At 67.0% G+C, this 54,550-nt stretch carries 62 protein-coding genes; 28 read left to right on the top strand and 34 right to left on the bottom strand.

What is annotated here, in order from left to right:
• Positions 1 to 264: 264 nt before the first annotated feature.
• Positions 265 to 1,155, bottom strand: coding sequence for a 4-hydroxy-tetrahydrodipicolinate synthase (gene dapA / locus NN2_RS23550; protein WP_063016027.1), 891 nt, complete (start codon positions 1,153 to 1,155; stop codon positions 265 to 267).
• A gap of 345 nt (positions 1,156 to 1,500) precedes the next feature.
• Between dapA and NN2_RS23545 the strand changes: the two genes are divergently transcribed.
• Positions 1,501 to 2,307 (top strand): DUF3048 domain-containing protein, encoded by an 807-nt coding sequence (locus NN2_RS23545; protein ID WP_218022053.1) that lies wholly within the window; start codon positions 1,501 to 1,503, stop codon positions 2,305 to 2,307.
• A gap of 307 nt (positions 2,308 to 2,614) precedes the next feature.
• On the opposite strand, the gene NN2_RS23540 is transcribed toward NN2_RS23545, so the two are convergent.
• The gene (locus tag NN2_RS23540; RefSeq protein ID WP_169812441.1) at positions 2,615 to 3,928 is read right to left on the bottom strand and encodes a lipase family protein; all 1,314 of its coding nucleotides are present in this window, start codon (positions 3,926 to 3,928) and stop codon (positions 2,615 to 2,617) included.
• Positions 3,929 to 4,149: 221 nt separating this feature from the next.
• On the opposite strand from NN2_RS23540, the gene NN2_RS23535 reads away from it, so the two are divergent.
• Positions 4,150 to 4,698 carry a TetR/AcrR family transcriptional regulator gene (locus tag NN2_RS23535; protein WP_245658825.1) on the top strand — a complete coding sequence of 183 codons (549 nt, stop codon included), beginning with the start codon at positions 4,150 to 4,152 and terminating at the stop codon, positions 4,696 to 4,698.
• A gap of 120 nt (positions 4,699 to 4,818) precedes the next feature.
• Here NN2_RS23535 and NN2_RS23530 read toward each other — a convergent pair whose 3' ends face one another.
• From NN2_RS23530 to NN2_RS23505, 6 genes are all read right to left on the bottom strand, one after another.
• Entirely contained in the window at positions 4,819 to 5,211 is a 393-nt protein-coding gene (locus tag NN2_RS23530) for a hypothetical protein (protein ID WP_063016016.1), read from the bottom strand.
• Positions 5,212 to 5,269: 58 nt separating this feature from the next.
• Positions 5,270 to 5,959 (bottom strand): hypothetical protein, encoded by a 690-nt coding sequence (locus tag NN2_RS23525; RefSeq protein ID WP_156511429.1) that lies wholly within the window; start codon positions 5,957 to 5,959, stop codon positions 5,270 to 5,272.
• A gap of 274 nt (positions 5,960 to 6,233) precedes the next feature.
• A complete protein-coding gene (locus tag NN2_RS23520; RefSeq protein WP_156511428.1) occupies positions 6,234 to 6,896 on the bottom strand; it encodes a hypothetical protein in 663 nt (220 codons plus the stop codon).
• Positions 6,893 to 7,378, bottom strand: coding sequence for a hypothetical protein (locus tag NN2_RS23515; RefSeq protein ID WP_063016013.1), 486 nt, complete (start codon positions 7,376 to 7,378; stop codon positions 6,893 to 6,895). Before NN2_RS23515 ends, NN2_RS23520 begins: the two co-directional genes overlap by 4 nt.
• Before the next feature lie 4 nt (positions 7,379 to 7,382).
• Positions 7,383 to 8,108 carry a hypothetical protein gene (locus NN2_RS23510; protein ID WP_063016012.1) on the bottom strand — a complete coding sequence of 242 codons (726 nt, stop codon included), beginning with the start codon at positions 8,106 to 8,108 and terminating at the stop codon, positions 7,383 to 7,385.
• The gene (locus NN2_RS23505; RefSeq protein ID WP_063016011.1) at positions 8,105 to 8,422 is read right to left on the bottom strand and encodes a type VII secretion target; all 318 of its coding nucleotides are present in this window, start codon (positions 8,420 to 8,422) and stop codon (positions 8,105 to 8,107) included. Before NN2_RS23505 ends, NN2_RS23510 begins: the two co-directional genes overlap by 4 nt.
• Positions 8,423 to 8,568: 146 nt before the next feature.
• On the opposite strand from NN2_RS23505, the gene NN2_RS39270 reads away from it, so the two are divergent.
• A complete protein-coding gene (locus NN2_RS39270) occupies positions 8,569 to 8,925 on the top strand; it encodes a DUF8758 domain-containing protein (protein WP_501193554.1) in 357 nt (118 codons plus the stop codon).
• Here NN2_RS39270 and NN2_RS23500 read toward each other — a convergent pair.
• A complete protein-coding gene (locus NN2_RS23500) occupies positions 8,886 to 9,299 on the bottom strand; it encodes a winged helix-turn-helix transcriptional regulator (protein WP_218022052.1) in 414 nt (137 codons plus the stop codon). The two genes, NN2_RS39270 and NN2_RS23500, sit on opposite strands and share 40 nt — an antisense overlap.
• Positions 9,300 to 9,343: 44 nt before the next feature.
• Here NN2_RS23500 and NN2_RS23495 point away from each other — a divergent pair, with 44 nt between their 5' ends.
• From NN2_RS23495 to NN2_RS23480, 5 genes are all read left to right on the top strand, one after another.
• The gene (locus NN2_RS23495; RefSeq protein ID WP_030514836.1) at positions 9,344 to 9,754 is read left to right on the top strand and encodes a RidA family protein; all 411 of its coding nucleotides are present in this window, start codon (positions 9,344 to 9,346) and stop codon (positions 9,752 to 9,754) included.
• A 350-nt stretch (positions 9,755 to 10,104) separates the two neighbouring features.
• On the top strand, positions 10,105 to 10,272 hold the full coding sequence (locus NN2_RS37845; protein ID WP_169812440.1) for a hypothetical protein: 168 nt from the start codon (positions 10,105 to 10,107) through the stop codon (positions 10,270 to 10,272).
• A gap of 672 nt (positions 10,273 to 10,944) precedes the next feature.
• Positions 10,945 to 11,937: a fatty acid desaturase family protein gene (locus NN2_RS23490; RefSeq protein WP_245658823.1), complete on the top strand. Its 993-nt coding sequence runs from the start codon at positions 10,945 to 10,947 to the stop codon at positions 11,935 to 11,937.
• Between the two features lie 569 nt (positions 11,938 to 12,506).
• Positions 12,507 to 12,950 carry a TIGR03618 family F420-dependent PPOX class oxidoreductase gene (locus NN2_RS23485; RefSeq protein WP_063016009.1) on the top strand — a complete coding sequence of 148 codons (444 nt, stop codon included), beginning with the start codon at positions 12,507 to 12,509 and terminating at the stop codon, positions 12,948 to 12,950.
• A 22-nt stretch (positions 12,951 to 12,972) separates the two neighbouring features.
• Positions 12,973 to 13,899 (top strand): haloalkane dehalogenase, encoded by a 927-nt coding sequence (locus NN2_RS23480; RefSeq protein ID WP_063016008.1) that lies wholly within the window; start codon positions 12,973 to 12,975, stop codon positions 13,897 to 13,899.
• A gap of 78 nt (positions 13,900 to 13,977) precedes the next feature.
• On the opposite strand, the gene NN2_RS37390 is transcribed toward NN2_RS23480, so the two are convergent.
• On the bottom strand, positions 13,978 to 14,136 hold the full coding sequence (locus NN2_RS37390) for a hypothetical protein (RefSeq protein WP_156511427.1): 159 nt from the start codon (positions 14,134 to 14,136) through the stop codon (positions 13,978 to 13,980).
• 3 nt (positions 14,137 to 14,139) lie between these two features.
• Here NN2_RS37390 and NN2_RS23475 point away from each other — a divergent pair, with 3 nt between their 5' ends.
• Both NN2_RS23475 and NN2_RS23470 read left to right on the top strand, forming a co-directional pair.
• Positions 14,140 to 14,421 (top strand): helix-turn-helix transcriptional regulator, encoded by a 282-nt coding sequence (locus tag NN2_RS23475; RefSeq protein ID WP_063016007.1) that lies wholly within the window; start codon positions 14,140 to 14,142, stop codon positions 14,419 to 14,421.
• Positions 14,385 to 14,882, top strand: coding sequence for a hypothetical protein (locus NN2_RS23470; protein ID WP_030514831.1), 498 nt, complete (start codon positions 14,385 to 14,387; stop codon positions 14,880 to 14,882). Before NN2_RS23475 ends, NN2_RS23470 begins: the two co-directional genes overlap by 37 nt.
• A gap of 22 nt (positions 14,883 to 14,904) precedes the next feature.
• Here NN2_RS23470 and NN2_RS23465 read toward each other — a convergent pair whose 3' ends face one another.
• Complete coding sequence (locus tag NN2_RS23465) at positions 14,905 to 15,846, bottom strand: AraC family transcriptional regulator (RefSeq protein WP_227463111.1); 942 nt, start codon at positions 15,844 to 15,846, stop codon at positions 14,905 to 14,907.
• Positions 15,847 to 15,946: 100 nt separating this feature from the next.
• Between NN2_RS23465 and NN2_RS23460 the strand changes: the two genes are divergently transcribed.
• The 3 genes from NN2_RS23460 (at position 15,947) to NN2_RS23455 (ending at position 17,602) form a co-directional block, all read left to right on the top strand.
• Complete coding sequence (locus NN2_RS23460; RefSeq protein WP_063016006.1) at positions 15,947 to 16,948, top strand: zinc-dependent alcohol dehydrogenase family protein; 1,002 nt, start codon at positions 15,947 to 15,949, stop codon at positions 16,946 to 16,948.
• Between the two features lie 9 nt (positions 16,949 to 16,957).
• Entirely contained in the window at positions 16,958 to 17,116 is a 159-nt protein-coding gene (locus NN2_RS37385; RefSeq protein WP_156511426.1) for a hypothetical protein, read from the top strand.
• A 159-nt stretch (positions 17,117 to 17,275) separates the two neighbouring features.
• Entirely contained in the window at positions 17,276 to 17,602 is a 327-nt protein-coding gene (locus tag NN2_RS23455) for a putative quinol monooxygenase (RefSeq protein ID WP_063016005.1), read from the top strand.
• Between the two features lie 212 nt (positions 17,603 to 17,814).
• On the opposite strand, the gene NN2_RS23450 is transcribed toward NN2_RS23455, so the two are convergent.
• Entirely contained in the window at positions 17,815 to 18,618 is an 804-nt protein-coding gene (locus NN2_RS23450; protein WP_063016004.1) for a class I SAM-dependent methyltransferase, read from the bottom strand.
• A 301-nt stretch (positions 18,619 to 18,919) separates the two neighbouring features.
• Between NN2_RS23450 and NN2_RS23445 the strand changes: the two genes are divergently transcribed.
• Entirely contained in the window at positions 18,920 to 19,792 is an 873-nt protein-coding gene (locus NN2_RS23445) for a hypothetical protein (RefSeq protein WP_063016003.1), read from the top strand.
• A 91-nt stretch (positions 19,793 to 19,883) separates the two neighbouring features.
• On the opposite strand, the gene NN2_RS23440 is transcribed toward NN2_RS23445, so the two are convergent.
• A complete protein-coding gene (locus NN2_RS23440) occupies positions 19,884 to 20,252 on the bottom strand; it encodes a VOC family protein (protein ID WP_063016002.1) in 369 nt (122 codons plus the stop codon).
• A gap of 62 nt (positions 20,253 to 20,314) precedes the next feature.
• On the opposite strand from NN2_RS23440, the gene NN2_RS23435 reads away from it, so the two are divergent.
• The gene (locus NN2_RS23435) at positions 20,315 to 20,773 is read left to right on the top strand and encodes a MarR family winged helix-turn-helix transcriptional regulator (protein WP_063016001.1); all 459 of its coding nucleotides are present in this window, start codon (positions 20,315 to 20,317) and stop codon (positions 20,771 to 20,773) included.
• Positions 20,774 to 20,829: 56 nt separating this feature from the next.
• Entirely contained in the window at positions 20,830 to 22,194 is a 1,365-nt protein-coding gene (locus NN2_RS23430) for a CYTH and CHAD domain-containing protein (RefSeq protein WP_063016000.1), read from the top strand.
• A 6-nt stretch (positions 22,195 to 22,200) separates the two neighbouring features.
• Here the strand turns inward: NN2_RS23430 and pip are convergent, their stop codons facing one another.
• The 3 genes from pip to NN2_RS23415 all read right to left on the bottom strand — a co-directional run bounded on the left by pip (position 22,201) and on the right by NN2_RS23415 (position 24,811).
• The gene (gene pip, locus NN2_RS23425; protein WP_063015999.1) at positions 22,201 to 23,160 is read right to left on the bottom strand and encodes a prolyl aminopeptidase; all 960 of its coding nucleotides are present in this window, start codon (positions 23,158 to 23,160) and stop codon (positions 22,201 to 22,203) included.
• A 42-nt stretch (positions 23,161 to 23,202) separates the two neighbouring features.
• On the bottom strand, positions 23,203 to 23,541 hold the full coding sequence (locus NN2_RS23420) for a hypothetical protein (RefSeq protein ID WP_063015998.1): 339 nt from the start codon (positions 23,539 to 23,541) through the stop codon (positions 23,203 to 23,205).
• 85 nt (positions 23,542 to 23,626) lie between these two features.
• Positions 23,627 to 24,811, bottom strand: a complete 1,185-nt coding sequence (locus NN2_RS23415) for a citrate synthase (RefSeq protein ID WP_063015997.1) — start codon at positions 24,809 to 24,811, stop codon at positions 23,627 to 23,629.
• A gap of 54 nt (positions 24,812 to 24,865) precedes the next feature.
• On the opposite strand from NN2_RS23415, the gene NN2_RS23410 reads away from it, so the two are divergent.
• A complete protein-coding gene (locus NN2_RS23410) occupies positions 24,866 to 25,960 on the top strand; it encodes a DUF2332 domain-containing protein (protein ID WP_063015996.1) in 1,095 nt (364 codons plus the stop codon).
• On the opposite strand, the gene NN2_RS23405 is transcribed toward NN2_RS23410, so the two are convergent.
• Entirely contained in the window at positions 25,924 to 26,400 is a 477-nt protein-coding gene (locus NN2_RS23405; RefSeq protein WP_063015995.1) for a MarR family winged helix-turn-helix transcriptional regulator, read from the bottom strand. The genes NN2_RS23410 and NN2_RS23405 overlap by 37 nt on opposite strands.
• A gap of 87 nt (positions 26,401 to 26,487) precedes the next feature.
• On the opposite strand from NN2_RS23405, the gene NN2_RS23400 reads away from it, so the two are divergent.
• Positions 26,488 to 27,006 carry a methyltransferase family protein gene (locus NN2_RS23400; RefSeq protein WP_063015994.1) on the top strand — a complete coding sequence of 173 codons (519 nt, stop codon included), beginning with the start codon at positions 26,488 to 26,490 and terminating at the stop codon, positions 27,004 to 27,006.
• 14 nt (positions 27,007 to 27,020) lie between these two features.
• Here the strand turns inward: NN2_RS23400 and NN2_RS23395 are convergent, their stop codons facing one another.
• From NN2_RS23395 to NN2_RS23390, 3 genes are all read right to left on the bottom strand, one after another.
• Positions 27,021 to 28,448 carry an FAD-binding oxidoreductase gene (locus NN2_RS23395; RefSeq protein ID WP_063015993.1) on the bottom strand — a complete coding sequence of 476 codons (1,428 nt, stop codon included), beginning with the start codon at positions 28,446 to 28,448 and terminating at the stop codon, positions 27,021 to 27,023.
• 162 nt (positions 28,449 to 28,610) lie between these two features.
• Positions 28,611 to 28,763, bottom strand: a complete 153-nt coding sequence (locus NN2_RS37380; RefSeq protein ID WP_156511425.1) for a hypothetical protein — start codon at positions 28,761 to 28,763, stop codon at positions 28,611 to 28,613.
• A gap of 251 nt (positions 28,764 to 29,014) precedes the next feature.
• Entirely contained in the window at positions 29,015 to 30,313 is a 1,299-nt protein-coding gene (locus NN2_RS23390) for a glycosyltransferase (protein ID WP_063015992.1), read from the bottom strand.
• Positions 30,314 to 30,404: 91 nt separating this feature from the next.
• Between NN2_RS23390 and NN2_RS23385 the strand changes: the two genes are divergently transcribed.
• Together NN2_RS23385 and NN2_RS23380 are read left to right on the top strand one after the other, a co-directional pair.
• Complete coding sequence (locus tag NN2_RS23385) at positions 30,405 to 31,043, top strand: TetR/AcrR family transcriptional regulator (protein WP_063015991.1); 639 nt, start codon at positions 30,405 to 30,407, stop codon at positions 31,041 to 31,043.
• A 158-nt stretch (positions 31,044 to 31,201) separates the two neighbouring features.
• Entirely contained in the window at positions 31,202 to 32,308 is a 1,107-nt protein-coding gene (locus tag NN2_RS23380) for a 4Fe-4S binding protein (protein WP_156511424.1), read from the top strand.
• 6 nt (positions 32,309 to 32,314) lie between these two features.
• On the opposite strand, the gene NN2_RS23375 is transcribed toward NN2_RS23380, so the two are convergent.
• The 4 genes from NN2_RS23375 to NN2_RS23360 all read right to left on the bottom strand — a co-directional run bounded on the left by NN2_RS23375 (position 32,315) and on the right by NN2_RS23360 (position 35,704).
• Positions 32,315 to 32,941 carry a DedA family protein gene (locus tag NN2_RS23375; RefSeq protein WP_030514814.1) on the bottom strand — a complete coding sequence of 209 codons (627 nt, stop codon included), beginning with the start codon at positions 32,939 to 32,941 and terminating at the stop codon, positions 32,315 to 32,317.
• Between the two features lie 50 nt (positions 32,942 to 32,991).
• Positions 32,992 to 34,731, bottom strand: coding sequence for a hypothetical protein (locus NN2_RS23370; RefSeq protein ID WP_245658822.1), 1,740 nt, complete (start codon positions 34,729 to 34,731; stop codon positions 32,992 to 32,994).
• Positions 34,732 to 34,886: 155 nt separating this feature from the next.
• Complete coding sequence (locus NN2_RS23365; protein ID WP_063015989.1) at positions 34,887 to 35,153, bottom strand: hypothetical protein; 267 nt, start codon at positions 35,151 to 35,153, stop codon at positions 34,887 to 34,889.
• Positions 35,150 to 35,704, bottom strand: coding sequence for an RNA polymerase sigma factor (locus NN2_RS23360; RefSeq protein WP_063015988.1), 555 nt, complete (start codon positions 35,702 to 35,704; stop codon positions 35,150 to 35,152). Before NN2_RS23360 ends, NN2_RS23365 begins: the two co-directional genes overlap by 4 nt.
• A 283-nt stretch (positions 35,705 to 35,987) precedes the next feature.
• Between NN2_RS23360 and NN2_RS23355 the strand changes: the two genes are divergently transcribed.
• Together NN2_RS23355 and NN2_RS23350 are read left to right on the top strand one after the other, a co-directional pair.
• On the top strand, positions 35,988 to 36,656 hold the full coding sequence (locus tag NN2_RS23355) for a trimeric intracellular cation channel family protein (protein WP_063016025.1): 669 nt from the start codon (positions 35,988 to 35,990) through the stop codon (positions 36,654 to 36,656).
• Positions 36,656 to 37,918, top strand: coding sequence for a M20 family metallopeptidase (locus tag NN2_RS23350; protein WP_063015987.1), 1,263 nt, complete (start codon positions 36,656 to 36,658; stop codon positions 37,916 to 37,918). Before NN2_RS23355 ends, NN2_RS23350 begins: the two co-directional genes overlap by 1 nt.
• 10 nt (positions 37,919 to 37,928) lie before the next feature.
• Here the strand turns inward: NN2_RS23350 and NN2_RS23345 are convergent, their stop codons facing one another.
• On the bottom strand, positions 37,929 to 38,402 hold the full coding sequence (locus NN2_RS23345; RefSeq protein ID WP_063015986.1) for a DUF6194 family protein: 474 nt from the start codon (positions 38,400 to 38,402) through the stop codon (positions 37,929 to 37,931).
• A gap of 62 nt (positions 38,403 to 38,464) precedes the next feature.
• Between NN2_RS23345 and NN2_RS23340 the strand changes: the two genes are divergently transcribed.
• Positions 38,465 to 39,193 (top strand): MerR family transcriptional regulator, encoded by a 729-nt coding sequence (locus tag NN2_RS23340; protein WP_063015985.1) that lies wholly within the window; start codon positions 38,465 to 38,467, stop codon positions 39,191 to 39,193.
• A 147-nt stretch (positions 39,194 to 39,340) separates the two neighbouring features.
• On the opposite strand, the gene NN2_RS23335 is transcribed toward NN2_RS23340, so the two are convergent.
• Positions 39,341 to 39,760 (bottom strand): group I truncated hemoglobin, encoded by a 420-nt coding sequence (locus NN2_RS23335; protein WP_030514801.1) that lies wholly within the window; start codon positions 39,758 to 39,760, stop codon positions 39,341 to 39,343.
• A gap of 161 nt (positions 39,761 to 39,921) precedes the next feature.
• Positions 39,922 to 40,674 carry an NADPH-dependent F420 reductase gene (locus tag NN2_RS23330; RefSeq protein WP_063015984.1) on the bottom strand — a complete coding sequence of 251 codons (753 nt, stop codon included), beginning with the start codon at positions 40,672 to 40,674 and terminating at the stop codon, positions 39,922 to 39,924.
• A gap of 90 nt (positions 40,675 to 40,764) precedes the next feature.
• Here NN2_RS23330 and NN2_RS23325 point away from each other — a divergent pair, with 90 nt between their 5' ends.
• The 3 genes from NN2_RS23325 to NN2_RS23315 all read left to right on the top strand — a co-directional run bounded on the left by NN2_RS23325 (position 40,765) and on the right by NN2_RS23315 (position 43,698).
• Positions 40,765 to 41,151, top strand: a complete 387-nt coding sequence (locus NN2_RS23325) for a winged helix-turn-helix transcriptional regulator (RefSeq protein ID WP_063015983.1) — start codon at positions 40,765 to 40,767, stop codon at positions 41,149 to 41,151.
• Positions 41,152 to 41,241: 90 nt separating this feature from the next.
• Entirely contained in the window at positions 41,242 to 42,342 is a 1,101-nt protein-coding gene (gene gcvT / locus NN2_RS23320; protein ID WP_063015982.1) for a glycine cleavage system aminomethyltransferase GcvT, read from the top strand.
• 255 nt (positions 42,343 to 42,597) lie between these two features.
• Entirely contained in the window at positions 42,598 to 43,698 is a 1,101-nt protein-coding gene (locus NN2_RS23315; protein WP_063015981.1) for a branched-chain amino acid aminotransferase, read from the top strand.
• A gap of 45 nt (positions 43,699 to 43,743) precedes the next feature.
• Here the strand turns inward: NN2_RS23315 and NN2_RS23310 are convergent, their stop codons facing one another.
• Positions 43,744 to 46,080 carry an arylsulfatase gene (locus tag NN2_RS23310; protein ID WP_063015980.1) on the bottom strand — a complete coding sequence of 779 codons (2,337 nt, stop codon included), beginning with the start codon at positions 46,078 to 46,080 and terminating at the stop codon, positions 43,744 to 43,746.
• Positions 46,081 to 46,320: 240 nt separating this feature from the next.
• On the opposite strand from NN2_RS23310, the gene NN2_RS23305 reads away from it, so the two are divergent.
• Both NN2_RS23305 and NN2_RS23300 read left to right on the top strand, forming a co-directional pair.
• Entirely contained in the window at positions 46,321 to 47,298 is a 978-nt protein-coding gene (locus NN2_RS23305) for a formylglycine-generating enzyme family protein (RefSeq protein ID WP_082857203.1), read from the top strand.
• A gap of 41 nt (positions 47,299 to 47,339) precedes the next feature.
• Positions 47,340 to 49,007, top strand: a complete 1,668-nt coding sequence (locus NN2_RS23300) for a SulP family inorganic anion transporter (protein WP_063015979.1) — start codon at positions 47,340 to 47,342, stop codon at positions 49,005 to 49,007.
• A gap of 69 nt (positions 49,008 to 49,076) precedes the next feature.
• Here the strand turns inward: NN2_RS23300 and NN2_RS23295 are convergent, their stop codons facing one another.
• From NN2_RS23295 to NN2_RS23270, 6 genes are all read right to left on the bottom strand, one after another.
• On the bottom strand, positions 49,077 to 49,685 hold the full coding sequence (locus NN2_RS23295; RefSeq protein ID WP_063015978.1) for a TetR/AcrR family transcriptional regulator: 609 nt from the start codon (positions 49,683 to 49,685) through the stop codon (positions 49,077 to 49,079).
• A gap of 120 nt (positions 49,686 to 49,805) precedes the next feature.
• Positions 49,806 to 50,540: an ABC transporter ATP-binding protein gene (locus NN2_RS23290; protein ID WP_063015977.1), complete on the bottom strand. Its 735-nt coding sequence runs from the start codon at positions 50,538 to 50,540 to the stop codon at positions 49,806 to 49,808.
• Positions 50,537 to 51,661, bottom strand: a complete 1,125-nt coding sequence (locus tag NN2_RS23285; protein ID WP_030514791.1) for an ABC transporter permease — start codon at positions 51,659 to 51,661, stop codon at positions 50,537 to 50,539. The genes NN2_RS23290 and NN2_RS23285 overlap by 4 nt, the downstream gene beginning before the upstream one ends.
• Positions 51,662 to 51,845: 184 nt before the next feature.
• Positions 51,846 to 52,559 (bottom strand): MBL fold metallo-hydrolase, encoded by a 714-nt coding sequence (locus NN2_RS23280; protein WP_030514790.1) that lies wholly within the window; start codon positions 52,557 to 52,559, stop codon positions 51,846 to 51,848.
• Between the two features lie 104 nt (positions 52,560 to 52,663).
• Positions 52,664 to 53,635, bottom strand: coding sequence for a carbohydrate kinase family protein (locus NN2_RS23275; RefSeq protein ID WP_063015976.1), 972 nt, complete (start codon positions 53,633 to 53,635; stop codon positions 52,664 to 52,666).
• A gap of 102 nt (positions 53,636 to 53,737) precedes the next feature.
• A complete protein-coding gene (locus tag NN2_RS23270) occupies positions 53,738 to 54,088 on the bottom strand; it encodes a HesB/IscA family protein (RefSeq protein ID WP_036500157.1) in 351 nt (116 codons plus the stop codon).
• Positions 54,089 to 54,550 lie beyond the last annotated feature (462 nt).

The following is a 54,550-nucleotide window of genomic DNA, read 5'->3' as shown; positions in this document are numbered from 1 at the left end:
CTACGGATGACGTAGCAAGAGTGGAGCAGCGGGCGGTCAGGTCATGTACTGCCTACGTGGCCCGGCCGTCGGTAACGCGGGATCCCGCACGCTGGCGCACTGCTGCGGCTCGGGCGGCGAATCCACGCAACAAGCAGCGAAACGTCACATGCAGGTGGTCGATATCACGGCTTGTGAGCCCCCGCTCCGGCGAGATGATCGAAGAGCGCCCGTCGAAGCAAAGGGACGAATGGTGCTGCCGCGCAGTAATGTTCACGTGCCTGTCTACAACAGGCCGGATTCCTCGAGCCCAGCACGCAGGCGTTGCTGATGCTCCGGCGGGCCCTGCCGGTATGGCATACGCAGCGCGTCGGAGGAGATGACGCCGAGCATTTTCATCGCGGCTTTGGACTGGATGGCGCCTTGTGAAACGTGCATGATCGCATCGACGGCAGGGATGAGACGCCGGTGGATCTCGCGTGCCCGCGACAGGTCGCCGCGGTCGACGGCGGCGATCATCTCCGCGTAGCGATCGCCCGCGACGTGACCGACCACCGACACGATGCCGGTCGCGCCTTGAGCGAGGTGGGGCAGGTTGACGACGTCATCGCCGGAATACCAGAGCAGGTCGGTCTTCGACATGATCCGACTGGCCTCGAAGAAATCGCCCTTGGCGTCCTTGACGGCGCGCACGGCGGGAATGTCGGCCGCGCGGAGAATGGTATCGGTGCTCAGCGCCGTCCCGGTCCGCCCCGGGATGTCGTACAGCATGACGGGCACACCGCCGCCGGCCTCGGCGACCAGACGGAAGTGTTCGAGGATGCAGTCCTGCGGCGGCTTGTTGTAATACGGCGTGACAACGAGCAGAGCGTCGGCCCCGCAGTTGACCATCTCACGCGCCGCACGAGTGGAATGCTCGGTGTCGTTGGTGCCGCAGCCGGCCATCACCTGGACACGGTCGCCCACGGCCTCGACCACCGCCCGCACGCAGGCGTAGTCCTCCTCGTCGGTGGTGGTGGCGGACTCACCCGTGGTCCCGTTGACCAGCAATCCGTTATGGCCGTGGTCGGCGAGATATACGGCGAGGTTCTGCAGGCCGTCGTAGTCGATCGAGCCGTCGGCGTGCATGGGGGTCACCATCGCCGTGATGACTCGACCGAAGGGGGTGTCCACCATGATCGTGAGATTACAGGCGAGCACCTCACCGCCTGTCCGTGCCCACGCGCCGCGGGTCGTCGGGGTGGCTCACGGGCGCTCGCCGGGGGCATAAGCCTCAACCAGCGACCGGCCCGAGTGGTCGAGCGCGGCGTAAATTGGTAGCTAGAGGTTTGCCTTATGCAGCAGCGATGGTGGGTGTGGATTGCCGCGTTCCTGATGACCTTGGGAATGTGCACTACGTTCGCGTGCAGTAGCGGCACCGACACCGGCCCCGCCGACCGCCCCGGCACTGGCACCAGCACCAGCACCGGACCCGAGCAGGCGGCACCTGCCTCACCCCCACCCTCCCGGGTAGGGGTGCCCGTGCTGGTCGCGAAGATAGACAACAGCCCGCAGGCACGGCCACCGGTTGGGCTCGGAGCCGCCGATGTGGTCTACGTCGAGCCGGTCGAGGGTGGTTTGAGTCGGCTGGCCGCGGTGTTCTCGGCACAGAAACCCTCAGTGATCGGACCTGTCCGGAGTGCGCGGGAAACGGATCTGACGCTGTTGGCCCAGTTCGGTAACCCGACGTTGGCATCCTCTGGTTCCGCACCCGAGCTGATTCCCGCCCTCGATTCCTCCTCACTCCAGAACGCCTCGGCCGATCTGCAACCCGCGGCGTACTTCCGCGATTACAGTCGCGCCGCGCCGCACAACATGTTCGTCCGCCCCGATCAGTTGCCCGAAGGCGGCGGCTGGCCGGAGGCTTCGCAACTGCACTTCGGTCCTGCGCCTGCCGGCGGCCGGCCCACGCAACATGAGGAAGCGCGGTATCCGGCTGCGGTGGTCGGCTTCGACTGGTCACCCAGCGATCACGGCTGGCTGGTGTCCATGGATGGTGCTGCCTACAGCGCTGCCGATACCGGACGGCTCACGCCAAGTACGGTCGTGCTGCAGAGTGTGCAGGTGCAGAACTCGGCCATCAGCGACGTGGCGGGCAGCGTCTCACCTCTGGCCCATACGACCGGTAGCGGTCAGGCACTCGTACTTCGCGACGGCCAAGCGTTCCCGGCCACGTGGTCCCGGCCCGCCCCGGAGGCGGGCACAACCTATACAACCCCCACTGGTACAGCCATCCCCTTCGCGCCGGGGCAGGTCTGGACAGTTCTGATTCCAGAGCAGCTCTGGTGACCCCTGTCCTCGCGGTGTGACCGATGATGCCGAATTCGGAGATGTCAGCGACGTACCGACCGCCGGGCCAGGGGAGTGGGACGCCACCGCTGCTCCGGCCCGAGACTGCGGCGGGATCGATGGATATGAACACCAAGAACGGTTTCGAGTCCATCATGTTGGGGGCGATCCCCGTTATCGCTTCCCGGTGGGCCGCGCCGAGTTACTGATCGACGCGCAATTCACGTCGCCGCCGCGTGGGGCGAGGAATCGCACTCGGCCGGCGTACATCGGGTCGCGATAGAGCAGGGTTCAGAGACACCCCGCATCAGGCGCAGCGCGGCGCAGGTGCATTGTTGAAGCGGTCGATTATCCACGCGGCGGCTGTCGGGACGTTGGCGAATTCGGGAATCCCATGGCCGACAGCGGTTCCCGGGACGAGTGGTGGCAGCTCGATGGTATCGAGGGTGACCGGAACCCCGCGCGAGCACCAGGTTTGCGCGAGGTCGTGCACGCGACTGTAGGGGACCGCGTCGTCATTGACGTTGGCGGCGAGCAGGATCGGCGAGCTGGGGGTGAGGTTTCCGACCGTTTGTTCTTCGACGATGCGTCGCCCGACCGGGTCGCCGACGACCGCCGCGCCCAGCGATTCGCCGGTGGTGGTCCATTGCGAGGTGTGCTGGAACGAGTAGCTCAGCAAGGTTTCCGCGACGCACTGGTTGGCCGTGTTGCGCATCATGGCCCGGCCCTGATCGTTGAGGACACGGTCGAGCACGGGTTGGATTTCCGGGTTGGTGCGCACGGCGCCGTTGAGGAAATAGCCGACGGCTCCGATCAGGGTGCTTCCTTCGGCTCGGGCCAGGGTGTCGTCCAGCTTGACCGGCGGGGCGCCGGCGTAGGTGCCCTTCATGTTCAGCTCCGGCGCGTAGGTCGGCTGGAGCTCCGCGGCGGCCGCGGCGGCGTGGCCGCCTTGGGAATAGCCCCAGAACCCAACCGGCCCTTGCGAACTCAATGAGGTTCCCGGCAGGCGCTGCGCCGCACGTGCCGCGTCGATTACCGCACGCGACGAGGCGGTGCGGTTACCGTAGGGGTGGGGTCCCGGCGTTCCGAGGCCGACGTAATCGGTGAAGACGACCGCGATCCCTTGTGCCAGTAGATAATCGACGGCCAGCTGTTCGTAGGCGATCGACATGTCGAACGGCGGGCGGTAGTTCAGCACGGACTGCATCGCGATCGACGGCGCGCACTGGCGCCCCTCGCCGATCGTTCCCGAAGCCAGCGACACCAAAGGCCGCGGCCCCGTGCCCGGCCACCGAGTGCTGGGCTCGAAATATGTGCCGGTCACAGCGATCGCGCGACCGGCGTCATCGACGCTGCGATACATGATGCGCCGCGCCGAGCCGGGGAAAGTGCCCGTCGGCGAGGCGGCCGACAGAACCGGGGTGAAGGGCTGTTCGCGAATCACATCGCCTGCTGCTACGCCGGGCAAGATCGCGGGCGGATCGTAGAACGACCCCCACGAACCGGACGGCGCCGGCACATCGGCGGGGCTTGCCGAGCCGTGCGGCGTGCCGACCCCGGTGAACAACATCCCGAGCGCCGTCACAAGCGCTGCCGAACAGGTCCGGACACTGCGTCCCATTGCGTATTGCTCCATCCCGTCGACCCCCACCACAGCTCCTCGGTAGTGACACAAGACACACAGGGCGGCTGCGTGAAGTAATTACAGACACTCAGTGTCCGAAAGTCAAGGATTCGGAACCGCAATCGTCCGGCACAATCGAGATCGTGAGTTCCCCGAGGCGACCGCAGGACACCGCGCCCGCACGTGGCCGTCCGCGAGACCCGGGCATCGAGGCTCGGGTGTTCGCCGCAGTGCAGACCGTCTACTGGGAAACCGGCTGGTCAGGCTTCACCATCGACGCAGTCGCCAAGACAGCCGGAGTCGGCCGCGCGGCGATCTACCGCCGGTGGCCGACCAAGATCCAACTGCTCATCGCAGCACTCGAGAAGCTCTCGCCGCTGCACGACCCGATCGATACAGGCACGACACGGGGTGATCTGAAAGAGCTGACACACCAACTACTTACCGGCTACCAATCTCAGGCTGGGTTGATCGCCCTGCGTGTCGCACTCGACGCCCGGGTGTTTCCCGAGCTACTCGAACCGCTCACCCGGACCATCAGCGCCAGCCGATTCGCGACGACCCGAGACATAGTGCGGCGCGCCATCGACCGCGGCGACTTGCCCGCCACCACCAACATCACCACGTTGCTGGAGATGTTGACCGGGGCCGCGTTGAGTCACGTCTTGTTCTCGCACAAGGTGATTGGACCGCCGGGACCGGACGTCGCATATATCGAGCGCCTGGTGAACATGGTCATGACGGGGGCGAGAGCGGAAAGAGAGTGACATCATGTGCCGTACCGTCGATCGGAAGCCTCGGAGACCGACCGTCTACCGATCACGCGGCGGAGTCGTGCCGCGGAGCTCCCGCCGCCGGCCTGACTGCCGAGTCCACACGCCACCCGCTCATCCCCGCAGCGATCGACGATCGTCGATTCGAATGGCCAGGATCGTGGTCACCGCTCGAAGCCAGCGTGCGAAGAGGTCGTCGGTCTCCACCGAGTGACCGATGCTTGCGGCCGCTGTGAGCCAGGAACGAGTGATTTCGGTTTGCGGGGTCGTTGGCAGTGGCTCGGGTAATTCGAGGGCGCGGCTGATGCCGCCGGCGTGTACGACCTCGGCCAGGTAGGTGAGCGATCGGGGGATCGTTTGCGCGCGGTCAAGGTTTACTGCCGCGCCTACCGCGCCGATACTGAACAGATTGCGGCGGGCGACGTCGTTGTCGCCGGCCAGTCCACCGCGCAGCATTGCGTCGATATCGAATGTCGCCAACTCGCTGTTGGATAGCGATCCTGTCATGTCTCGGACTCCTAGCGTCCGCGCAACCGCCGACGGCCGGCGAAATGCGGACGGGGCGTTACCATGTGCGCTGTAGCAGCTCTTTCGCGACCGCGATGCTCGATTGCCGTGCTTCCTCGGTGGACATTTGGGTGGTCCAGAAGAGGTGCCGTTGTTCGCCCCGGACGTAGACGTTCACCAGCAGATTGTCCTGCCACACGGCCAGTCGCATCAAGCTCTGATCGTTGCGGTTCGTGGTCAAAACGAAGGTTGCATCGTCGCCCAATCCCGGCACTGCGGAATCCGTTCGCCGCCCCATGGCGTAGGGGGTCTGCGCTTGCCGATCGAATTGTTCTCGCGCCGTGCCATCGGTCCGTGGAATGTCGAAGCGCTGCACACGAAATTCCAAGTGACGCGGGTCGATACCGTCTTCCCCGCGCACTTGTCCCCAGTTGCACGACAGGTTGAGGTCGCCGCCTTCGGGGAGGTGGGCGGCGCTCTGATCGGTGAGTTGTTCGAAATTGTGTGTGCGCGTTTGCGCGAGGACACCGGGATCGAGGCGGCATTGCGTGGGTGCGGGTGTTGTGGTCGCGATTGTTCCGCTCGGCGAGTGCACGTGCCGATAGCGAACCGAGAGCACGACAACCACGAAGATGAGCAGCAGAACAACCACAATGGCGGCGAGACGGCGCGGAAAGCGTTGTCGTCGAGGATGCTTCGTCGTCGATGCTGTCGCCGACTCTGCCGCCGTGTCTCCTCGGCTGCTCATGACGGTCGGGGAAGCAGCACGCGGTCGACGTTCTGTGGCAAACCCTGCGGTTTCCCGTCGGGCCCCGGCATGTCCCCGACGTGTCCGTTCCGAATTGGTCGACCGTGATCCACCTGGTGCTTCTCCAGGGTTGTAGACCTCCAGCCGGTGGCCGTCGTGTCCGATGATGAGCATCTGATGCCCCTGCTTGCCGCTGGTGGTCTGGAACGGGACGGGCAGGCCCTGATGTGTAGTGGATCTGCTCTGGGGGACGTATTTCGCGGGGCAGAACGGTCTATGCCTCCCCAGGCACCGACCCGCGAGATTCGAACGCGGCTACGAACCGCGGGTGTGCCCTGATCCGTACTGCTTCGAGATCGACAATAGGCCGGAACAGCACGAACGTCGTGGAGCGGCGGTAGAGCAGGTATACGCCGATCAACCCGAACAGCCCCCATCCCGGGAAGACGGCCAACACAAGCGGTACGGGAAGGTGGTCGGAGGTCGTTGTTTGGGTGGCTGCGAGGATGACGAGAATTGCGGCGAGGCCCAGAAGAACGATCGCGTGTCCAGTGTATTGGCAAAACCTGCTCGTGCGTTTGCATTTCGCGCAGATCGGCCACGTTCCCTCGAGGACGGTGGATGGTGGGTTGACCTCGAACCATCTGAATGTGGCGACGCGGTAGAAGCCTCGCAGCAGGAATCGGACTTCGTACGAAGGGGTTCGCTGTATCCATCGTTGTTCCGTAGAACGCCGGACAGTCTTCGGGCGGAAGTCGAAGTCCTTGTTGCGCTGTTCGATCGCCGTCTTGCCGTGGCGGGTGCATACGTCGGGTAGCTCGTCGGCCAGTTGCAGGACGAAGGTTTCCTGCGGATCGAAATCCGGGTCTTCGGCGAAGTCTTTTCGGAGGCGAATCCGCACTGCCACATCGGTTTGCGCGCCGGAGCGGGGTTTCACTCCAGCCATCCTCGGTTGCGTCGCTGTTGAAAGTAGAGATCGTCCTCGTCCGGTTCATCGGGGGTGTACAGCTGTTCGCGATTCGGTTTTCTCGTTCGTGGGATCACCGGGCTGCCAGTATCTTTCGCGGGCGTCGGCGGCACATTGCTCGGAGGCGGAGTGGGTGCGGTCTCGTGCTGATCCCCTCGCAGACGTTCGAGTTCTTGTTCGCCTGCTTGGGCCAGAGCCTGACGCTGGTCTTCCGGCATCGTCAGGGCGCGGTTCAGCTGGCCGGCGGGTACGGAGTCCATGATTCCCGCGAACGCGTCGGACGTACCGAAGTCTCGCATGCTGCGGCGGCCGTTCAGTACATCGTCGAGTTGCTTTCGCAGATCGGGGTCGGTTACGGCGGACTTGATCGTTTCCAGGGAACGGCGCAGTTGGCGGGACACCGCGATGTCGCCGTGTGCCACGTCGAAGCTGACTTCGGAGCGATCTTCCATTCGATCAAACCCCCGGGTGGTCGTAGGTCGAATTCGGCAGTGCGGGAAGGTTTTCCGGAGTCGTCTGGCTCGACAGTGCGTTCAGCAATCCGATCATCCCGTATATCGCCTTGTACGCGGTGGTGACGAGTTTGATGAGTTCGCCCACCTTCGCCACGATTTGGACCAGGTAGGCCGCGGACACCGCGGCTTGGGCGGCTGCGGCGGGTGCGCCGACCAGACTGGAAGCGAGAACCGCCTCCGCCGCTTGTGATGCAAGCCAGAGCAGGGCCAAATCGGAGATGTCCTGTAGGAAGTCCCCGACTCGGCGGCCCAGTTCCCGCATGCCGGTGCTGATATTCGTCAGCTGCCGTTCGATCTCTTCGAGCGGGCGAACTTGGAACTCGACGCAGGCAGCGAGATGTGTGAAATAGGTCTGCGAGTTGTCGGCGGCGTGACCGTGCCAGGTGGCGCCGGCGGTCTGTTGCCACTGAGTGTTGATCGACTCCGCGTACGCCGAATTGAAGCGGCTCAGGTTGCCCGCGGCTCCGGCGGCCTTCGCGACTGCCTCCCAGTCGCCGTTGACCTTCTCTCCTGCCCAGCCGTAAACGTCGAAGCCGACAAGGGTTTTGATCGTGGTCGAGATGTAGTAGGCGGGGGAGACGAAATTTCCCCCGGCGATGAACGACACCAGGCCCGGCATCGGGTCCTCGGCCTGAGGGTCGACGAGCTTCTCTTCGGGACGGGTCATCGCGCATTCCCCGGATATGTCTCGTCGAGCTGCCGAGCGTGCTCGTAGTCGGTCGTTCGGTAGAGCTGGGCGGCTTTGGCGAGTTCGGTCGCCGAGCCGCCGGCCAGCGTCTGGAGGTGCTTGTAGTTGTCCTCGAGATTTTGCCGGATGTGCTCGACGATCCCCTTGACCTCGACGAATATGCCGGTGTGGGCATCCGAGAGGTTGAACCACTTCGTCGCGTGGCTGCCTGCTGCGCCGGCTTGGCCCGCGAGATCACGCATCGCGCCGCTGAACTTGTCCACATCGTCGGGTACGACTTGGAAGTCGGTCATCGCGCTCCTTGCGTGCGGGGTTGAACACTTCTGATCTGTTGGACGGACGATGCCCGCGGTCGGTTCCGGTCGACTTCCATCGGCGCGCTCTCTGCCCAGGGTGGCAGACCTGAACGCCGACGGTCTCGACGAGTCTTCCGCGGTTATTGCGGTCCAGGCTTCTCCGAGCGACAACCACTGCTCACCGATCGTTGCGATGCAAACTCGAATTCTGTTGCCGTCAGTTGATTGTCGGTGCTGCCGGGCGTGGAGCGGACTCGGATTCCGGTCACCGCGGGGCTTATTCGGCCTCCTCGGAACGGTACGGCGAGACTGTCTGCGTCGCGAACGTTCACATCGATCGTCTGCCGCCGACGTGGATTCGACTGGCTCCGATGAAGTTTCGCGGGAAGCATCACGCACGACGGCGTCACCAACCGCCAGCTCTCCCAGATCTTGCCGCGATGGCCGACGGCGGTGGGTGTCATGAACCCAGGACCGTGTCCTCCTCGCGCGCGTCGTAACTCTCGCGCGCAGATTCGATGGCCGGCATATGGTCGGCTGCCCACGCCAGCAGTACGTCGACCGGGTGGCGCAGGGTTTTGCCGAGGGGGGTGATTCGGTATTCGATCGCGACCGGGCGGGTGGTGACGACTACACGTTCGATCACGCCGTTGCGCTCGAGTCTGCGCAAGGTCGCGGTGAGCGACTTCTGGGTGACCGCGGGAATGGCGCGGCGTAGTTCGTTGAAGCGGCACGGGCGTTCGCAGAGTTCGTTGAGGACGCTGAGCGACCACTTGTCGAGCACTTGATCGAGTAGGTCACGGTGTGCTGTCTCGATGCGGATTTCACCGTCGGTATCCATGCTGAAACCTGGTTTCGTTGAAGTGTCCTTCATCAACTAAGTATCTTAGCGATACTTCTAAACGAAAGGTCCAGAGCATGACTGTCAAGCACTTCACGCCCGAGGGAATGTTGCAGCCGACCCCCTACCATCACGTGGCTGTAGGCACCGGATCGCGCCAGGTGCACGTCAGCGGGCAGGTCGCACATTTCGCGGACGGCACTCCGGTTGTGCCGGGCGATCTCGCCGGCCAGGTCGCCCAGGCGCTGCGCAACACTGCTCGCGGATTGGCCGGTGCGGGTGCGTCTTTCGCGGATGTGCTGCGCCTGACGTTCTACGTCACCAGGTGGAGCCCGGAGCAGATCGACGACTTCATGGCCGGCGTGGAGGCGGTCGCCGCGGAGATCGGACTGCCGATTCCGATGCCTCCGGCGTCACTGATCGGTGTCGACTACCTTTTCGAGCCGGATGTGCGGGTGGAGGTCGAGGCGACAGCGGTGCTCGACTGATCGGCAGGAAAATCCGCAAGCAATTTCATGATTTCTCAATGCATATCGCCGAGATGGGCGGTTACCCGCCCGCACGACCCGGTTTCACTGCCCTCGCCACGGTGCACGCGGGACTGGGTATGTGCTCCCGGCCCAACTGCCCTGGGCCGGGAGCACCTGCCTGTCGAAGCTGTCGTGAATGATTCGGCTGCCGGCATGCCCCACGGCGGCAACCGCACGGGCAGCCTCGTCTCACGCTAGCCGCCCCGTCAGCGAGGCGGCCGAAAAGACTAGAGACGCAAGCTCTCCGCGCCGGTGTGATTGCGGCGCGAACCCTGTTTGGCAGTCCGAATCCCGGGAATACGGGCGCAATGGGAACCGCCGTCAAGTATGTGATCGGCCTCGTCGAATCGACGGGGACCGCTCGGGCAGCCGACTTCGACATCGAGGGCATCGTCGACAATCTGCATGCCTTGGTCGACGACTGGGACTTCAGCATCATCGACCGCCCTTTGTTCTGGGGCGTCATCGCCAGCTAACAGCGGTGATAACGGTTTCCTGAGGCCCGCGTGGCCCGGGTGACGCGCTCTCCGACGAGCAGCGACGTGCCGGACGCTGTGCAATCGGCGAGACATACGCGGTCGTGCCCCACTTCCGCCGCCGCTCGCCGCGTTGCGAGGGTCCCAGCGCCGATCGGGCTATGGCTCGTTGTGGGCAAGGTCGGCGGCGGTGTCCGCAAATAGCCGCACAACGTAGTCGATGACTGCGGAGGTGGCGCTCGCACACTCGCCGTGGATTCGAGCGGTGGTGGTCGAACTCGTTTACCCAATACTGTGCCGCCTTCGTGTTGGGTCGTTGCGCGGTAAGTCGACCGGTCGCTCGGTTCGAGGCTTCAGCTGGATTACCTGCCTGCGGTGACGCTCGATATCACCCCACAGTCCGATGCCATGCCATACCTGGGGGTGAGTTGAAACGAGAAGCCGGCCAATAGCTTCGGTGTATCGACACGTCACCCCGCCCCACCGCGCGATGCACCGGATCCCGATCGACATCGGTCGGGATCCCGAGCGGGCGAGGTGTCGTCCGCGCCTCAGCTCCCAGGAAGAACGATGACGACACCGGCTTTGGTCCCACTGCCCTCCCCGAGATCATCGCGGCGTACCGACGGTGATTACGCCCGCCTGTTACGTCGAATCTCCGACGCGGGCTTGATGAATCGACGTCCCGTCTACTACGCCATCCGGCTCGGCCTCGTCGGGAGTGCGTTCGTAGCCGGCTGGGTGGCCCTCGTGCTCGTCGGCGACTCGTGGTGGACGCTTCTGGTCGCGGCGTTCATGGCCGTGACCTTCGCTCAGGTCGCGCTCGTCATGCATGACGTCGCCCACCGTCAGGTGTTCCGGCTCCGTCGCCCGACCGAGATCATGGGTCGGGTCGTCGGCAATGCCGGGATCGGACTGGCCTACGGGTGGTGGCAGGACAAGCACACGCGGCATCACGCAAATCCGAATCACGAGGAGCTGGATCCTGATGTCGCGCCGGACATTCTGGTGTGGTCGCAACGGCAGGCGCGGGCCAGTCGTGGGTTGCCTCGGCTGATCGGGCGGGCGCAGGCGTTCCTGTTCTTCCCGCTGCTGATGTTGGAGGGGCTGAATTTGCATGTGGCCGGGGTGCGGGCGCTCCGGAACCGGGCGGTCAAGCACCGTGTAGTGGAGGGCGTGCTGCTGATCGGGCATTTCGCCGGCTATCTGGGAGCACTGTTCGCAATTCTGCCTGCCGACAAGGCTTTTGCGTTTTTCGTTGTGCACCAAGCGCTGTTCGGGCTCTACATGGGGTGCATCTTCGCGCCGAATCACAAGGGTATGCCGACCTTCACGGGAGACGACCGGCCCGACTACTTGCGCCGGCAGGTGTTGACCTCGCGCAATGTGCGCGGCGGCGTGCTGACCGATATCGCTCTCGGTGGGCTGAACTATCAGATCGAGCACCACTTGTTCCCCAGCATGCCGACTCCGAATCTGCGGTACGCCCAGGTGATCGTCCGCGATTACTGTGCCGAGATCGGCGTGCCGTATCACGAGACCGGGCTGGTCACCTCGTACTGCGAGGCGCTGAGGCACCTGCATGACGTCGGTGTGCCATTGCGCAGCGGAGGTTCGCACCAGGCGCAGGATGTGCCAATCGAGGGGCCGGCAGCGGGACGCTAGGCCGGCTCGATTCGAACGCCCATCGCTCTTCGCGCCCGACCCTCGCGTGACCGCGTTACGCACCCACAGCATCGCGCCTGGCGGCACTGCATCAGGTGCGACCAGCATCGCCCGTGCAGCTGGTGGCACCGCGCCACGCACCCGTCACCGCCAGACCGTGCGGCACCGCGCCAGACCGCGCGTCACCGCGCCAGACCGCGCGTCACCGCGCCAGACCGCGCGTCACCGCGCTACACCCGCGGCACCGCGCTACACCCCGTCACACCCCGCGCCACCGCGCTACGTCCGCGAGGCCGTGACGCGCACGAAGAAGTGGTCGTGCCCTTAATCCACAGCATCCAGCATCGACCGGCGTGCGGGGATGTGTACTGATCGTGCAAACCTCGCCGAATTTTGCAGTTTTCTCGCATTCTCGTCGAGGTTTGCACGAAAAATTCGGCCCCGACGCCCAGTCGACATCGCGCGATGCGAGTTGCAGCCCAACTTCGTGAAGTCGCCACCATTCGCGCTATTCGGCGGGCGCACAATGGGCCGTGCGAGGATCGGAGCACTCAACCACGGGAGATGTGATGACCACACTGGAACAGGCGGTGGAGCTCGGTCGCGCCGAGAAGGGGCTCGCCGTCGTCTCCACTCTCAGATCCGACGAGACTATTCAGTCCACGCTGGTCAACGTCGGGCTGTTGGCTCATCCTTCGACGGGGGAGCCGGTTCTTGGTTTCGTTACCTACGGCAAAGTCAAGCTCGCGAATCTTCGCGCTCGCCCGCAGGTCAGCGCCACGTTCCGGCAGGGCTGGGCATGGGCGACAGTGGAGGGGTGCGCTCAGATCGTGGGTCCCGACGATCCGCAGCCGTGGATCGAGGCCGAGGGATTGCGACGGCTTCTGCGTGATGTGTTCACGGCCGCCGGCGGTGAGCACGACGACTGGGACGAGTACGACCGCGTGATGGCGGCGGAGCGCCGTGCGGCGGTCCTGGTCGAACCGACTCGGGTGTACAGCAACGGCGGCTAGTTTCGACGAAAGGGATTGGGCCATGCGGATATTGAGAACGCCCGACGAACGCTTCACGGGGCTGCCCGACTTTCCGTTCGAACCGCATTACGTCGAGGTGCCCGCGGGTGACGGGACCACGCTGCGGATGCACTACCTGGACGAGGGCTCGCCCGCCGGTGAGGTCGTGCTGCTGCTGCACGGCGAACCGTCGTGGTCGTACCTGTATCGGCGGATGATCCCCGTGCTGGTGGCGGCCGGGCTGCGTGCGATCGCGATCGACCTCGTCGGCTTCGGCCGTAGCGACAAGCCGGCGGACCGTGGGGACTACACCTATCAAGCACACGTCGACTGGACCTGGGCGGCGATCGAAGCCATCGGCCTCGACCGGATCACCCTCGTATGCCAGGACTGGGGTGGATTGATCGGGCTACGTCTGGTCGGAGAACATCCCGATCGCTTCGCGCGCGTTGTCGCCGCGAATACATTCCTGCCGACCGGTGATCGCCATCCCGGCGACGCGTTCCTCGCATGGCAGCGCTTCAGCCAGGACACACCCGACTTCCGAGCGGGGAAGATCGTCAACGGCGCGTGCCTGACCGATCTCTCTCCCGAGGTGATCGCTGCCTACGACGCTCCCTTCCCCGACGACACCTACAAGCAGGGCGCTCGCCAGTTCCCGCTCCTGGTTCCGACCAGTCCCGAGGATCCTGCCGCCCCCGCGAACCGGGCCGCGTGGGCAGTCCTGGAGACGTTCGAGCGGCCGTTCCTGTGTGCCTTCTCGGACTCGGATCCGATCACGCGCGGCGGGGACAAGGTGCTGTCGTCGAAAATCCCTGGCGCCGCAGCGCATTCACCGGTGACCATCACCTCGGCCGGGCATTTCCTCCAGGAGGACAAGGGCGAAGAACTCGCTGCAGTGGTTGTCGACTTCGTCCACGCGACGCCGTTGGACCAGTCGCTCGCCTGAGGCGGCTGGATTGGCGGCGTGCCCGACTCGACCGCTGCGGCTGTCCCCTTGCCATCGATGGTCGCGGTCGGGCACTGCCTAAGCGATCCGCAGCGCGGGCTGGGCCAATTCCGGATCCGGGTCGTAGAGCGGATCGATCAACCGGGCCACGTCCCACCAAATCCGGACGGTGTCCGAGCCGATATCGCGGTCGTGCGGGCCGCGAACGCTCCGGGAAAAGACAAGTTTCCTTGACATTGGATGTCAAACATCCTTAACATTGGTTTCGTGGTCGGCGATCAGCAGGAACATCCGGTACGCAAGCGACGGCGCGAGTGCCGGATGACCCAGGCGCAATTGGCGACGACCGTAGGCGTCAGCCGGCAGACCGTGATCTCGATCGAACAAGGCGACTACGCGCCGAGTGTCTATCTCGCGCTGCGGATCGCCCGTGCGCTGGGAACGACGGTGGAAGACATTTTCTGGACCGAGGATCTGGAGGGGACATGGCCAAAACCACTGCATTCGAAGACATCTTCCTAGCGCCCGACGAACCGGCCTGGGGCGACGAGCGCGCCCGCGAGGAGTTCTACCGAGGCTCGACCATCGCGCTGTGCGCCACGATCTACGGCTGTTACGCCATCGCCATCGTCGCCGCAGCGTTGGATGCCAAGTGGGTATCGCTGCTGATCTTCGTGCTGCCCAGTCTCACATCACTTCTGCTCCTGCGCTATTGCGCGCGGCGCGGCATCGATATGCAGACCGTGCTGAAAGGCTTCCCGCCGCGGCGTAAACGGATCGCGTATGCCACGACGTATCCGCTGATCGCCGCGTGGGTGATCGTCTTCCTGTGGCGCACCCTGCCATCGGATTCGTTGCCGCAGAGTCTGTTAGGCGCGGTGGTCGGCGGTGCGGTCGGAGCGGCTGTCGCCGGAACGATCGCAAAGCTCGTTCGGCGCCGCTCCGCAGCGCAGCAACTTCCCGAGGACGACAGCTTCGACTAGCGATACGTGTGAAGCTGCCGCCTCACCGTGGAAGATGATGTGCCGCAGCGCGATAACGTCCCGGGGGAGTGCTGTACTCGCGCTTGAAGGCCTTGGCGAAGGCGAATTCGGAGGTGTAGCCGACTCGCTGGGCCACAGTGTGCAACGGGGTGTCGTCGGAGCGGAGCAAGCGGCCGGCGAGAGTCATGCGCCACCAGGTCAGATAGGCCAGTGGGGATCGGCCGACCGTGGCGGTGAAGCGGCGGGAGAAGGCGGCGCGTGACAGGCCGCCGAGGGTGCCTAGTTCCTCTACGGTCCACGGCTTTTCGGGGCTGGTATGGATGGCGCGGAGGGCGGTGGCGACGGGGCGATCGGCCAATGCGGCGGCCCAGCCGTTACGCGGGGTCCCGTCGTCCTCGGTGTCCAACCACCAGGCGCGCAGGATGTAGAGCAGCAGGGTGTCGAGCAGGGACGTGATGATCGCGTCCGAACCGGGCTGGGACTCCTCGAGTTCGGTGCCGAGTAGTTCGACCGCCGCTCGCAGGGAGCGGTGCGCTCCGACTCGTGGGCGCAGATGGACGACATCGGGGAGGTCGGTGAGCAGGGGGTGAGCGCGTCGACGGTCGAGTTGGTATGCGCCGCAGAGCAGTAACGTACTGGGCGCCTCGGGTTGGTGGGGTTCCGTCGCGGGTGGTGGCCACGATCCGTCGGGCAGTGGGTTCACCACGCGCAAAGGTACGGACGGATCGCTGGCCAAGGCGTGGCCGCGGCCGTGCGGCAGGAAGACGATATCGCCGGGGCCGAGCGGAGTGGGTTCGCGATTCTCGACGATCAACCATGCCGAACCTTGCAACACGACATGGAATCCCGTGCCGTCGGACGCGGGGAAGCGCATTCCCCACGGAGCCGACTTGTGCTGGCGCGAGGAGTGCGGGCGGCCGGTTCGCATCGTCGCGACGGCATCGCTGAGTACGTCCAAACCCATATCCGCATGGTAGCCGCGAACGGCGCAGCGAGACGAACGGACATTTGCGCGAGACTTCCACGCATAGATCATCTCCCCGACGGTACATATCGTCGATGGCATGACAACCGACGCGATTTCCGCACGCACCGTCGTCTTCCACGAACTCGGTGACCCCGAGGTATTGACCATCGAGAATCTCGACCTGCCCGCTCCCGGACCGAGGGAGGTACTCATCCGCATCGAAGCACTCGGACTCAACCGAGCGGAGGCCTTGTTCAGGGCCGGCACCTACTACTATCTGCCGACGCTTCCGGGATCCCGGCTCGGCTACGAATCCTCCGGGGTGATCGAGGCGGTGGGCGCCGATGTCACCGAATTCGCTGTGGGGGACAAGGTTTCGACGGGCCCGAATATCGAGATGAGCTCGGCGGGGGTCTACGCCGAGCGGGTCGTGCTGCCGGTGGAGTCCGTGGTGCCGCGCCCGGAAGGCCTCGACGCGGTGACCGGCGCGGCCACCTGGCTGACCTACTCCACCGCATACGGTGGACTGATCGAAACCGGTGGGCTGCGTCCCGGTGACCATGTACTGATCACCGCGGCGTCCAGCGGTGTCGGTATCGCCGCGCTGCAAACCGCTGCCCGCATCGGCGCTATCCCCATCGCGGTCACCCGCACCGGCGAGAAGAGTCGATACCTCCTCGACAACGGGGCGGCGCACGTCATCGCCTCGGGCGATACCGACGTCGTGGCCGAGACCCGCCGCATCACCGACGGCGTCGGCGCGCAGGTGATCTTCGACGCCGTCGGCGGACCGGGCCTGGCCGAATTGAGCACGGCCGCAGCGCATAACGGCACCGTCGTCGTCTACGGTTGGCTCGACCAGCGCCCGATGGCGATGCCCATGAACTGGCCGCTGCGAATTCTCGGGTACGCGAACATGGAGCTGTCGGTCACCGCCGACGGTCGCCGCCGGATCAACCACTGGATTGCCTCCGGCATCCGCGATGGTGTTTTCCGGCCGCACGTGGGGGCGGTCTTCGACGGTCTCGACAGCATCCGCGACGCCCACCGTCTGATGGAATCCAGCACCCACACCGGCAAGATCGTCGTCAAACTCTGAGTGTGGGCTATGACGCGCATGATGGAGCCGTCGCTGGTCACCGATGTGGGTGACGTCCGGCTCGCCGCCATCGTCGTGGATGGTCGAGCAGTTCCTGGTGCTGGTTCCGGCATCCGGGGTGCCGCGCTCGGGGTTTTCCTGCGAAAGCAAGGCGTCGTCGAGCGATGAATCGCGGGAGGATCGGCGGCGTGACTCGAAGAGCTCCGGACGTAGGTCTGCCCATGCTGCGTCGCGAAACCAACCGCTGTAGCAGTGGATTGGTGAAAGGTGCCGATTGCCGCTGCGGAGTAGCCTCGACGCGGGGTGGGCAGGTGAAAGGCGATATGTATGTCCAGTGGGAACATGTTCAGCGTCTATGGGCGGATGAAGGCTCAGCCCGGACGGCGTGACGAACTGATCGCTGTGCTCCTCGCCGGATTTCGCGCCGGCGGAGACGAGAGCGGCCTGCTCCACTACAGCATCAACATCGCATTCGACGACCCGGACACGATCTGGCTGACGCAGCTGTGGCGCGATAAGGACGCACACGACGTCACCACCCGTTCCGAACCGGTGGCGGCGGTCTCTCGCCAGGTTCCGCCGCTCCTGGCCCAGCAGCCCGAAGGCGGTTACGGCCACACCGTCCATGTCGGCGGTCGAATCACCGAAGGCTGAACCCGTCGCGCGACTGGCCGTCCCGGACGGGCGAGCGGCGGAATAGCCCAGACGACGAAGGCCGGAACAGCACCATAGTCATCGCCCCGCCGATCGAGAAGCGGGCGATGACAAGACGGAACGGGCACCCACGGCGGCTACCTCACGACTGTCATACGGGGGGCGGGGCCGATGGAGCTGACGGAGCCGGGGCGCCCATAGCCTGAACCCGCTTAGGCCCGGATCGCCGTAGTCACCGTGTACCCCTTCGGATCTCGCCACGACCGGCCCGGGTTGGCTGCGAACCAGCCGCGCAACTCGGATTCCACCTCGGCACGGATCTCGGAGTATTCGGGCGTGGCCGGCGTGACGCCCGAGAACGCGAACAGCGATTCCGCGAACCGGATCGCGGGTTCGGGTTCCGGGATGACCAGTGCGTTGTCGGACGATCGGACGTCGGCGTTGCCGAAGACATCCCGCATCATGGCGGGCACGGTGTCGGAGTTGACGGTGTGGTTCATCATGTCCGGCGGCTCTCGGAACCCGTAGCGGCCGGCGACTGCCGTGACGAGGTCGCGGGTCCGTGCGCACGCTCTGGCATGGTTGACGACGACACATACCGTGCCGCCGGGACCGACTACTCGTCGGAACTCCCGGAGAGCGGCGAACGGGTCGTCGAGGTGGTAGAGCATGTGCCTGGCCGTCAGGCAATCCCACGCTCCGTCGGGAGCCGGTATCTGCTGTGCCGTCGCGCGGACACCGGCCCCACCCGGCACCCGGGCCGCCGCAGCCGCGGCCGACGGTGAGGCATCGAGACCGCACAATCGCCCGGCATGGCCGCGCTCGGCGAGGAGGGTAATGAATCCTCCGGTACCGCAACCGATATCGATCAGATGCTCGGATCCCGAGAGTCGCAATGCATCGAACACCGAGGCGTTCACGTCGTCGTCGACCTCGGAATAGAGCTGGTGCGTCCGGATGCGGATCCGAAGAGCATCCAGGTTCGCGTACTCGGAGATGAGCGACGGAGTTGTCATCGGTGCCCTTCCGGATCGGTGCCTCGCCCTGAAACCACTCTGCCGCAGAGGCACGCGGGGCGCTCGACGTTCGGTGAACAGGAATCCGACAGCGCCGCACCGGTTGCCGATGCCGGGCCCTCGCAGGGTGACCGCGGTCCGGGGGACAGGCCGTGGTGACGAGTGGGCTGAGTTCTGCCGGGACGTCGACGCTCATCCTCTGTCGCCGATCCGATCCCGAATGCCCCACGACACCGACCCGACTGAGGAATAATCGTCGAAGTCGTTGCGTGACAAAACATGTGAATGACGGGGGTGGCTGGTGAACGACTATCTGTCTCTGCTTCCATCGACCTTGCAGTGGATTTCCAGGCAACTCGATTCGGTGTCGCCGATACCGTGGCCGCTGTGGATCGGCGGGTTGTTTCCGGTCTACGTGGCTGTCGTGTCGGTGCTGCTCTGGTTTCTGCGGGGGTCGGTGTGGCCGGTTCAATGCGCTTATCCGCGCACGAGCAAGGGGCGACCGTGCCGCAATTGGGTGCCCGGCGAGTGGATGCGCTGTCGCCACCACAATCGCCGTGTCACATATCGGTACGGGCACCAGGTGGTGAAACTGCAACGCTGGCAGACGCTCACCAGGGGCAACAAGATCGTGGACAGGCCGGAGATCGGCGTGGGAGCGCTGAGGCTGCGCCCGGCCGATGCCACCTTGCTGTACGAGAGGGGTTACGCCAGACCGCCTTTGGCTGTGGTGCGGTTGCTGCCGGACAAGGTCGAGGCGGTGCTGCGGCGGGTGAAGGAGGCACGCTTGAGGAATCCGGCGCCGCCCGCGGACGATGCGGACTCCGACCGCACACCCTACGAACCGATCGCGACGGAACGGCGGACCGATATCGCGAAAGGGCTGAACCAGGTTGTCCGAGCGACCCAGTTCGCGACGATCGCCTTCTGCGTCGCCATCGTTTTCACGATCATCGCGATATTGCTCCGCGACACCGCTCAGACCGTCCTCCAGTATGTGGCGACACTGGGATTCGTATTGGCTTGGGCGGCAACGAGTGCGGGAGTCTACGGGCGCAGCGAGACGTGGCTCAAGGGCGCATGCCTGAAATCACTGAAATGGTGGGCGGGCATTTTCGTGCCGGTGGGTCTGCTCAATCTCGCCTTCACGGTCATGAACAAATCTCCCGCATAACGCCGGATGCTCTCGGCCCGGCCCATCGTGACGAGTTCTGTGAGGGCCACGGGAACCCGGCGCAACCGCGATCGTTCGCCGACGAACCCTGTCAAGCGCGGTCGTGGAGGGTGATGTGGTAGCCGTCGGGGTCGGCGAAGGTGAAGGTTCGGCCGAAGGGGCCGTCGATCGGTGCGGAGACGATGGGGTGACCGTCGGCGGCCAGAGCGTCGTGGATGGTTTGGACGTCTGTGGCGTGGAGCCAGATCGCGGTGCCGATTCCGGGTTGGGCCGCGGACGCGAGATCGGTGCCGGGGACGATGTCGCGGAGTGCGAACGCGATCGGCTTCGTCTCGAAGACGACGGCGTGCGGTGGGCCGGCCGGTGAACGGACGAGGCCGAGGTACTGCTCGTAGAACGCCTGTGCAGCGGCGAGGTCGCGGGTTTGAAGTGAGATGAAGTCGGGGCCGGTGACGGGCATGAGGATGCTCCTTAGGTTGTGTCAGGTTTCTGACACAGACAACGCTATGTCAGAATACTGACATGAGTCAAGACGGCGCAGGCGTCGACCTCGAGACGTCACTGGGCTACCTGCTGAAAGAGGCTTCGAGCGTCCTTCGCGTCGCCATGGAGGAGGTATTGCGGCCGCTCGGGATGAGCGTGACCCACTACTCCTGCCTCGAGCTGCTGGCTCAACGACCCGGCTTGTCGAACTCGGAACTGGCGCGGGGTGCGTTCGTGACACGGCAGTCGATGAACGTGCTGCTCCAAGCCCTGGAACGAGACGGCTACGTGACCAGGCCCGCGGAGGCGCCGGTCGGAAAGGTGCTCCCCACGCGGCTAACGCCTCGCGGACGACGGAGCCTCGAGAAGGCGAGCGCGGCGGTCCGGTCCGTCGAAGACAGAATGCTGGCCGGCCTGACCGAGAGCGAGCGGGCGACCGCGTTGCGGATCCTTCGGAGCATGATCCGCTCCCTGCGCGAGAGCAACGACGACGCATAACTCGTTACCTTCGCTGTAACGCGACTGAAATCGCTCATTCGTGGTAGCCGGAACATATGGCCACGCACGTGAACGAAAGGGAACGGAAGTACCAGTTGCCGATCACGGGTGGGGTGCCGCTCGATGATGTGCCCGGTATGACTCTCGACCCGCTGACCGACGAACAGGTGCTCGACGCTGTTTACCATGACACCGCGGATCTGCGGTTGGCGCACAAGGGAATTACGCTTCGGCGCCGGACCGGTGGGGACGACGCGGGGTGGCATCTGAAATTGCCGCTGGGGGAGGACACCCGCGAGGAAATCCAGGTCCCGCTGGGGCGCGGGGGCAAATCGGCGCCGGAGGAACTGACCGACATGCTGACGGGCATCACCAGGGGCCAACCGCTCGCGCCGGTCGCGCATATCCGGACGAAACGGCGGAAATGGCGGCTGCTGGAGGAGGCGGGCCGAGTCGCGGCCGAGGTCGTCGCGGACAGCGTGTCCGGTCAGACGCTCGGTGAGTCGTCCTCGGTGATGTCGTGGGAGGAGATCGAGGTCGAGTTGGCCGGCGGTGGTCCGGATGTGTTCGACAGCGTCGAGAAGAGATTGGGCAAGCCGTCGGATGCGCCGCCGAAGGCGCTGCGCGTCCTCGGTGTCCGTACCGAGCGGCGCCCGCCCGAGCCGGGCGTGCAGGGTTATATGCGCGAGCAGGCGGACAAGATGCTCGAGCAGGACGTCCTGATCCGGCGCCGCGCCCCCGACTCGATACACCAGATGCGCGTGGCCGGACGCCGACTGCGCAGCATCCTGCAGGCCTTCAAGGGATCGCGAGAGCTGCGCAACGAGCTGAAGTGGCTCTCCGGGGTGCTCGGAGACATGCGGGACCTCGAGGTTCTGCACGACCACCTCGTCGCGGAAGTCAGGGCCTTACCGGACGAACTGGTGATCGGCGAGGTCCGCCGGCGGCTGACCGAGTCATTCGTCCCGCGCCGGTCGGCGGCCCGCGCCGACGTGCTCGAGGCACTGAACAGCGAACGGTATTTTGCGCTGCTGGACTGCGTCGAAACCAGCCACCGACTGCCGCTGAAGCGCACGGAGGCCAAAGCGCTGCGCAAGACGCGCCGCCGTGTCGACCGCGCCTTCGACAACATCGGCCGGCTCGGTACCGATCGCGGCCTGCACGAGGTGCGGAAGGCGGCGAAACGTACCCGCTACGCGGCCGAGGCGACCGGCAAGAAGAAGCTGGCCCGCCGCATGAAGACGTTGCAGAAATCCCTCGGCGTCCACCAGGACGCGGTCGTCGCCCGCGCCGAGGTACGCACCCTCGGCGTCCAGGCGCACCTGGCGGGGGAGAACGCTTTCACCTACGGCTTGCTGTACGGCAGGGAGGTACAGCGCGCCGAGAAGGTCCGGCAATCGCTGCGGCTCGGAGAGCGATAGGCGAACCTACCCGCCGTCGGGTTGCGCGAAGCGGGCGATGGCGCGGGCGATCGCGTCGCTCATGGCAGGACTACCGGTGTGGCCGGAGTCGTCGATGACGTGCAGGCGAGCGTCCGGCCACACCTTCGCGAGTTCCCAGGCGGTTTCCAGCGGCGCGCTGAGGTCGAGGCGGCCGTGGATCAGGTCGCCCGGGATCCCCGCCAACTGCCCCGCCTCGCGGAGCAGCACACCTTCGTCGAGCCACGCCGCGTGCGCGAAGTAGTGCGTGCAGATGCGGACGAAGGTGAGCATCGCGGTGTCCGGCTTCGCGCTGTATTGCCCTGGGCGGCCGAGTGATTCGTGTGCGATCACCGCGTCCTCCCAGCGGCACCACTCGATCGCGGCCTCGCGGCGCACCGCCGGGTCCGGGTGTTCCAGGAGTTGCCGGTAGCCCTCGACCAGGTCCCCATCGCCGGGCAGGCCGGCCCGGAATCGCTCCCATTCGGCGGGCAGCAGCGGTGCGACACCCCGGTACAGCCAATCGATTTCGCGGCGGCGGGTCGTGGTGACGCCGACCAGCACGATCCCGGTGACACGCTCCGGATACCGCTCAGCGTAGGCGAGGATGAGCGTCGAACCCCAGGAGCCGCCGTACATCAGCCAGCGGTCGATGCCGAGATGGGTGCGCAGCCGCTCCATATCCGCGATCAGGTGCTCGGTGGTGTTCACGGCCATGTCGGTGTCCGGGGCGGCGGCGCTCGGAAGGCTTCGGCCGCACCCGCGCTGATCGAACTGGACGATCCGGAAGATGTTCGGGTCGAACGACTTTCGTGGTCCCGGAGTGCTGCCGCTGCCCGGCCCGCCGTGCACCACGAGCACCGGCCGCCCCGTGGGGTTGCCGCTGGTGCACCAGTACATCTGATTTCCCTGGCCGACCCCGAGCAGGCCGTCGGCGTACGGGTCGATCGGGGGAAAAGAGGTCGGCACGGTTGCCGAGATTAGCGGAACAGCGGTGACGGCGTCGACGACTCAGTCGGGGATCAGGGCATACACCTGCACGAGGAATTGCTGCGTCGCCCCGTAAGGATCGGCGATGTAGAAACCGCGGCGAGACAACGACTTCCGCTCCATCGGCATGCGGGTTCTGCCGCCGGAGACGATGTTGGAGAGTACGCGCTGGTCGTAGTTGGCTCGGACGTCGACCATCACACTGAACTTGATCACTTCGGTGCCGGGGCCTGTCCGCCAGAGCAGTTCTTCCGCTTCCGGCGGCACGGTCGCGAACGAGAAGTTGTCACTCGATCGCGCCTTCTGATTGCGCCGAGGCTGTGAATCCGACCGGACCTCGGCGACCAAGACCTCTCGCATCGCTGCCCTCCCTGTATGTCTTGCGCCGCTTCGGGGTGTCATCGAATCTTAGCGGTTACGGCTGTCCGATCCCCGGTTCGTGATGTCATCGGTGTCGCGGGACGGCGCGGGGGCGGATGAGCGTCCCGGATTCGTACTCTTCCATCGCGTGGGCCAGCCAGCCGGCCGTTCGCGCGACGGCGAAGACGATTTCGCCCGCGCCGGGAATCATGTCGAACACCGTGGCGAGAACGCCGAGTCCGAAATCGCTGTTGATCGCGGGCAAGCGACGATGCCGCAGTTCCGCCGAAATCGCCTCGGCCACAAGGAGAGCCGGGTGATCCGGTGCGATCGTGCGGATCGCATCCACCAGGTAGGTGGCGCGCGCGTCGCCGGATCGGTAGACCGCGTGGCCGGCGCCGGGAATGCGTTCACCGCGGCGCAGACGCTCGTCCAGCGCCTTGGGTACGGCGCCGGGATCGGTGATCTCGGCGAGCATCCGCTCCACCGCCAGCGAGGCGCCGCCGTGCATCGGACCGCCGAGAACTCCCAGGCCACAGCCGACCACGGCGTAGGGGTCGGCATGCGCCGAGGCCGCGATCCGGGCCGCGAACGTGGAGGACGCCAGCTCGTGATCGGCCAGCAGAACCATTGCGGCGCAGAGTATGTGCAGTCGGCCGTCGTCGGCAGGCGCGGTGGCGGACAGTCGTGACCACAGCATCGCGGCGGCGGACCGGCCGACCGGGATGGACAGCTGGGGAAGGGCCTCGATCATGCCGGCGATCATGGCGCGCGCGATGGTGACGACGGTCGCGCGGTCGCGGTGGAAGCGCAGGGGGTCGCCGACGGCCAAGGTGGTGACGATGAGTTGCAGCCGGTCGATCGGCAGCAGGCCCTCGGGCAGGCCGGCCTGGGTGGCGCGGGCTGCCGCCACCGCCTTGTCGGCGAATTCCCAGGGGCCGCTGTCGGTGAGGTCGCCGTCCCACAACCATTCGGCGACGGCCTCGAAGGTGTGCGAGGCGGCCAGGTCGACGGCGTCGCGACCGCGGAAATACGGCCGGTCTACGCCGAGCGTGGTGATGCGGGAGGCGATGTCGATCTCGGTCGGCGCGGGTTTGCGGCGCGGTTTGCCGCGCCGGGCCAGCTCCTCGATCTCGGCCGGATCGAACAGGCTGCGCCGCTGGACCGGATCGTAGCGGCGTTTCAGCACGCCACGGCTGACGTAGGCGTAGAGGGTCGCGGGCTTCACCCCGAGCCGTTCGGTGGCGTCGGCGGTGTCTATCCACTCCATGGGTTGACCATAATCAATATTGATTACGGTGGTGCAGGGGCGCACAGTTCACTCATGCACCTGGTATCGCAATTCGAGCTGCAGGCCAAGGCTTGCGACAAGCTCGGTTCACCGCTGTACGGCTCGCTGCTGCGCGATATCGCGCGCGATATCGACGATCGTGGACCCTGCGCCGCGGTTCTGGAGGGTTACGAGACCATCGACTTCGATTCCGCGGTGCCGCTGCGCTTGCTGGCCGGCGTGCACGCACTGGTATTGTCCGGCGCCGCAGCCGATCTCGCGCCTTTCTATCCCAGTTCGGGTGCCTCGGTGCGGGCCCACGATCCCGCGGGCGCGTGGGCGCCGTTCCGGCAGGTCGTGGCGGAGCGGGCCGAGTGGATTCGGGACTGGCTGACTCGTCCGCCGCAGACCAACGAGGTCGGCCGGGCCGTTCCTTTGCTGGCCGGGTTGCTCGCGGCGGTCGATGCGACTCCGCTGCCGATCCGGTTGTTCGAATTGGGCGCCAGCGGCGGCCTCAACCTGCGCGCCGACCACTTCCGTTGGGACAGCGGCGATATCGGCTGGGGGCCGGAGGATTCACCGGTCACGATCGCGGACGCGTGGCGAGGACCGGTCCCGCAGTGGCTGGCCGGGGCCGTGCGCCGCCATCCGCGGCTCATGGTCGTCGAGCGGCGCGGATGCGATCCGACGCCGCTGGATCCCTTGTCGCCGCGCGACGCACTCGCGTTGCGCGCGTATGTCTGGCCGGACCAGCAGGCCCGTGCGGCCCGCCTCGACGGAGCGTTGCGACTGGCGGAGAAGATCCCCGTCGATATCGCCGTGACCGGCGCCCGCGACTTTCTCGCCGGCATCGAAGTGGAGCCCGGCACGCTGACCGTCGTCTGGCATTCGGTGATGCGCCAATACGTGCGCAAGGACGAATGGCAGGCGGTGACCGCCGAGCTGGACCGGCTGGCCGCGGCCTCGCGGGCCGACGCCGGATTCGCCTGGGTCGCTTTCGAACCCCAGAACAACTCCGACGACCGCAACGGGTTCCGGCTCACTGTCCGGATCGGCGGAAACGAGCCGGTGATACTCGCCCGTGCGATGCCGCACGGCGTTCCGGCGTTCACCTATCCGCTCGACGAGCCCGGTGCCGAGCGGAGCTGACCGTGAGCCTGGGAGTTCTGTTGCGCTTCACGAAGGGCGGCACTGAGCGCGGTCCGGAGATCACCCTGAATCCCTGCGGCCTCCAGCCGGGCGTACCACGCTCGGTCGATGTCGGAAACGGCGGCGCGAGCGACGCGGACGGCGCGCTTGCCCTTCTCGGTGAGAACGATCAGCCGGGCGCGACGATCCGACGGGTCCGGTTGTCGTGCAAGATAACCCAAGTCGATGAGGTCGGCGACGAGTTCGCCCATCGATTGATGGGTGATGCCGGCGCGGGCGGCCAGAGTGGTGAGGCGGGTGCCGCCCGCGTCCATGTTGTAGAAGACCGGGTGGTGGGCGGCGGTGATGTCGGGATAGCCGGCGGCGTGCAGTGTCGTCACGAGTTCGCCGACGATGGACGCGCTGATGCCGCGCAGTAGTGCGACGAGCGGCTGAGTCACTGGCCCACCTTCCGGATATGTCCTCGACATTTCGCAGGCTACCTGCCTACAATTTAGGCAGGTAGCCTGCATAATGAGGTGGTTGTCATGCCTGAACGCCATGCCGCTGTCGGCACTCTGGTCTTCTTCGCCGTTGCCCCGGGCACGGTCGCGGGTCTCGTTCCGTGGTGGATCTCGCGCTGGGAGTTCCACCAAACCTGGCTCCCCGCGCAAATCGTGGGTGCCGTGGTGATCGGAGCGGGACTGATACCGCTGATCGGTGCGTTCATCGAGTTCGCCCGTTCCGCAGGGACACCCGCGCCGATCGCGCCCACCGAGACGCTGGTTGTGAGTGGATTCAATCGCTATGTTCGAAATCCGATGTACCTCGGTGTCGTCATGATCATTGCCGGCCAATCGCTGTTCTTCGGCCAGATTGCGCTGCTGCTCTACGCTGCTCTGATCTGGGCGGTGACGGCTCTGTTCGTCGTTACCTACGAGCAGCCGACTCTGACGGCGCGGTATGGCGAGCAATACGAGAACTACCGGGCCGCTGTTCCGGCGTGGGTGCCCCGGCTGCACCCCTCCGGCAGCCGGGTCGATGGGTGTGGCGGACCGTCGGTGTGATTCGCTCGAAATCCTCAGTCCGCGAATGGAGCTCGCACCGGATGGTTGGCGTGGATCACGTCCGCGGCGTCCCAGCGGGCCTTCGCGGCGACCAGCAGTGGCAGGTCGCGGCCGAACAGACGTTCCGGGGGTGTGGCGCTCTCGGTGAAACTGCTGATGTCGCGATCGGAACGCACGGCGGCGACCGCATCGGTCAGCGCCTGGAAGCCGGTCGTGGCCGCGTCGGCCGCAGCCGGGGTGGGGACCACGGCGACAGCGAACAACAGTGCTGCGGATCGGCGGGTGGGGCTCGCCTCGGTGCGGTCGAGGGCGCCGCCGAGGTGGCGCAGTTCGACCGAGGTGAGGGTGTCGGCGGGGCCGTCGGTGACCGCGGTGGCGACGGCGTCCACCACGTCTGCGGGAAGTGCGCGGAGGAGCGCGCTGCAGCCGAGGGCCGGGACGGGAGTCGGCGGATCCATATGCAGTCCGGCGAGCGCCGACGGCGCGACCACGTCGAAAGTGTCTATGAGAGGCGGTGATTCACGCAGCGGAGCGAGCAGGTCGTGTGCCGTCGCCGCGTCGGCTTGCATCACGGCCTCGATGATCGCGAAAGTCCGTCCGGCGAACATCGGTGGCACCTCGGGTGTATCGGGGAAGCGGAGGACGCGTGCCACGGAGGTCACCGTCTCCGGTGCGGTCGCGATCCATGCCGTCCAGGCGTGGAAGATGTCGCGGGTCGATTCGACCGGCCAGAACAGGGCGCCGGCCACCACATCACCGATGGCGTGCAGGCGCAGCGTGAGGGCGGTGACCACGGCGATATCGGCGCCGGCGAGGACCGAATCGAACAGGTCGTCGCCTGCTCGGACGCGGCGGATCACGCCGTCTGCGGTGACGAGTTCGAGCTCGAGAACCGAGGCGCGGGAGGGTCCGTGCGAGCGGGCGAACCAGCCCAGGCCACCGCCCAGCACGAGGCCGACCACGCCGACGTCGGCCGAGAAACCGCCGATGGGTACGAGTCCGGCCGCTGCCGCGGCAGCCGTGAGGTCGGCGCAGCGAACCCCGGCCTCGACATGCGCGATACGTGCATCGGCGTCGATCTCGACCCGGTCGAGTGCTCCCGTGCGCAGCAGGATCGTGCGTGCGAGGTCATCCAGCGGAGTGGCGTTGTGACCGGTGGATTGCGGTGCGACGCGCAGTCCGAGTGCGGCGGCGGCGCGGACGGTGAGTGCCACGTCGTCGGTGGTCGCCGCGGTCACCACGGCGATCGGTCGTTGATCGGCCAGCAGTTGCCAGGCGGCGCGGGCCTGATCCCAGCCGGCATCGGTCGGGCGAATGAGGGCGCCAGTCAGGGCCGCCGCGAGGTCGTCGAGGGTGCGAAAGTTATTCGGTGCCCGAGTGTTTCGATCTATGACGACGCCCGGTCTGTCGGCGCGGCGGAGGGCTTCGTGCGGAAGGGGCATGACTTCTCCTTGTCGGGGTGGCTGGTGCGGCCCGATGCGGGCGCGATGGATCGTCCGGCCGGTAGGAAATGCAGGTCGGATGACGTGAGAGATGATGTGGTCGAAGAGAACTAGCCTTGCGAGGCAACGCGAGATATGCGATGCCTTGCGATGATCCGTGTGTCACAGGGTGAACGGCCGGACGCGCAGATCATCGGCCGTGGTGATCCAGGACGGTTTCGAGCTGCCGGTGTGGTTGTCGTGAGCGGATCGTTTATCGACGGCGGTGCTCGAGGCCGCTCTGTAGATGACGCCGACGCCGCGCAGTGTGCGCACGTCCGGACGCTGATCGGCACTCCTGAAGCGAGAGAACAGGATTGGAAAGCAAGCGTGGGGGCCGCGCCGTGGCGGCCGCGCGGACCGTTTGCGATGCACCGGCCGCCTGGGTGGCGAGCGACCGGATCCCACTTCGGAGGCTGACTACACCGGCCTCTCAACGACTCCTGGTAACCAGGTCCGCGCCACAGCGGTCGTCGTTAGGGCCTGCGAACTCGAACGCCGCCCCCGACCTGATCACCGGACGAGCTTTATGCCCGCTGCTGGGTGGCGGATCGCACTGTCTCGGCGACGATCTCGTGCACGGCCTCGGGACCGGGGGATCGGCGGATCGCATCGCCGATTGCCTCGGCACGCAGGCGATAACGCTCGTCGGTCAGCACGGTGCGGACCGCGGTGGCGACCTTGTCCGGCGCAGGGTTGTCGGTGCGCAGGTCGATGCCGACTCCGGACCACGCCACTCGCGCGCTGACCTCGGTCTTGTCCTCGGTGCGGCCGGCGACCACGATCGGCACTCCGTGTTCGAGCGCATAGTGCACGCCGCCGTAGCCGCCGTTGGTGACGAAGACGTCGGTCTGCGGCAGCAATCGGTCGTAGGGAAGGAATTCCGCGACACGCACATTGGCGGGCAGGTTGTCCGGCAGCGTGTCGACCGGCCGCCCGCCGGTGCTGACGACGACGATGACGTCGTCGCCGGCGAGTGCGCGCACCGTGGGCTCGATCAGAGTCCATTCACCGGTGGCGACCGTGCCCTGTGTCACGTGCACGACGCGGCGGCCCGCGAGATCGTCCCACCACTCCGGCACCGGCATCGCCGACGGCCGCGACCGCGCCACCGGACCGACGAAATGCACGGTGTCGGGCAGGCCGCGGCGCGGATATTCGAATTCGGGGACGGTGAACTGCACGATGTGGTCGGCTCCGGCCGGCCAGTCGAGGAAGAACCGCGGTAGGGCACGACCGGTCTCGGCGCGCGCGATCTCGTTCGCGAAGCGCTGCACGGGAGCGAACACGACCTTTTCGGCGCCGAGGGTGAGGACCGCGTTGCGCAGACGTCCCAGCGGCCCGCGCATCGGCGTGATCCCGAGACCGAAGGGCGCGACATCCGGATCCTTCAGCGCGAGTGGCAGGATCCCGAGGTTGACCAGCAGCGGTCGTTCCGCGCGCGGAATACCGCTCAGGACCGCGGCGGCGGCGAACATCGACTCGGCCAGAACGGCATCCGTGGACTCGGCGGCGATGGCCTCCCGGACCGCCCGCAACTGGGCGGGGACCGGTCGCAGGAAGATCTCGATCATGTCGTATCGAATGCCCGCGGGGCCCGACAGTCCGCGACGGCCAGGGAAGGCGGCATCGATGTCGCGATCGTCGTAGTCGGCCTCCGGCGGGAGCGGCAGGAAATCGGCGCCGGTCGCGAGGACGTCGTCGCGGAAGCGGCTACCGGTGAGGAACCGCACGCGGTCGCCCGCGGCGACGAGCGCCTCCGCGATGGACAGCAGGGGCGTGACGTGGCTGCGCACGGGTGTGGCGGTCAGGAGAACGGAGATCATGGGCAGGTCTTCCGACGTGTGAAGCGAAGTAAGATTGGTGACACCGATGAAGTATTCACTACCTCGCCGGGGTAGTCAATTAGGAATTGAGATGAGTGACAAGACCGCCACCCGGACCTACCGATCCGCCCTGCGCAGTGAACAGGCCGCGGCGACCCGCCGCCGTGTGCTCGACGCCGCGGCGGCCTGCTTCGTGGAGCGCGGCTACAGCGGCACGTCGCTGGCCGATATCGGCTCGCGCGCCGGAGTCTCGACCGAAACCGTGAAGGCCAACGGCCCCAAGCGCAATCTGCTGCTGGGCGCCTTCGAGCAGGCGTTCGCGGGCGAGGAGGGGGAGGCGCCCGTCTCCGACAGCGATGCCGCGGTCGAGGTCAACGCCATCGCCGACCACGACGCCTTCCTGCGGGCGGCCGCGAGCTTCGTTGCCGCGGCGAACGCTCGCACCAGTGTGCTGTGGACGGAGTTCCTGAGCGCCGCCAACGCCGATGCCGCCGTCGCCGAGGCGCTGGCCGGACTGCTGACGCGCCGCACGCAGGACTACCGCACCGTGGTCGGCATGTTGCTCGAACGCGGAATCGCCCGGGCCGACATCGATTCCGAGACCGCGGCCGACGAGCTGTCGTTCCTCTGGTCGCCCGAAAGTCATCAGCAGCTCGTCCTGCAGGGCGGATGGAGCATGGAACGCTATGAGGAGTGGCTCGTCGCCGCGGTCCGGCGTCAATTCGGCTGAGATCCGAAAGCCGTTGCTTCGCAGTGCTCTTCGACATCGCATCCCCGGTTGCGGTTCGGTAACGTCTGCGGCCGCAGCGGATACCGGCGATGATTTCCGGTCACCGGATTCGTCTATCTCTTCGAGGCCATACGTCTCGTGGAGATAGGAGGGGCGCGATGTCGTCAACTGACCGGGAGCCGACCGATGCAGGGCGCTACGCGGAGCATCCGACCGTGAAACACCTTGCCGCACAGGCGAGAAAGGCGCCGGATCCGGTGCTGAGCGCTGAGCGGCTGCGGGAGATCTGCCTCGCTGCCGGAGCCGACGATGTGGGCTTCGTGTCCGTCGATGATCCGAGGGTGGCGCAGGAGCGCGAGCACGCGCGCGGCATCCTGCCCTCGGCCCGCACCTCCGTGGCCTTCTGTCTCCGGATGAACCGCGACAATCTGCGCAGTCCGATGCGCAGCCTCGCCAACGCCGAGTTCAACCATGCCGACGACGAGACGAACGTGGTAGCGCGGCGCATCACCCGGGCCCTCGAGGAGGCCGGCTACCGCGCGGTCTATCCGGCGCCCGGATATCCGATGGAGGTCGAACAGTTTCCGGGGCGGGTATGGGTGCTCGCGCACAAGGTGGTGGCCGAGGCGGCGGGCCTGGGAGTCATGGGAATTCACCGCAACGTCATTCATCCGAAGTTCGGTAATTTCATCCTGCTCGGCACCGTCGTGACCGACGCGGTGGTCGACGAGCCGAGTGCGGCGCTGGACTTCAATCCGTGCCTCGAATGCAAGTTGTGCGTCTCCGCGTGCCCGGTCGGCGCGATCACCAACGACGGTGGTTTCGATTTCCAGGCCTGCTACACCCACAACTATCGCGAGTTCATGGGCGGCTTCACCGACTGGGCCGAAACCGTCGCCGACAGCGCCGACCGCGACGACTACCGCGAGCGGGTGACCAGGGGGGAATCGTTCTCGATGTGGCAGAGCCTCTCGTTCAAACCCAACTACAAGGCCGGCTACTGCATGGCCGTATGCCCGGCCGGCGAAGATGTGATCGGCGCCTTCCTCGACGACCGGAAATCGCATCTCGACGAGGTGGTGCGCCCGTTGCAGAACAAAGCGGAAACCGTCTACGTATTGCCGGGATCCGCGGCCGAGGAACACGTCACGCGCCGGTTTCCCAACAAGACGCCGAAGCCGGTCGGTAACGGGTTCGGCGACGAGGTCAACGATCTGCTCGATCAGATCGGGCCGCGCCCGCGCCGGGGCGCTACGCCGGAGTGACCTCGGCTACGAGCGTTTGCGCAGCTGCCCGAGTAGCGGCAACAGCGACACCACGACGATGACCGCGACCGCGGGCAGCAGATACTTGTCGACGTTCGGCACCGACGCCCCGAGCCAGTAACCCAGCAGGACCAAACTCTGCGACCATACGATCGCGCCGACGATCTGCCACAGCGTGAACGTGCGCGTCGGCACGTCGAGCACCCCGGCCACCGGGCTGATGACCGTCCGGACCATCGGCACGAATCGGCCGATCACGATCGCCCGGCGCGCGCCGTACCGGTCGAGCCAGCGTTCGCCGCGGGCCACCACGGTGTGCACTCGGGAGTTCGATGTGCGGTGCAGGACGGCGCGGCCGCCGTGTTTGCCGAAGACGTATCCGGCCTGCGCGCCGGCGATCGAACCCACTGCGGCGCAGAGCAATACCTGCCACAGGATGAGGTGGGGGCCGGAATGGGTCCCGCCCGCGCACAGGATGCCGGCGGGGAAGATCAAGGTGTCGCCCGGAAGGAAGAACCCGACCACCAGCAGCCCCGACTCGGCGAAGGTTCCGGCCAGTACGGCCAGCGCCCCGAAGTTGGCCAGCAGCGCAGACCCACTCGTCGGATTGAGTGCGGTCCACGTGCCGGTCACGGGACAACCGTAACGGTTTGCCGGATTCGGGGCCGGAAACGGCGTCCGCTCTAGGGAGCGTTCCCCTGCCGCCTGCGCTCGACCGTCTGACCCGGTCGTAGCACCGTTCCGCAGTCACCGGTCTTCTGGTAATCCGACAACAGGTGCGGGAGGACCTCGGCCGAGTACCGGCGCAGTTGCCCGAGTTGCTTGTCGCCGCGCACCACATCCTTGCGAACCCAGTCCTCGTCCGGACTGGCGAGGTTCTGAGACTGCTGAATCCGGTAGTAGTCGCGGTCCATGCGCGGATCGACGGTCAGTCCGTTCTGCATCCAGACGCCGTGAGTGTGGACGAACGTCGGCTTCAGATCCTCGAATACGTAGTCGGCCAATCCGATATCGGCCTTGCCCGCGTAGATGTCCGCGATCCGGGCATCGGCGAGTCCTGCCATATCGATCAGCCGCAGTCGAGAGGTCAGCGCGCTTCCGCCCATGTCGGGGGCGAGCAACGTGCCCTGCTGCAGGTCGAGGATGTCGGCGTAGCCGTTGAAGTAGCGGCCGAAGCGAAAGGCTATCCAGCACAACGGGATATCGGAATCGGCACGGTAGGAGTCGGCGGCGTCCGCCAGGGCGACACCGGAGGGGATCATGGCGGCGACCAGCGTCAGCGCGACGAGGGCCCGGCCCCGGGTGCGCAGCCGGGCCAGAACCTCGGTCGCCGAGAGCACGACGACGAGCGCGGCGAGCGCCCAGACCGGAGTGGCGAACCGGAACTGCCCCATCCAATCCGGTTGCAGCACGCAGTAGCCGGTGATCGCCAGCGTCAGCGGAACCAGCAGGGCGACAAGGCCGTTACGGATTCTGCTCGGGCCGGCCAGGGCGAGCCCGACCACACCGACCGCCGCGACCACGGCGGGCGCGCCCGCGTACTGCACCAGATCGCCTGCTCTGGTGAGGTCGTGTACGGTCGGCATCGCCTGATTCTTGGCGACCGCCGTATTCGCGACGAGCCGGCCGAACTCGCTGACCCGCCACACCAGATACGCCCCGAACGGAATCGCGAACGCCGCACCGGAATACAGCACATGACGAAGTGCGACGGGCCAGGTGGCACGGCGAACCAGGATCACCGAGACCAGGGGGTACGCCGCGAGGTAGATCAGGCCGTCGGGCCGGGTCAGCGCCGCGAACGCCGCTATCGCACCGGCCGTCACGGCCACCGCGGGTGTCCACAGCCGCTCGTCCAGCACCGCCAGGAACAGGCGGACGGCGAGAGCGCATACCGCCAGCGCGAACAGCGAGTTCTCCAGGCCGGAGAAACACCAGATCACGAAGGACGGAATCGCGGCGAGCACGGCGCCGGTCACGAACGTCACCACCGCGGGCCAACGCGACACCCGCCGCGCGGCGAGGTAGCAGCAGAGGAGGATTCCGGCGCAGCACAGTGCCGCGATCGCCTTGGGGTAGAAGACGAAGTCCGGGATGCCGAACAGGGCGCCGGAGTCGAACAAGCCGCACCATTTGCCCAGCACCAGCACCGCGAGCCAGGTGGGATCGGAGAATCCCTCGACCGGTTGCGCGCCGGGTTGCAGTACCGGCCCGGCACCCTCGGCGACACTGCGCGCATACGCGAACGTGATTCCGGCGTCGTCGACCAGCCAGATGCCGTACTGCGCCGCCTGCCACACCAGTAACAGCACGCCGCTCGTCACCGCGGCCGCCGCGCCCCACCATGATCGCCCGCGTCGCTGCCGCAGGTTCTCCCGCTGCCCGCCGGAGGTTTCCGGCCGCGCTGTTACTACCTCAACCATTCACCAGAACCCATACTCGAAAGAGTCGCCAAGGGACACAACAGCTTTTGCGCCCCCTCGCGAGTACATCTACAGACGTCGGTCGATCTTGAATCCGCGTGTGGACAGCTGTCAATCCGGCGGGACCGGCCAGGGGTGGGGAAGGGTGGTGCCGATTACCAGCGGGCCCGGCACTGTCCTTGCGCACACTGTCGCTCGATCCTGCCGCGGGACACCGTCTGCGCCAGGCCGATCAGCCAGCAGGTGGGGCAGCCGCGCAGCGCGACCGCACCGGCGGGCAGCAGGAGCAGGGCGGCCGGCCCCGCGGCGGGGATCAGCGCGATCGATGCGGCGATCAGGCCGAAACCGAGCAGCCCGCGTGCCAGGTGGACCGGGACCGAGCGGCTGGTGAACGTCTTCTGCTGTCCGGCAACGTCCTTCACGGCCGCAGCCCCCGATCCGGCATCCCGAGTTGCGCGCGAACGGTAACCCGGGCTCGGTGCAGTCTGGATTTCATTGCCGCCGTGCTCAATCCGAGCGTGCGAGCCACCATGCCGCCCGGCAGGCCTTGGACGTCGCGCATGATCAGGACTCGGCGCTGATCGGCGGGCAGCGCGGCGATCGCCGCGGCGATTCGCTCGATTTCGAGCCGGGCCAGCACATCGTCCTCCGCCGAGGCCGCCGCGATCTCCGCGTCCGGATCTCGGTGCACGGCTGTGCGTAGACGTCGCAAGCATTCGTTGCGCACGATGCGAAACATCCACGAGGCCAGTGCGCCCGCCGCCCGCAGCGTGCCGATCTTGCGGAACAGGACCAGCATCGCCTCCTGCGCGGCGTCCTCGGCGTCCTGACTGCTCGCGCACAGGGAATGGGCGAAGCGCTGGACGTGCGGATAGGAGCCGGAAACCAGGGCGGCGACCGCGGACTCGTCGCCGGCGCGGGCCGCCGCGACCAGATGTTCCTCCGGCCAGGCCGATCTCGTGCGCTCAGCCACGGGTACGCCTCCGCCGCAGAACCAGCATGCAGCTGCACAGTAATACGGCCGCGACCACCACGGCGATGACGGCGACAACCATGTCGACTCCTTCGGTTAGGCGGGCCCGGTTGCCCGCACGGTTATGAGAGCGATCGAGGGCGGAAAAGGATTCAGGGCGGTGTCGAGTGGGTGCGCGCGGTCGGCCGGGCACCACGAGGCCGCCGGTTCCCGGTCGATTCGCTGACCGGCGGGTACCGTGCCGATAGCGGATGCGGCGGATATCGCGGAAGGAACGGGGTCGATGGCGGCAGTGTCGGATACCGTCCCCGAATTGCTGCGCGCCCTCGATCTGACCGGTGTGTTCGCCAACGCGATGCTCGGCGGGGCGGTGGCGCGCACGTTCCGGTTCGACCCGATCGGATTCGCCGTGCTCGCTACCGCTTCGGGGCTGGGTGGCGGCATCATCCGGGACACGCTGCTGCAGCGGGGGACGCCGGTGGCGCTGGTCGACTACGCCTACCTGCTGACCGCCCTGTTCGGGGCGTCGATCGCCTTCATGTTCCGGTTCGAGGGCCGATTGTGGGACCGGCTGTTTCCCTGGGTGGATGCCCTGGCGCTGGGCTGCTGGGCGGCGGTCGGTGCGCAGAAGACGCTCGAAGTCGGGCTCGGGTGGCTGCCGGCGGTGTTGCTGGGAACGACGACAGCGGTCGGGGGCGGGGTGGTACGCGATATCGCGGTGGGTCGGGTGCCGACGATCTTCGGGGGTAACACGCTGTATGCCACCGGTGCGCTGCTGGCCAGTGCGACACTGGTGATCATCTGGTATTCCGGCCATGCGACGGCGGGTTCGATCGCGGCGACGGTGGTCGGCGCGGGATTGTGCCTGCTGGCGCGGTGGCGCGGATGGATGCTTCCCGAGCAGGTGAGTTGGCCCGAACGATTGCGTTACGGTCGGCGAAAGGAGAGGTGATGACCTCGACCACGCGGGATACCTCGGTACTGGCGGGTCTGGACGGCATCCGTGGGTGGCAGGAGGAGTTCTACCGCGACTTGCACGCCCATCCGGAGCTGTCGCATCGAGAACATCGCACGGCCGGACGGATCGCGGAGAAGTTGCGGTCGCTGGGTTACGACGTGCACGAAGGGATCGGCGGAACGGGAGTCGTCGGAATTCTGCGCAACGGTGACGGGCCGGGGGTGCTGCTGCGCGCCGACATCGACGCGCTGCCGGTGCGTGAGGCGACCGGATTGCCTTATGCCAGTGCGGTTTCCGCTGTCGGCAACGATGGCAAGGAGGTGCCGGTGATGCATGCGTGCGGCCACGACGTGCATGTCACCTGCCTGCTGGGCGCCGCCCAGCTGATGGCCGAGCAGACCGGCCACTGGCACGGGACGCTGGTGGCGCTGTTCCAGCCGGCCGAAGAGGTCGGCGACGGGGCGCGCGGGATGGTCGACGACGGACTGGCGAAGGTACTGCCGCGGCTGGATGTCGCGCTCGGCCAGCATGTGCTGCCCACGCCGGCCGGTTCCGTCGCCACTCGCAGCGGGCCGACGATGGCCGCGGCCGACAGTATGCGCATCACGGTGTACGGGCGAGGCGGGCACGGGTCGATGCCGCAGGCCACCATCGACCCGGTCGTGCTGGCGTCGATGATCGTGCTCCGGCTGCAGATGGTCGTCTCGCGCGAGGTGGCGCCGACCGAGACGGCGGTGCTGACCGTCGGCAGCATCAACGCGGGTACCAAGAGCAATGTGATCTCCGATCACGCTGTGCTGCAACTGAATGTGCGCACTTACAACGAGTCCACCCGCACCACGATCCTCGACGCGATCCGCCGGATAGTCACCGCGGAGTGCCAGGCCTCGGGCTCGCCACGCGACCCGGAATTCGAACTGTTCGACCGATTTCCGTTGACCGACAACGACCCCGGCGCCACCGCCCGCGTGGCCGAGGCCTTCGCGGCCTATTTCGGCGACCACGCCACGGAAATGCCGATGGCCAGCGCCAGTGAGGATTTCAGCGATATCCCGAACGCCCTCGACGTGCCGTACACCTATTGGGGCGTGGGCGGAACCGACCCGGAGAAGTTCCAGGCCGCACTGCAGGCCGGCCGCGTCATGCAGGACATCCCGGTCAACCACTCGCCGAATTTCGCGCCGGTGATCGAGCCGACGCTGCGAACCGGGACGGAAGCGCTGGTCGTGGCCGCGTTGGCGTGGTTGGGACGGTAGGACGACGACCTTAGTTGTCCGCGTGTGATTCCCGGCGCTCGTATCGGCTGCGGGCGATGCGGTGGGCGCAGCGCAGGAGGTCGGCGACGGCGGTGGCGGTTCGCGGGCCGGGGTTCACGACGGCGAGCCAGGCCTGTGCCCCGTAGACGGGGTGGGGGAACAGCGTGTCGGCGAGGCTCGGGTCGGCCGGGATCGTGGCGTGGTCGCGCGGGGTGTGACCGGTTCGTTCGATGAAGGCCTCTTTGCCCGCGAAGATGTTGAGGCGGAACGTGTTCGGACGGTCCAGGCGCGATGATCCGTCGTCCGGATAATCCTTGGTGACGATGGTGGCGAAGGGCTGGGTGTGGGGAACCACGCCGTCGGGGGCGTAATAGAAGAAGGTATCGCCCCAGCTGATTTCGGGGGTGCCGTCGCCGGGCCGGGGACTCAGCGTCAGGACGCCGCCGAGGTTTTCGGCGAATTCGATGATCTCGTTGATCTCCATTGCTCTAGCGTTTCATTGAAGTGCTTGTGGAGACTCCGTCCATCGGAATGGCAGGTCGTGTGATGACAAGTCGCAAATCCACTGGTCTGCGAACCGTGGATGTGGCGCGGCGGGCCGGCTGTTCCGTCCAGCAGATTCGCAACCTCGAACGCGACGGTGTGCTGCCCCCGGTCGAGCGCGGTCCGTCCGGGTATCGCACCTACCGTCGGGTGCATGTGCTGTCGGCCCACGCGTATCGGCTGCTGGCGACGGCCGTCGGGCCCGCCGAGGCGAGAGATGTTCTGCGCGCGACACATTCCGGGCAACCATTGCCCGCGCTGCTGGATGCCGCGCACGCGCGCCTCGACGCACAACGCCGGGAACTGCGGCTGGCGAAGCGAGCGGCCGCGGCGATCGCGGACGAACCGATCGGGGATGCGACATCCGCCGACTCGATGACGGTGTCCGAACTGGCGGGCGCGCTCGGTGTGCGGCCGTCGACATTGCGGCACTGGGATGCGGAAGGGCTGGTCGTGCCCGGCCGGGCCGGGCCGCGCGGTGCGCGGCTGTACGCGCCGGAGGATGTGCGCGACGCGCGGATCGCGCATCAGCTCCGGCTCGCCGGATATCGCATACCGGCGCTGCGCGATCTGCTGTCTGCCCTCCGGGCTTTTCGAGGTGGTGACGTGTCGGCCGCACTCGCGGCGCGGGAGGTCGAAATCGACACGCGCTCGTGGGCGTTGTTCGAGGCGGCCGCCCTGTTGTTCCGGATCGTTTCCCCGTCCGGCGACGACTCCTTCGAGGCCGGATGAACGGCCGCCGGCAATGTGTTTCGTTTTGCCCGGTCGGGTCGTCTGCCGGAGACGGCCCGGTCGGGATGTCGTTCGGCCGCCGTCGATCCTGTGCGCGGGGCAGGAGCGGGCGGCGGCCGACCCGGTGCGGTCACCCGCGAGCGCAGCTCACGACACGGGTGCGTCGGAGGCGATCTCCGGCGCCAAAGGTGCGATGGCGCCGATGATTTCGCCGACGGTCGGCTCCGGAACGCCGGCGTCCGTCAGGGCGTCGGTGAGGTGGCCGGCGACGAGGTTGAAGTGGTGCATGGTGATGCCGCGGCCCTGGTGGACCTGCTTCATCGGGGCGCCGGTGTACGGTTCGGGGCCGCCGAGGGCGGCGGCGAAGAACTCCACCTGGCGCCCCTTCAGCCTCGACATGTTGGTGCCGGTGAAGAAGCCGGCGAGATCCTCGTCGGCGAGGACGCGTACGTAGAAGTCCTCGACGACGGTTTCCAATGCTTCGTGCCCGCCGATCTGCTCGTAGATCGACGGGGCGGGCGCGGACGGGGCTGCGGACGATTTCGAGAAAAGTGACGAGATTCGCATGAAAACAGGAAATCAGCGGCGTGTTTCACCTCCGTTAGTTGTGTGTCGCCGACGGGTTGCCCTGTGTAGAAAGGCGGTTGCTCCGATCTCACCTCCGCCGCGGCCGGGCTGCGAGGTTTCTCTCGCTCCGATGACGAGCACGCGAGCCGCGGCTCATCGAACTACGGGGTGGGCATCGCCGGCACCGCCCGGCTGGGGTCCACGCCGGAGAAGGCCAGCGCGATGACGAAACCGGCGGCCTCCTCCAGCTGACGTGCGCGGTCCAGACCGCCCAGCACCACCGGTACGGCGCCGACGTCGCGCACCAGGTGTTCGGTGGTGCGCAGGGCGGCCGGGGCGTCGCCGCAGATCGTGACCGAGGGCGGTCGGTGAGTCGATCCGGTATCGGGGGTCGCGTCGGCTTCGCGTGCTGCCCACTGTTCGCTGGGGAACAGGTGGAACGCCTTGACCACGTGCGCTCCCGGCGCGAGTTCGGCCACGCGCTGCGCATGCGAGGTGCCGGGCGGCAGGCGCAGCACGCCGAGCCCGTGGTCGATCGCGTTGGCCGCATCGATGACGGTGAGACCCGACAGTGCGCCACCGGGCGCGCCCACCGCGCGCAGAACCTCCTCGACTCCGGTGTAGGCCACCGCCAGCAATACCGCGTCCGCAGTTCTTCTCGCCCCCGGCCCTACGGCGTCTGCGCCGCCCGCGACTGTCGCTGGGTGGGCCGCCGTCGGAGCGTGCGGGACCACCTTTCCGCCGGCCCCGATCTCCGTCAGCGGCACAGCCCGCACGCCGGCACCGAGCCGCCGCGCGAGCGCCTCGGCCTTGTCCATCGAACGCCCGGCCACCGTGATCTCGTGTCCGGCGCGGGCCCATCGGCGGCCCAGTGCCTCGGCCAAGGCGCCGGTGCCGAGAATCGTGATTCGCATCGTGTGCTCCTTCGAGTTGTCGATCCGGCGCTACGGTAGGACGGCCGATACGCACCGATCGGTGCGCGACGGATAAGTGATCATCACGGGATGAGCGGTTACGACGAGCATGCGGGCGAACTGGTCGCCGATTGCCGATTGCGCGCGGCCACAGACCTTTTCGCGCACACCTGGGATCCGGTGGTGCTGGTCGGACTGCTCGGCGGAGCGCGCCGGCGCAGCGAATTGCGGGCCGAGATCGGCGGCATCAGCGACAAGGCGCTCACCGAGGCCCTGCGCCGGCTGCTCGGCCACGGCCTGATCGAGCGTCACCGCTACGCACAAGCGCCACCACGCGTCGAATACGCGTTGACCCCGCTCGGGCTGAGCCTCGTCGAGGGCCCGATGCGCGCGCTCGGCGAGTGGGTGGAGGAGCACGGGGACGCACTGCTGGAGGCGGACCCGCTCGCCGAGTTCGACACGCACGAGCGCGGCTGACCCGCCGCCACCCCGGACCGCACAGTGACCGACCCGACACAGCCGCCCGGGCGCGGACCGCGAGCCGCCGGCGCTCGATAAGCTCGCCGGGTGACCGACGAGACGCTGCAGCAGGGCCCCATCCACGCCGTCCACACGGAGCTGGGCGCGACCTTCGCCCCGTTCGGGGGGTGGGAGATGCCGGTGCAGTACGCGGGCACCGTCGCCGAGCACACCTCCGTGCGGACCACCGTCGGGGTTTTCGATGTGAGCCACCTCGGCAAGGCGACTGTGCGCGGCGCGGACGCGGCGGCGTTCGTGAACGCGGCGCTGACCAACGATCTCGGCCGCGTCGGGCCCGGGAAGGCGCAGTACACGCTGTGCTGCACCGAGCAGGGCGGGGTGATCGACGATCTGATCGCCTACTACGTCTCCGACGACGAGATCTTCCTGGTGCCGAATGCGGCCAATACCGCCGCGGTGGTGGCGGAGTTGCGCAAGGCCGCACCGGAGGGCATCACGATCACCGACGAGCACCGCGAGTACGCGGTCTTCGCGGTGCAGGGCCCGAAATCGGCGGAAGTGCTTGCCGCGCTGGGACTTCCGACCGATATGGAGTACATGGCATTCGCCGATGCCGAGTGGGACGGCCGTCCGCTACGCGTCTGCCGCACCGGATACACCGGTGAACACGGCTATGAACTGCTGCCGCGCTGGGCCGACGCGGAGGCGGTTTTCCGCGCGCTGGTGGCCCGGGTCGACGCGGCGGGCGGGCAGCCGGCCGGCCTGGGTGCGCGCGACACGCTGCGCACCGAGATGGGCTATCCGCTGCACGGCCACGAGCTGTCGCCGGAGATTTCGCCGGTGCAGGCCCGCGCGGGCTGGGCGGTCGGCTGGAAGAAGCCGGAGTTCTGGGGCAAAGCGGCTCTGACACAGGAGAAGTCGGCGGGCCCACGACGAATCCTGCTGGGGCTCAGGGCGCTCGATCGCGGTGTGCTGCGTCAGGGTCAGACGGTGCTTCGTGGTGAGGAGGCCGTCGGTGAGACCACCTCGGGCACCTTCTCGCCGAGCCTCAAGGTCGGCATCGCCTTGGCACTGCTGGATACCGAGGCCGGACTGGAGCCGGGCGACGAGGTCGAGGTCGATGTGCGCGGCCGCCGGTTGCGCGCCGAGGTGGTGCGCCCGCCGTTCGTGACGCCGCATACTTCCTGAACGGCGGTCGCGGACCCTCTGCGTGTGGCGTAAATCATGACAGTTCCGGAGTGGAGGGTCCGGTGGCCGTGAGTGTGCTGCGCGAAGGGGGTACGCCGCTCGCTCCGGAGGGGCCGTTGCGGGACGAATACCTCGCATCGGACGCCGTCGACGGGGAATTATGTCCCGATTGTCGCGATTCTCGATCGCTGCTCGGCCCGTCTCCACGCAGGTCCGAGCATCGGCGTCGACGACCGCAGTTCTAGTATCGAGGTCATGACAGTCGCTGCACAGTTCACTCGTACCCCGCATCCCGCCCCGGTTCCGGCGGATCGGCGCACGGAGATTCTGGCGGCGCCCGGGTTCGGTCGCTACTTCACCGACCACATGGTGTCGATCGACTATCTCGACGGGCAGTGGACCAACGCGCGGGTCGAGCCGTACGGGCCGCTGTCGATGGATCCGGCGACGATGGTGTTCCACTACGGTCAGGCCATCTTCGAAGGTCTCAAGGCGTATCGGCAGGCCGACGGCAGTATCGCCACCTTCCGCATCGATGCCAACGCGGCGCGGTTCCAGCGGTCGGCGCGACGACTGGCGATGGCGGAGCTGCCGGAGGAGTTGTTCATCGAATCGGTGCGCCAGCTGCTCGAGGTCGACGCGGACTGGGTGCCCGCGGCCGGCGGTGAGGAGTCGCTGTATCTGCGGCCGTTCATGTTCGCCACCGAGGCGGGACTCGGCGTGAAGCCCGCGGCCGGGTACAAGTACCTGCTGCTGGGTTCGCCTGCGGGAGCGTATTTTCCGCGTGGCGTGAAGCCGGTGCGGGTGTGGCTGTCCACCGAATACGTGCGCGCCGCCCCGGGCGGCACCGGTGAGGCCAAGGTCGCCGGCAACTACGCGTCCTCGCTGCTGGCGCAGCAGCAGGCCACCGACAAGGGCTGCGACCAGGTCGTGTGGCTCGACGCCTGCGAGCGCAAGTACGTCGAGGAGATGGGCACCAACAACCTGTTCTTCGTCTACGGTTCCGGTTCCGAGGCCCGGTTGGTCACCCCGGAGCTGTCGGGGTCGCTGCTGCCGGGCATCACCCGCGACAGTCTGCTGACCCTCGCCGCGGACTCCGGTTATCCGGTCGAGGAACGCAAGGTGTCGGTCGAGGAATGGCGCAACGGCGCCGAATCCGGCGAGATCACCGAGGTTTTCGCGTGCGGAACCGCCGCGGTCATCACCCCGGTCGGCTGGGTGCAGTCCGCCGAGGGCGAATTCGAGATCGGCGGCGGTGAGCCCGGCGAGGTCACGATGGCGCTGCGCGACACGCTGACCGGAATTCAGCGCGGCACGTTCGCCGACAATCACGGCTGGTTGCGCACCCTGGCGTGAAAGCCGGTGCCCCGGGGTCGGCGCGGGGCACCGCGGCAGGAATCGTCAATCGCGCGAGAGTGCTGCCTCGTAATGCTTTTCGACGTCGACATAGGCGTCGTCGGCCACATCGAAGATCACCTTCGCGATCTCACCGCCGGTGAATGCGAACGTGCCGCGATAATCGCTGCTGACCGGGTCGCCGACGTCGTAGCCGATGCACAGTCCTTCGCCGCAGAGGCTGAAATGACCGGGCTGCGTGCGGATTTCGGATTGCGTCACCGCCTGGTCGTCGATGTACAACGTGGCGGTGCCCCAGAATTCGCCGTGGTCGCCGGGGCGTTCCTTCCGGAATTCGACGCCGATGATGTGCTTGCCCGGCGCGGGTGCGTCGGCCCGCACCTGCTGCTCCGGCGGTATTCCCAGGAAATTGTAGGTGTAGGTGACCTTTCCGTCCCGGACATACAGCGCGTGACCGCCGAAGCGTGAACCCTGCGCGAAGATCACGCCCTCGGTGTCGGCCGTGGTGGTCACCTCCGCCAGCACCTTGAACGAGACCGCGTGCGTATTGGCCGCGGCCCGTTCCGGCACTTCGGTCGTTCCGGGGTAGTAGACGTATTTGCCGCCGGGTGGCACCGGGACCTTGAATTCCAGCCCGAGGAAGGTCTGCAGGTCCTTGCCGGTGACGCCGAGGTCGTTGAGCGGCAGCACCTTGTTGATCTCGGCTTCCCGGAACCACAGCCCGATCATGTCGCGAAGTTTGTCGGGATACTCCTCGGCCAGATCGTGATTCTCGGAGCGGTCGACATCGGTGTGATACAGCTCCCAGCGATCCTTGTCGAAATTGCTCAGGCCGCTGGTGGGCCCGTGCACGGTGACCGCCTTCCACCCTTCGTGCCAGATGGCCCGGTGCCCGAGCATCTCGTAGTACTGGGTTTCCTTCCGGGTGGGGGCATGCGCGGAATCGAAGGTGTACTTCATCGACACGCCCGACAGCGGATTCTGGTGAACGCCGTCGACCGTTTCCGGCATCGGCACACCGCAGCATTCGAGAATGGTCGGCACGATATCGGTGCAGTGGTGGTATTGGTCGCGGATCTCGCCGCGCGCTTCGATTCCCTTGGGCCAGAAGATGACCAGCGGATCGGCCACACCACCCTGATACGAATAGCGTTTGAACATCTTGAACGGTGTGGAGAAGGCCGCGGCCCATCCGGTCGGGTAGTGGTTGTAGGTGTCGGGGGTGCCGAGTTTGTCGATCATTTCGAGGTTGTCCTCGATATTGTCCGGATAGCCGTTGAAGAATTTGTTCTCGTTGACCGAGCCGTTCGGTGACCCCTCGCCGGAGGCGCCGTTGTCGGCGGCGTAGATCACCAGCGTGTTCTCCAGCTGGCCGGTTTCCTCCAGATAGTCGATGATGCGCCCGACCTGGTGATCGGTGTATTCGGAGAAGCCGGCGTACACCTCGGCCATGCGGGCGAACAGCTTTCGTTCCGGCTCACTCAGTTCCGACCAGGGACGCACCGCATCGGCCTCGGCGAACGTGCCCGGCGGCATCGGATTGAATGCGCTGAGTTCGGTGCCCTCGGGCAGGATGCCGCGTTCGATCATGCGCGGCAGCACCCACTCGCGGTAGGCGTCGTATCCGTCGTCGAACCTGCCCTTGTACTTGTCGATCCATTCCTTCGGGGCATGGTGCGGCGCGTGGTTGGCGCCGGGGCAGAACCACAGGTAGAACGGTTTGCCGGGGTGGGTCTGGCGCTGATCCTGGAGGAACGAGATGGCTTTGGCCGCAAGGTCTTTCGACAGGTGGTAGCCCTCTTCGGGCTGATACGGCTGGTCGATGAAGTGGTTGTCCTCGGCCAGATCCGGATACCACTGGTTGGTCTCACCGCCGACGAATCCGTAGAAGCGATCGAAGCCCTGTCCCAGCGGCCACCGCTCCCGCGACGAGCCGGCGGTCCACTCGTCGACGGGGATGTTGTGGTTCTTGCCGACCCAGTAGGTGCCCCAGCCGGCCTTCCGCAATACGGTGGCAATCGAGGCGTTCTCCGGCGGGATGTGAGAGCTGTAGCCGGGAAATCCCGACGAGGTCTCCGAGATCGAGGCGAATCCGTTGAGGTGATGGTTGCGGCCGGTGAGGAAGGTGGAGCGGGTCGGCGAGCACAGCGCCGTGGTGTGCCATTGGCTGTAGGTCAGTCCCTCGCGCGCCAGCCGGTCCATGGTCGGCATCTCGATCCGCCCGCCGTAGGGCGACCAGGCCGCGCATCCGGTGTCGTCGTACAGCACGACCAGCACATTCGGTGCGCCCTCCGGTGCCTTCTTCGCCAGGAAGGCGTCCCAATCGGGAACCGAGTCCCGGATGTCGAGATTGACGACGCCCTTGAACTGCCTATCGCTCATCGCTGGAACCCCTGTCGGAGACTGGTCTGCGTCACGGAGTAAGTGCCGCCTGCGAGTGCACCACCGGCCGGCGCGGCAAGCCTCATCCGCCCGGGGTGAATCCGGGTTTCGCCGACGTGGCCGCGCACGCAGTTGCCGATACCGCCCACGACCGGGCGAATCGGGCGGTACGGTCGGGTCAGCGTACGGTCGGCTACCGCTGCCGGCGTTGACGTTTCGGACAGTGAGGGAGAGGAAGTCATGCCACACCGCACCGACTCCGGCACCCACCACGCCTGCTGCGCACCGGCAGCGGGAAAGAGCGCTGATTCGACCGGTCACGATGCCGATGCCGGTCGGCCGGGCGAGGCGGATCGCCACGCGGAGTTCGAGGCCGCGCTGGTCGCCCTTCCCGGCGGCACCTTCATCATGGGAGACGAGAGCCGCTGGGCCTATCCCGGCGACGGCGAAGGGCCGTGCCACCGGGTGACGGTCGACGCCTTCGCCATCGGCCGATACGCGGTGACCAATGCCGACTTCACCGCATTCGTCGCCGACACCGGCTACCGCACCGATGCCGAGAAATACGGCTGGTCGTTCGTCTTCGCCGGCTTGCTGCCGCCGGATATGCCGCCCACCCGCGCGGTGGTCAACGCTCCGTGGTGGCGGCAGGTGGAGGGCGCGGACTGGGCTCATCCGTTCGGGCCCGACTCGGATGTCGGCACCATGGCCGACCATCCTGTCGTCCACGTCTCCTGGGAGGACGCCCGGGCCTTCTGCACGTGGTCGGGCACGCGGCTGCCCACCGAGGCCGAATGGGAGTACGCCGCCCGCGCCGGATCCACCGGCCCGTTTCCCTGGGGCGAGGACTTCGAGCCGGACGGGCAGCGGCACATGAATGTCTTCACCGGCGAATTCCCGCGCACGGCCCCCGGCGCGCATCTCGGCACGATGCCCGTGAATGCCTATGCCCCCAACGGTTTCGGGCTCTACAACACCACCGGGAACGTGTGGGAGTGGTGTTCGGACTACTTCTCGCCGGACTACTACCGGCACAGTCCCGAAGCGAATCCCACCGGACCCGATCTCGGTCGCGACCGGGTGATGCGGGGTGGATCGTTTCTGTGCCACCTGTCCTACTGCCGTCGTTACCGGGTCTCGGCGCGGCAGGGCAGCGAGCCGGTCTCCTCGACGGGGAACCTGGGCTTCCGGGTGGTCGCGGATCGACCGGTGCAGTGAGGTCCCGCCCGGCCGAACCGACCGGGGGGAGTGGAGGACAGATGAGCAGCGCGGTGGCGCCGACGCTCACCGGTTACCGCCGCACCTGGTTGCGGCCCGATATCCTGGCCGGGCTCAGTGCGGGTGCGGTCGTGATTCCGCAGGCCATGGCCTACGCGACCATCGCGGATCTGCCGGTGCAGATCGGCCTCTACACCTGCATGGTGCCGATGGTCGTCTACGCGCTGCTGGGCGGGTCGCGTACCGCGAGCGTGAGTACCACCTCCACCATCGCGACCCTGACCGCTTCCACGCTGGTCGGCGCCGGGATCGCCGCCGGATCCGAGGATGCGCAGACCGCGCTGATGACCGTGACCCTGATGGTCGGGGTGATCCTGCTGCTGGCGCGGCTCGCGCGACTGGGCTCGATCATCGAGAACATCAGCGACGCGACGCTCACCGGAATCAAGATCGGCGTGGGGCTCACCGTGGCGGCCGGGCAGTTGCCCAAACTGCTGGGCGTGCCCCCCGATCCGGCCGCCACCGGATTCTTCCGGGTGTTGTGGTCGGCGCTGAAACAGCTCGGCTCGGCGAATCCGGCGACCGTGATACTGGCGGCGGCCGCGGTCGCGGGCCTGTACGCGATGTCGAGCCTGCTGCCGCGCGTTCCCGGTCCGCTGGTGGTGGTCGCGGTCGGGATCGCGCTGGTCGCCTTCGCGCATCTCGATGATCACGGGGTGGCGTTGATCGCGCCGGTCCCCTCCGGGATCCCGTTGCCCGGCCTGCCGCGGCTGCACGATATCGGCGACCTGTTGCCGGGGGCGCTGGCCATCTCGATGATGGCCTTCCTGGAGACGGTCGCGGTGGGGCGCGGCGTGCGCCGTGCGAGTGAACCCCAGATCGACAGCAACCGGGAACTTTTCGCGAACGGCATGGCGTCGCTGGCGGGCTCGTTCTTCCACACCCTGCCCCCGGCGGGCGGATTCTCGCAGACCGCGGTGGCGTTGCGTGCCGGTGCGCGAACACAACTGGCGGCGATCGTCACCGCGGCGCTGGCGGTCGCGGTGGCGTTGTTCCTCGCGCCCGTGCTCGACGATCTGCCGCAAGCCGTCCTCGGCGCGATGGTGGTGGTGGCGACGCTCGGGCTGCTGGACTTCGGTGCGCTGGCGCTGTTCTGGCGAGTCAGTCGCGTCGAATTCCGGATCGCCGTCGGCACCGCGGCGATCGGACTGGTGATGGGTTTGCTTCCCGCGGTCGCCGTGGGTGTGGTCGCCACGCTCTATCTGGTGCTGCGCGAACTGAATCGCCCGCACGTGGTGCAGCTGACCCGGGCTCCGGACGGCCGCTGGGCAGGCGGAACACCCACGGCCGCAACCGAACCCGCGAATCCGCTGGTGTTGCGGGTCGCGTCGGGGCTGTACACCGCGAACGTGCGGTCCAATACCGAGGGCATCCGGCGCCGCGTGGACGAGCTCGCGGCGGCCGGGCATCCGGTGCATACCGTCGTGCTGGACTGCTCGTGGATACCCGATGTGACGCTGACCGTGATGCGCGCGTTCCTCGAGCTGGTGAACGAACTGGGGGACAGCGGTGTCACCGTCTACTTCGCCGAACTACCCGCTCGTAACCTGGCCACCGTGCGCCGGACCGCGCGCGGGCGCGAACTGCAGGAGCAGGGGCGGCTGTTCACTACTGTGGACCGCGCGGTCGCCGCGCTCAGGCCGGATTGACACCAGCATCACACCGGACGGAGTGAGCATGCGGTCCCGGGGCGTGGCCGTCCGCGGGGCCGAGGTGAGCTACGTGCCGTCGGGTGTGTGCGGGCGGGCCGCCGCGTGACGGAGATACGGAGTCAGTAGCTCTCGGACGCGTGTCGCCACAGTGTCGACGGGGGCGTGGTTTTCGACCATGCGCGAGGCGGTGAGGACGACGGCGTTGATCAGTTCGGCGGTCGTCGCCGGATCGGGTGCGCCGAGTTCGGTCAGCGCGGCGATCAGCGGCGTGCGGAGTTCGTCGTGAATGGCGCGGCCCTGGGCGGCGAGGGCGTCGGGCGCGATATGGGTCGAAAGCCCTTGTACCACCGCGTGTTCGCCCTCGTCGACCAGTTCGAGATTGACCAGCGCATAGGTCAGGACCTTGGCGCCGGGGTCGTCGGCCGCGGCCATGCGCTCGGTGATCCGTGCGCTCCAGCGGGGTAGTGCATCGGCCAATACCGCTTCGAACAGTTCGTCTCGTGAGCCGAAATACTGATAGACGCTGGGCCGGGCCAGACCGGCGCGGGCGGCCACCTCGGCGAGGGTGGGCGCCGCACCGGTCTGTTCGGAGAGGATCGCGCGCGCGGCGTCGAGGAGGGCACGCCGCTGCGCCTGCCGGTGTTCCGCGACAGTCGCCGCCTGAATCCTCGGCACGAAACCTCCTTCTCGCCGCGGCCGGGACGGTGTTTCACCCGGCCGGGCCGCATCCGACCCTATGCGACAGTGCTATCACATCCTGTCGCGGTCACACTCGGTCGCGGTGTGCCCCGACCCTCAGCGCTCGGGGGTGAGGCGGCCGTCGACCATGGTCAACACGCGGTCACAGCGGTCGAGGATGTCGTGGTCGTGGGTGACCATGACGGTGGCGACCGCCGCCGCGCGGGTTTCGCGAGCCAGCAGTTCCACCACCTCCGCGCTGCGGGCGCGATCCAGGGCGGCGGTCGGCTCGTCGACCAGCAGGACTCGCGGCGAGCCGATCAGCGCCCGGGCGATGCCGACGCGCTGGCGTTCACCGCCGGACAGCTGCTCCGGTCGCCGATTCGCCTTCTCGCCCATGCCGACCGCGCCGAGCAACTCTCGCGGATCGCGGCGGGTGCCGGTGAGGCGGGCGACCAGCCGCAGTTGATCGGCGGCCGTGAGCGCGGGCAGCAGGTTGCCCGATTGGAAGACGAAACCGATGTGGTGCAGCCGGAATCGGGTGCGCTCGCGCGGGCCCAGGGCGGTGAGATCGGTGCCGCCGATGCGTACCTGTCCGGTATCCGGAGTGGTGAGACCGCCCGCCACGGCGAGCAGACTCGATTTACCGGAGCCGGAGGGTCCCATGATCGCGACGAATTCCCCGGGGTTGACCGACAGATGCACGTCGTCCAGCGCGGTCACCGTATCGGCACCGTCGCCGAGGGTGAGGGTTACGCCGTCGAGTTCGAGTCCCGTCTTCGAGTCGGAAAGGTCGCTCGCGCGCGCATCCTCTTGTGTCGCAGCGCCTTTGCGTGTGGTGAAGATGCTCATCGGTTGGCTCCCAAGGCGGTGAGGGGATCGATTCTGGTGACGCGCACGATGGCGGCGGCCGCGCCCAGCACGCCGAGTAACACCAGCAGGCCGGCTCCGGTGGCGACGGCTGCGGGTTCGAGCGTGAACGGCATGCCGTGGATGAAACTGCTGCCGCCGACGGCGATCAGCACTCCGATGGCGGTCGCGCCGACCAGCACCACCACGGCCTGGGTGAGTCCGTCGACGAGCAGGAACCGCGTCGGCGCGCCGATCGCCCGCAACACCGCCAGTTCGCCCGTGCGCTGGATGGTCCACACCAGGAAGAACGCGCCGACCACCAGTGCCGAGATCGCGTAGAGGAACGCCTTGATCATCGTCATGGTCGCCATCTCCGCCGTATATCCCGGGGAAGCGTCGTAGGAGGCGGTGCGGGTCATGGCGGTCGTGTCCGCGGCCGCGTCGCCGGCGGTCAGGTCGAGTTTCGCACCCGGCTGCGCGCGCAGCGCCACGGCACTGGCCTCCCGGTAGGACTGCTCTCGTACCTGCTCACCCGGTTTCGCCCCGGCGTGGATCTGCTGCCAGGTGTGCAGCGGCACGTAGGCGACATCCACATGGCCGAAGGTCTGTTTGCCCGCGGTGACACCGACGATCGTCAGCGTCGTGCCGAGCCGATCGATGACGACGGTGTCGCCGAGTCGCGCACCCTTGTCGAGGGCGGTCGCGCTCACGACGATGCCGTCCGGTCGATCCAGTCCTGTGCCCTGCGCCGCCGCCGGTGCCAGGAACGACTGCGGTTCGACGCCGAACAGCGCGAAGTCGACCGCGACGCCACCGCCGGTCTTGGCGTTGACCAGCGTATTGCCGAAGGGGGCCGCGTCGGCCACGCCCGGCTGGGATCGCCACGCCGCTACCTGTGCGGTGTCGATCGTGCTGCGGGTGAATGCCGAATCGGTCTTCGTGCCGTGCGCGAAGGCGAAGGCGTCGACCGGCAGGGCGCGCAGGCCGGAGACACCGTCGTCGACGAGTCCGGACGACAGCCCGGACAGCATCACGGTCAGGATCGAGATGAGCGCGACCACGCCGCCCATCAGGCCGAATCTCACTCGCGCGTACCACAGTTCGCGCAGTGCCAGGAACATGACAACACTCCTCACGGCTGCCGCCGGTCGGACCGGCGGCGCGACAGCACCATCTTCCTGACGGTGCGTCGGTAAGATATCAACGCCGCGTCGGCAAAAGTTCGCCGGGGTGGTGAATCTGCCCAGAAAGTACGAAAAGCCCTCTCGCACAAGGCGAAAGGGCTCGGAGGGTGGAGGTGGTCGCTCAGCCGGGCATCAGCATATGCCACTGTTCGAGAGTGGTCGGGCGCATGACGTAGTTGTTCTCCCGCACCGACGACAGGGCCGCGCTGGGTTCTTCCGAGTACCAGTGGCCGGGGTAGACGACCGGGTCGCCGGACAGCTCGGCCAGGTGGCGCAGGCTGCGGAACATGGCGTCGGAATCGCCGCCGGGGAAGTCGGTGCGGCCGCAGCCGTCCACGAACAACGTGTCACCGGCGACGAGCCGGTCCTCGAACAGGAAGCACTGGCTGCCCGGCGTGTGGCCGGGGGTGTGCAGGAATTCGATCTCGACGCCACCGACGGCGAGGGTGTCGCCGTGGTCGTGTCCGGTCAGCTCGCTCGGCGCGATACCGGTGACATTCGCGACCCAGGACAGTTCCTCGTGGTTCACGTGCACCGGAACCTGCACCCGCTCGAGCAGTTCCTTCACCCCGCGCAGGGTGAAACCCATCATCGTGCCGCCCACGTGGTCGGGATGATGATGGGTTGCCAGCACACCGGTCAGCCGCAGGCCGTCGGCCTCGGCGATATCGACCAGATCACCCGCCGCGTACGCGGGATCCACCACCACACATTCGCCGGACTCGCGATCACCGATCAAATACGAGAAATTCCGCATCTGCGTGGCAATCGGATCGCCGACGGCCCAGTCCCGGCCCGCCAGCAGTTGACGAAAATATAAACGATCGGATCCCATACGCACACCCTATTGTTCGCCGGCGAACTCCGCGCATCCGGACGCAATGTTGTGAATCGTCACGGCCGCGGGCCGCCGGATGGCTCGGATTCTCGGGCCGGCGCTCAGCTCAGCAGCGCGCCGAGTTCGTCCGCGGCCTCCGGGCCGTACGCGCCGCGCAACCGTCGCAGCGCGTCGTCGCGGTCGAGCGACCACTCCTGGGTGCCCACGGTTTCCAGCACCAGCACCGCGGTCAGCGAACCCAGCTGCGCTGAGCGCTGCAGGCTGAGTCCGGCGGTGTGCCCGGTGAGGAAGCCGGCCCGGAACGCGTCGCCGACGCCGGTCGGGTCGACCTGCGAAAGTTCCGGCACCACTTCGACATTCACCTCGACACCATCACCGTCGACGATCAGCGCGCCCTTGGCGCCGAGGGTGGTGACGCGAATGCCGACCCGGCGGCCGATCTCCTCGGGGGACAGGCCGGTCTTCTGCAGCAGCAGGCCCCACTCGTACTCGTTGGTGAAAAGGTATGTGGCGCCGTCGATCAGGGCGAGCGCCTGGTCGCCGTCGAGGCGGGCCAGCTGCTGTGAGGGGTCGGCGGCGAACGGGATACCGAGCTTGCGGCACTCCTCGGTGTGGCGCAGCATCGCGTCGGGATCGTTGGCGCCCACCAAAACCAGGTCCAGCGAACGGTTTTCGGCCACCTCGGCGATCGAGATGTCGCGGGCCTCGCTCATCGCGCCGGGATAGAACGACGCGATCTGGGCCATGCTCTCGTCGGTCGTGCAGACGAAGCGCGCGGTGTGCGCGGTGTCGGAGATCCGCACCGCCGAGCAGTCCACGCCGTGGCGCTCGAGCCAGTCGCGGTACTCACCGAAGTCGGGGCCGACCGCGCCGACCAGCAGCGGGTTCCCGTTCAGCAGACCCATCGCGTACGCGATGTTGCCGCCGACACCGCCTCGGCGAATCACCAGATCGTCGACCAGAAAACTCAACGACACGTGCTGCAACTGATCGGCAAGCAGGACGTCGGAGAATTTCCCCGGAAAACGCATCAAATGGTCGGTCGCGATGGAAGCGGACACAGCGATGGTCACGAAGCCCGGTCCTTGTCTGTCGAGGGCGGAATCAGCCTTACCGTACCGTGTGCACGACACGGCGCGGAACCTCCGCAGAGATTCCGCGCCGGGAGCAGATCGTCAGTTGAAGCTGTCGCCGCAGGCGCAGGAGCCGGTGGCGTTCGGGTTGTCGATCGTGAAGCCCTGCTTCTCGATCGTGTCGACGAAGTCGATGGACGCGCCCTGAACATAGGGGGCGCTCATCCGGTCGACGGCCAGCTTGACCCCGCCGAACTCGGCGGTCAGGTCGCCGTCGAGGGTGCGATCGTCGAAGAACAGCTGGTACCGCAGACCCGCGCAACCGCCCGGCTGCACCGCGATGCGCAGCGCCAGATCGTCGCGGCCCTCCTGGTCCAGCAGCGCCTTCGCCTTGGACGCGGCGGCGTCGGTCAGGATCACACCGTGGGTGGTGGTCTCGTTCTGCACAGTCATGAAGTCTCCTCGCAGACCCTCGTTACCCGTGAACGTTGTTTCCGTGAACAGCGCACGGCTCGGTAGCTGTCAACGCCACGTCGCGGGTGGCTATTCCAATCTTGCCACTGCGCGCGCCGGCGTGGGCCCGTCGGCCCCGGAATTGCCGGGTGGAGGGCGCTCGGACGTGCGAATCACCACACCCGCGGGGCGTGTCGTGGGGTACAGACCGGCCGGTCGGAGCCGGTTTGCCGGTATGGGCGGTATGACCGATCACACAGGCTCAGCGGAGACCGTATTTCCAGGCCGGTATGCCATCCAATAGCCTGGTCGGCGTGAAGTTCCTGCGCCGTGGCGATGCCAGCACCACCGACGACCACGTCGACGACACGTCGGCCGCGACCGACGACGACACGGCCACGGCAGCGCAGCGGCCCACACCGACCGCCGGCAAGGGGCGCCCGACGCCCAGGCGCCGCGATG

Origin of the sequence: Nocardia nova NBRC 15556, assembly GCF_001613005.1 — a bacterium.
Taxonomy (GTDB): Bacteria; Actinomycetota; Actinomycetes; order Mycobacteriales; family Mycobacteriaceae; genus Nocardia; species Nocardia nova.
The sequence above is the reverse complement of the archived record's forward strand: the minus strand, read 5'-3'. Positions and strand labels throughout refer to the sequence as shown.

Coding starts and splice junctions, on each gene's coding strand:
- NN2_RS23340 (WP_063015985.1), top strand. CDS start 38,465: ATGACAAGTCGCAAATCCACTGGTCTGCGAACCGTGGATGTGGCGCGG.
- NN2_RS23310 (WP_063015980.1), bottom strand. CDS start 46,080: ATGAGCGATAGGCAGTTCAAGGGCGTCGTCAATCTCGACATCCGGGAC.
- NN2_RS23540 (WP_169812441.1), bottom strand. CDS start 3,928: ATGGGACGCAGTGTCCGGACCTGTTCGGCAGCGCTTGTGACGGCGCTC.
- NN2_RS23335 (WP_030514801.1), bottom strand. CDS start 39,760: ATGCGAATCTCGTCACTTTTCTCGAAATCGTCCGCAGCCCCGTCCGCG.
- NN2_RS37390 (WP_156511427.1), bottom strand. CDS start 14,136: ATGTCAAGGAAACTTGTCTTTTCCCGGAGCGTTCGCGGCCCGCACGAC.
- NN2_RS23305 (WP_082857203.1), top strand. CDS start 46,321: ATGCCACACCGCACCGACTCCGGCACCCACCACGCCTGCTGCGCACCG.
- NN2_RS23410 (WP_063015996.1), top strand. CDS start 24,866: ATGCACCTGGTATCGCAATTCGAGCTGCAGGCCAAGGCTTGCGACAAG.
- NN2_RS23395 (WP_063015993.1), bottom strand. CDS start 28,448: ATGCCCCTTCCGCACGAAGCCCTCCGCCGCGCCGACAGACCGGGCGTC.
- NN2_RS23470 (WP_030514831.1), top strand. CDS start 14,385: ATGGCCAAAACCACTGCATTCGAAGACATCTTCCTAGCGCCCGACGAA.
- NN2_RS23385 (WP_063015991.1), top strand. CDS start 30,405: ATGAGTGACAAGACCGCCACCCGGACCTACCGATCCGCCCTGCGCAGT.
- NN2_RS23390 (WP_063015992.1), bottom strand. CDS start 30,313: ATGATCTCCGTTCTCCTGACCGCCACACCCGTGCGCAGCCACGTCACG.
- NN2_RS23430 (WP_063016000.1), top strand. CDS start 20,830: ATGGCCACGCACGTGAACGAAAGGGAACGGAAGTACCAGTTGCCGATC.
- NN2_RS23495 (WP_030514836.1), top strand. CDS start 9,344: ATGACTGTCAAGCACTTCACGCCCGAGGGAATGTTGCAGCCGACCCCC.
- NN2_RS23450 (WP_063016004.1), bottom strand. CDS start 18,618: ATGACAACTCCGTCGCTCATCTCCGAGTACGCGAACCTGGATGCTCTT.
- NN2_RS23455 (WP_063016005.1), top strand. CDS start 17,276: ATGTCCAGTGGGAACATGTTCAGCGTCTATGGGCGGATGAAGGCTCAG.
- NN2_RS23515 (WP_063016013.1), bottom strand. CDS start 7,378: ATGGAAGATCGCTCCGAAGTCAGCTTCGACGTGGCACACGGCGACATC.
- NN2_RS23285 (WP_030514791.1), bottom strand. CDS start 51,661: ATGTTCCTGGCACTGCGCGAACTGTGGTACGCGCGAGTGAGATTCGGC.
- NN2_RS23350 (WP_063015987.1), top strand. CDS start 36,656: ATGACCTCGACCACGCGGGATACCTCGGTACTGGCGGGTCTGGACGGC.
- NN2_RS23525 (WP_156511429.1), bottom strand. CDS start 5,959: ATGAGCAGCCGAGGAGACACGGCGGCAGAGTCGGCGACAGCATCGACG.
- NN2_RS23290 (WP_063015977.1), bottom strand. CDS start 50,540: ATGAGCATCTTCACCACACGCAAAGGCGCTGCGACACAAGAGGATGCG.
- NN2_RS23505 (WP_063016011.1), bottom strand. CDS start 8,422: ATGACCGACTTCCAAGTCGTACCCGACGATGTGGACAAGTTCAGCGGC.
- NN2_RS37385 (WP_156511426.1), top strand. CDS start 16,958: ATGACGCGCATGATGGAGCCGTCGCTGGTCACCGATGTGGGTGACGTC.
- NN2_RS23530 (WP_063016016.1), bottom strand. CDS start 5,211: ATGACAGGATCGCTATCCAACAGCGAGTTGGCGACATTCGATATCGAC.
- NN2_RS23345 (WP_063015986.1), bottom strand. CDS start 38,402: ATGGAGATCAACGAGATCATCGAATTCGCCGAAAACCTCGGCGGCGTC.
- NN2_RS23300 (WP_063015979.1), top strand. CDS start 47,340: ATGAGCAGCGCGGTGGCGCCGACGCTCACCGGTTACCGCCGCACCTGG.
- NN2_RS37845 (WP_169812440.1), top strand. CDS start 10,105: ATGGGAACCGCCGTCAAGTATGTGATCGGCCTCGTCGAATCGACGGGG.
- NN2_RS23420 (WP_063015998.1), bottom strand. CDS start 23,541: ATGCGAGAGGTCTTGGTCGCCGAGGTCCGGTCGGATTCACAGCCTCGG.
- NN2_RS23280 (WP_030514790.1), bottom strand. CDS start 52,559: ATGGGATCCGATCGTTTATATTTTCGTCAACTGCTGGCGGGCCGGGAC.
- NN2_RS23510 (WP_063016012.1), bottom strand. CDS start 8,108: ATGACCCGTCCCGAAGAGAAGCTCGTCGACCCTCAGGCCGAGGACCCG.
- NN2_RS23440 (WP_063016002.1), bottom strand. CDS start 20,252: ATGCCCGTCACCGGCCCCGACTTCATCTCACTTCAAACCCGCGACCTC.
- NN2_RS23475 (WP_063016007.1), top strand. CDS start 14,140: ATGTCAAACATCCTTAACATTGGTTTCGTGGTCGGCGATCAGCAGGAA.
- NN2_RS23490 (WP_245658823.1), top strand. CDS start 10,945: ATGAATCGACGTCCCGTCTACTACGCCATCCGGCTCGGCCTCGTCGGG.
- NN2_RS23485 (WP_063016009.1), top strand. CDS start 12,507: ATGACCACACTGGAACAGGCGGTGGAGCTCGGTCGCGCCGAGAAGGGG.
- NN2_RS23480 (WP_063016008.1), top strand. CDS start 12,973: ATGCGGATATTGAGAACGCCCGACGAACGCTTCACGGGGCTGCCCGAC.
- NN2_RS23400 (WP_063015994.1), top strand. CDS start 26,488: ATGCCTGAACGCCATGCCGCTGTCGGCACTCTGGTCTTCTTCGCCGTT.
- NN2_RS23315 (WP_063015981.1), top strand. CDS start 42,598: ATGACAGTCGCTGCACAGTTCACTCGTACCCCGCATCCCGCCCCGGTT.
- NN2_RS23460 (WP_063016006.1), top strand. CDS start 15,947: ATGACAACCGACGCGATTTCCGCACGCACCGTCGTCTTCCACGAACTC.
- dapA (WP_063016027.1), bottom strand. CDS start 1,155: ATGGTGGACACCCCCTTCGGTCGAGTCATCACGGCGATGGTGACCCCC.
- NN2_RS23370 (WP_245658822.1), bottom strand. CDS start 34,731: ATGGTTGAGGTAGTAACAGCGCGGCCGGAAACCTCCGGCGGGCAGCGG.
- NN2_RS23270 (WP_036500157.1), bottom strand. CDS start 54,088: ATGACTGTGCAGAACGAGACCACCACCCACGGTGTGATCCTGACCGAC.
- NN2_RS23465 (WP_227463111.1), bottom strand. CDS start 15,846: ATGGGTTTGGACGTACTCAGCGATGCCGTCGCGACGATGCGAACCGGC.
- NN2_RS23380 (WP_156511424.1), top strand. CDS start 31,202: ATGTCGTCAACTGACCGGGAGCCGACCGATGCAGGGCGCTACGCGGAG.
- NN2_RS23415 (WP_063015997.1), bottom strand. CDS start 24,811: ATGGAGTGGATAGACACCGCCGACGCCACCGAACGGCTCGGGGTGAAG.
- NN2_RS23325 (WP_063015983.1), top strand. CDS start 40,765: ATGAGCGGTTACGACGAGCATGCGGGCGAACTGGTCGCCGATTGCCGA.
- NN2_RS23355 (WP_063016025.1), top strand. CDS start 35,988: ATGGCGGCAGTGTCGGATACCGTCCCCGAATTGCTGCGCGCCCTCGAT.
- NN2_RS23500 (WP_218022052.1), bottom strand. CDS start 9,299: ATGAAGGACACTTCAACGAAACCAGGTTTCAGCATGGATACCGACGGT.
- NN2_RS23330 (WP_063015984.1), bottom strand. CDS start 40,674: ATGCGAATCACGATTCTCGGCACCGGCGCCTTGGCCGAGGCACTGGGC.
- NN2_RS23435 (WP_063016001.1), top strand. CDS start 20,315: ATGAGTCAAGACGGCGCAGGCGTCGACCTCGAGACGTCACTGGGCTAC.